This window comes from Caballeronia jiangsuensis, from assembly GCF_046030135.1.
Taxonomy (GTDB): Bacteria; Pseudomonadota; Gammaproteobacteria; order Burkholderiales; family Burkholderiaceae; genus Caballeronia; species Caballeronia jiangsuensis.
The window spans coordinates 1-56330 of record NZ_JAQQDB010000025.1 but is presented as its reverse complement, the minus strand read 5'-3'; the positions used below and the strand labels follow the sequence as shown (position 1 = coordinate 56330).

At 60.9% G+C, this 56330-nt stretch carries 61 protein-coding genes, 4 tRNA genes and 1 pseudogene (1 of these 66 running past the window's edge); 5 read left to right on the top strand and 61 right to left on the bottom strand.

Annotation, left to right across the window (positions count from 1 at the left end; all coding sequences use genetic code 11):
- The 6 genes and pseudogenes from aroB to pilM form a co-directional block, all read right to left on the bottom strand.
- Positions 1–637, bottom strand: the 5' portion of a protein-coding gene (gene aroB, locus PQR08_RS24580; RefSeq protein ID WP_408162550.1) for a 3-dehydroquinate synthase. It extends 461 nt beyond the left edge of the window; 637 of the gene's 1098 nt are visible here — the first part of the coding sequence; the start codon lies at positions 635–637; its stop codon lies off the left edge, out of view.
- Positions 637–1188 (bottom strand): shikimate kinase AroK, encoded by a 552-nt coding sequence (aroK, locus tag PQR08_RS24575; protein ID WP_035506705.1) that lies wholly within the window; start codon positions 1186–1188, stop codon positions 637–639. The genes aroB and aroK overlap by 1 nt, the downstream gene beginning before the upstream one ends.
- Before the next feature lie 92 nt (positions 1189–1280).
- A pseudogene (locus PQR08_RS24570) lies at positions 1281–2741 on the bottom strand (type IV pilus secretin PilQ).
- A 47-nt stretch (positions 2742–2788) separates the two neighbouring features.
- Positions 2789–3658, bottom strand: coding sequence for a type 4a pilus biogenesis protein PilO (locus PQR08_RS24565; protein ID WP_408162548.1), 870 nt, complete (start codon positions 3656–3658; stop codon positions 2789–2791).
- Positions 3655–4338, bottom strand: a complete 684-nt coding sequence (locus PQR08_RS24560; protein ID WP_408162546.1) for a PilN domain-containing protein — start codon at positions 4336–4338, stop codon at positions 3655–3657. The genes PQR08_RS24565 and PQR08_RS24560 overlap by 4 nt, the downstream gene beginning before the upstream one ends.
- Positions 4335–5336: a type IV pilus biogenesis protein PilM gene (gene pilM / locus PQR08_RS24555; RefSeq protein ID WP_408162544.1), complete on the bottom strand. Its 1002-nt coding sequence runs from the start codon at positions 5334–5336 to the stop codon at positions 4335–4337. Before pilM ends, PQR08_RS24560 begins: the two co-directional genes overlap by 4 nt.
- 247 nt (positions 5337–5583) lie before the next feature.
- On the opposite strand from pilM, the gene PQR08_RS24550 reads away from it, so the two are divergent.
- Entirely contained in the window at positions 5584–7992 is a 2409-nt protein-coding gene (locus PQR08_RS24550; RefSeq protein WP_187609314.1) for a penicillin-binding protein 1A, read from the top strand.
- 51 nt (positions 7993–8043) lie between these two features.
- Here PQR08_RS24550 and cyaY read toward each other — a convergent pair whose 3' ends face one another.
- Positions 8044–8361, bottom strand: a complete 318-nt coding sequence (cyaY, locus tag PQR08_RS24545) for an iron donor protein CyaY (RefSeq protein ID WP_035506719.1) — start codon at positions 8359–8361, stop codon at positions 8044–8046.
- Positions 8362–8396: 35 nt separating this feature from the next.
- On the opposite strand from cyaY, the gene lptM reads away from it, so the two are divergent.
- The gene (lptM, locus tag PQR08_RS24540) at positions 8397–8705 is read left to right on the top strand and encodes an LPS translocon maturation chaperone LptM (protein WP_035506721.1); all 309 of its coding nucleotides are present in this window, start codon (positions 8397–8399) and stop codon (positions 8703–8705) included.
- Between the two features lie 36 nt (positions 8706–8741).
- The gene (lysA, locus tag PQR08_RS24535) at positions 8742–10004 is read left to right on the top strand and encodes a diaminopimelate decarboxylase (protein ID WP_408162542.1); all 1263 of its coding nucleotides are present in this window, start codon (positions 8742–8744) and stop codon (positions 10002–10004) included.
- A gap of 48 nt (positions 10005–10052) precedes the next feature.
- On the opposite strand, the gene msrQ is transcribed toward lysA, so the two are convergent.
- The 5 genes from msrQ to PQR08_RS24510 form a co-directional block, all read right to left on the bottom strand.
- Entirely contained in the window at positions 10053–10703 is a 651-nt protein-coding gene (gene msrQ / locus PQR08_RS24530; protein ID WP_238295332.1) for a protein-methionine-sulfoxide reductase heme-binding subunit MsrQ, read from the bottom strand.
- A gap of 3 nt (positions 10704–10706) precedes the next feature.
- Positions 10707–11699 carry a protein-methionine-sulfoxide reductase catalytic subunit MsrP gene (gene msrP / locus PQR08_RS24525; RefSeq protein ID WP_238295331.1) on the bottom strand — a complete coding sequence of 331 codons (993 nt, stop codon included), beginning with the start codon at positions 11697–11699 and terminating at the stop codon, positions 10707–10709.
- A gap of 147 nt (positions 11700–11846) precedes the next feature.
- Positions 11847–13049 (bottom strand): c-type cytochrome biogenesis protein CcsB, encoded by a 1203-nt coding sequence (gene ccsB, locus PQR08_RS24520; protein WP_408162539.1) that lies wholly within the window; start codon positions 13047–13049, stop codon positions 11847–11849.
- Between the two features lie 4 nt (positions 13050–13053).
- Positions 13054–15285 carry a cytochrome c biogenesis protein ResB gene (locus PQR08_RS24515; RefSeq protein ID WP_408162537.1) on the bottom strand — a complete coding sequence of 744 codons (2232 nt, stop codon included), beginning with the start codon at positions 15283–15285 and terminating at the stop codon, positions 13054–13056.
- 176 nt (positions 15286–15461) lie between these two features.
- Positions 15462–16136 (bottom strand): c-type cytochrome, encoded by a 675-nt coding sequence (locus PQR08_RS24510; RefSeq protein ID WP_408162535.1) that lies wholly within the window; start codon positions 16134–16136, stop codon positions 15462–15464.
- Between the two features lie 301 nt (positions 16137–16437).
- On the opposite strand from PQR08_RS24510, the gene yihA reads away from it, so the two are divergent.
- Positions 16438–17100 carry a ribosome biogenesis GTP-binding protein YihA/YsxC gene (gene yihA, locus PQR08_RS24505; RefSeq protein ID WP_408162534.1) on the top strand — a complete coding sequence of 221 codons (663 nt, stop codon included), beginning with the start codon at positions 16438–16440 and terminating at the stop codon, positions 17098–17100.
- 256 nt (positions 17101–17356) lie between these two features.
- Positions 17357–18355 carry a porphobilinogen synthase gene (gene hemB / locus PQR08_RS24500; RefSeq protein WP_408162533.1) on the top strand — a complete coding sequence of 333 codons (999 nt, stop codon included), beginning with the start codon at positions 17357–17359 and terminating at the stop codon, positions 18353–18355.
- 55 nt (positions 18356–18410) lie between these two features.
- On the opposite strand, the gene dsbD is transcribed toward hemB, so the two are convergent.
- The 49 genes from dsbD to PQR08_RS24255 form a co-directional block, all read right to left on the bottom strand.
- On the bottom strand, positions 18411–20243 hold the full coding sequence (gene dsbD / locus PQR08_RS24495; protein ID WP_408162531.1) for a protein-disulfide reductase DsbD: 1833 nt from the start codon (positions 20241–20243) through the stop codon (positions 18411–18413).
- The gene (gene cutA, locus PQR08_RS24490; RefSeq protein ID WP_408162530.1) at positions 20236–20568 is read right to left on the bottom strand and encodes a divalent-cation tolerance protein CutA; all 333 of its coding nucleotides are present in this window, start codon (positions 20566–20568) and stop codon (positions 20236–20238) included. Before cutA ends, dsbD begins: the two co-directional genes overlap by 8 nt.
- Positions 20569–20722: 154 nt before the next feature.
- Complete coding sequence (gene rplQ / locus PQR08_RS24485; protein ID WP_408162528.1) at positions 20723–21118, bottom strand: 50S ribosomal protein L17; 396 nt, start codon at positions 21116–21118, stop codon at positions 20723–20725.
- Positions 21119–21257: 139 nt separating this feature from the next.
- A complete protein-coding gene (locus PQR08_RS24480) occupies positions 21258–22235 on the bottom strand; it encodes a DNA-directed RNA polymerase subunit alpha (protein WP_035506743.1) in 978 nt (325 codons plus the stop codon).
- 134 nt (positions 22236–22369) lie between these two features.
- Positions 22370–22993, bottom strand: a complete 624-nt coding sequence (gene rpsD, locus PQR08_RS24475) for a 30S ribosomal protein S4 (protein WP_035506745.1) — start codon at positions 22991–22993, stop codon at positions 22370–22372.
- A gap of 150 nt (positions 22994–23143) precedes the next feature.
- The gene (rpsK, locus tag PQR08_RS24470; protein ID WP_035506748.1) at positions 23144–23548 is read right to left on the bottom strand and encodes a 30S ribosomal protein S11; all 405 of its coding nucleotides are present in this window, start codon (positions 23546–23548) and stop codon (positions 23144–23146) included.
- A 28-nt stretch (positions 23549–23576) separates the two neighbouring features.
- Complete coding sequence (rpsM, locus tag PQR08_RS24465; protein WP_008344037.1) at positions 23577–23942, bottom strand: 30S ribosomal protein S13; 366 nt, start codon at positions 23940–23942, stop codon at positions 23577–23579.
- A 41-nt stretch (positions 23943–23983) separates the two neighbouring features.
- Positions 23984–24100, bottom strand: a complete 117-nt coding sequence (gene rpmJ / locus PQR08_RS24460) for a 50S ribosomal protein L36 (protein WP_004199844.1) — start codon at positions 24098–24100, stop codon at positions 23984–23986.
- Positions 24101–24120: 20 nt separating this feature from the next.
- Complete coding sequence (gene infA / locus PQR08_RS24455) at positions 24121–24339, bottom strand: translation initiation factor IF-1 (RefSeq protein ID WP_004521905.1); 219 nt, start codon at positions 24337–24339, stop codon at positions 24121–24123.
- Between the two features lie 8 nt (positions 24340–24347).
- Positions 24348–25694 carry a preprotein translocase subunit SecY gene (gene secY, locus PQR08_RS24450; protein ID WP_187609326.1) on the bottom strand — a complete coding sequence of 449 codons (1347 nt, stop codon included), beginning with the start codon at positions 25692–25694 and terminating at the stop codon, positions 24348–24350.
- A 41-nt stretch (positions 25695–25735) separates the two neighbouring features.
- On the bottom strand, positions 25736–26170 hold the full coding sequence (gene rplO / locus PQR08_RS24445; protein ID WP_035506750.1) for a 50S ribosomal protein L15: 435 nt from the start codon (positions 26168–26170) through the stop codon (positions 25736–25738).
- A gap of 31 nt (positions 26171–26201) precedes the next feature.
- On the bottom strand, positions 26202–26384 hold the full coding sequence (gene rpmD / locus PQR08_RS24440) for a 50S ribosomal protein L30 (RefSeq protein ID WP_028199571.1): 183 nt from the start codon (positions 26382–26384) through the stop codon (positions 26202–26204).
- 10 nt (positions 26385–26394) lie between these two features.
- Entirely contained in the window at positions 26395–26913 is a 519-nt protein-coding gene (rpsE, locus tag PQR08_RS24435; RefSeq protein ID WP_008343875.1) for a 30S ribosomal protein S5, read from the bottom strand.
- Between the two features lie 14 nt (positions 26914–26927).
- Positions 26928–27293, bottom strand: a complete 366-nt coding sequence (gene rplR, locus PQR08_RS24430; RefSeq protein WP_008343872.1) for a 50S ribosomal protein L18 — start codon at positions 27291–27293, stop codon at positions 26928–26930.
- Positions 27294–27305: 12 nt separating this feature from the next.
- On the bottom strand, positions 27306–27839 hold the full coding sequence (gene rplF, locus PQR08_RS24425; RefSeq protein ID WP_035506752.1) for a 50S ribosomal protein L6: 534 nt from the start codon (positions 27837–27839) through the stop codon (positions 27306–27308).
- Positions 27840–27857: 18 nt separating this feature from the next.
- Positions 27858–28253: a 30S ribosomal protein S8 gene (gene rpsH / locus PQR08_RS24420; RefSeq protein ID WP_035506756.1), complete on the bottom strand. Its 396-nt coding sequence runs from the start codon at positions 28251–28253 to the stop codon at positions 27858–27860.
- A gap of 14 nt (positions 28254–28267) precedes the next feature.
- Entirely contained in the window at positions 28268–28573 is a 306-nt protein-coding gene (gene rpsN, locus PQR08_RS24415) for a 30S ribosomal protein S14 (RefSeq protein ID WP_016346471.1), read from the bottom strand.
- A gap of 7 nt (positions 28574–28580) precedes the next feature.
- The gene (rplE, locus tag PQR08_RS24410; RefSeq protein ID WP_016346472.1) at positions 28581–29120 is read right to left on the bottom strand and encodes a 50S ribosomal protein L5; all 540 of its coding nucleotides are present in this window, start codon (positions 29118–29120) and stop codon (positions 28581–28583) included.
- 14 nt (positions 29121–29134) lie between these two features.
- Positions 29135–29443, bottom strand: coding sequence for a 50S ribosomal protein L24 (gene rplX, locus PQR08_RS24405; protein WP_035967607.1), 309 nt, complete (start codon positions 29441–29443; stop codon positions 29135–29137).
- Between the two features lie 9 nt (positions 29444–29452).
- The gene (gene rplN, locus PQR08_RS24400) at positions 29453–29821 is read right to left on the bottom strand and encodes a 50S ribosomal protein L14 (protein ID WP_006998478.1); all 369 of its coding nucleotides are present in this window, start codon (positions 29819–29821) and stop codon (positions 29453–29455) included.
- 302 nt (positions 29822–30123) lie between these two features.
- The gene (gene rpsQ, locus PQR08_RS24395; RefSeq protein ID WP_008343854.1) at positions 30124–30396 is read right to left on the bottom strand and encodes a 30S ribosomal protein S17; all 273 of its coding nucleotides are present in this window, start codon (positions 30394–30396) and stop codon (positions 30124–30126) included.
- On the bottom strand, positions 30393–30587 hold the full coding sequence (gene rpmC / locus PQR08_RS24390; RefSeq protein WP_007180130.1) for a 50S ribosomal protein L29: 195 nt from the start codon (positions 30585–30587) through the stop codon (positions 30393–30395). The genes rpsQ and rpmC overlap by 4 nt, the downstream gene beginning before the upstream one ends.
- 10 nt (positions 30588–30597) lie before the next feature.
- Positions 30598–31014, bottom strand: a complete 417-nt coding sequence (rplP, locus tag PQR08_RS24385; RefSeq protein WP_008343852.1) for a 50S ribosomal protein L16 — start codon at positions 31012–31014, stop codon at positions 30598–30600.
- A 2-nt stretch (positions 31015–31016) separates the two neighbouring features.
- Positions 31017–31811 carry a 30S ribosomal protein S3 gene (gene rpsC / locus PQR08_RS24380; protein WP_035506762.1) on the bottom strand — a complete coding sequence of 265 codons (795 nt, stop codon included), beginning with the start codon at positions 31809–31811 and terminating at the stop codon, positions 31017–31019.
- An 11-nt stretch (positions 31812–31822) separates the two neighbouring features.
- Entirely contained in the window at positions 31823–32152 is a 330-nt protein-coding gene (gene rplV / locus PQR08_RS24375; protein WP_007730533.1) for a 50S ribosomal protein L22, read from the bottom strand.
- 12 nt (positions 32153–32164) lie between these two features.
- Positions 32165–32440, bottom strand: a complete 276-nt coding sequence (gene rpsS / locus PQR08_RS24370; protein WP_035506764.1) for a 30S ribosomal protein S19 — start codon at positions 32438–32440, stop codon at positions 32165–32167.
- A 10-nt stretch (positions 32441–32450) separates the two neighbouring features.
- Entirely contained in the window at positions 32451–33278 is an 828-nt protein-coding gene (rplB, locus tag PQR08_RS24365) for a 50S ribosomal protein L2 (protein ID WP_035506766.1), read from the bottom strand.
- Positions 33279–33280: 2 nt separating this feature from the next.
- On the bottom strand, positions 33281–33595 hold the full coding sequence (gene rplW / locus PQR08_RS24360; RefSeq protein ID WP_008343846.1) for a 50S ribosomal protein L23: 315 nt from the start codon (positions 33593–33595) through the stop codon (positions 33281–33283).
- Positions 33592–34212 (bottom strand): 50S ribosomal protein L4, encoded by a 621-nt coding sequence (gene rplD, locus PQR08_RS24355; protein WP_035506767.1) that lies wholly within the window; start codon positions 34210–34212, stop codon positions 33592–33594. Before rplD ends, rplW begins: the two co-directional genes overlap by 4 nt.
- A complete protein-coding gene (gene rplC / locus PQR08_RS24350; RefSeq protein WP_035506792.1) occupies positions 34212–34871 on the bottom strand; it encodes a 50S ribosomal protein L3 in 660 nt (219 codons plus the stop codon). The genes rplD and rplC overlap by 1 nt, the downstream gene beginning before the upstream one ends.
- 209 nt (positions 34872–35080) lie before the next feature.
- Positions 35081–35392: a 30S ribosomal protein S10 gene (rpsJ, locus tag PQR08_RS24345; RefSeq protein ID WP_006998489.1), complete on the bottom strand. Its 312-nt coding sequence runs from the start codon at positions 35390–35392 to the stop codon at positions 35081–35083.
- A gap of 140 nt (positions 35393–35532) precedes the next feature.
- On the bottom strand, positions 35533–36723 hold the full coding sequence (gene tuf, locus PQR08_RS24340) for an elongation factor Tu (RefSeq protein ID WP_250484237.1): 1191 nt from the start codon (positions 36721–36723) through the stop codon (positions 35533–35535).
- 67 nt (positions 36724–36790) lie between these two features.
- The gene (gene fusA, locus PQR08_RS24335) at positions 36791–38893 is read right to left on the bottom strand and encodes an elongation factor G (protein ID WP_371880510.1); all 2103 of its coding nucleotides are present in this window, start codon (positions 38891–38893) and stop codon (positions 36791–36793) included.
- Positions 38894–39011: 118 nt separating this feature from the next.
- The gene (rpsG, locus tag PQR08_RS24330; RefSeq protein WP_006053291.1) at positions 39012–39482 is read right to left on the bottom strand and encodes a 30S ribosomal protein S7; all 471 of its coding nucleotides are present in this window, start codon (positions 39480–39482) and stop codon (positions 39012–39014) included.
- Positions 39483–39663: 181 nt separating this feature from the next.
- Positions 39664–40044, bottom strand: coding sequence for a 30S ribosomal protein S12 (gene rpsL, locus PQR08_RS24325; RefSeq protein ID WP_006998493.1), 381 nt, complete (start codon positions 40042–40044; stop codon positions 39664–39666).
- 218 nt (positions 40045–40262) lie between these two features.
- Entirely contained in the window at positions 40263–42110 is a 1848-nt protein-coding gene (gene recQ / locus PQR08_RS24320) for a DNA helicase RecQ (RefSeq protein WP_408162521.1), read from the bottom strand.
- Between the two features lie 177 nt (positions 42111–42287).
- Positions 42288–46532, bottom strand: coding sequence for a DNA-directed RNA polymerase subunit beta' (gene rpoC / locus PQR08_RS24315; RefSeq protein ID WP_187609762.1), 4245 nt, complete (start codon positions 46530–46532; stop codon positions 42288–42290).
- Between the two features lie 21 nt (positions 46533–46553).
- Positions 46554–50660: a DNA-directed RNA polymerase subunit beta gene (gene rpoB / locus PQR08_RS24310; RefSeq protein WP_035511394.1), complete on the bottom strand. Its 4107-nt coding sequence runs from the start codon at positions 50658–50660 to the stop codon at positions 46554–46556.
- Positions 50661–51028: 368 nt separating this feature from the next.
- Positions 51029–51403 carry a 50S ribosomal protein L7/L12 gene (gene rplL / locus PQR08_RS24305; protein ID WP_035511392.1) on the bottom strand — a complete coding sequence of 125 codons (375 nt, stop codon included), beginning with the start codon at positions 51401–51403 and terminating at the stop codon, positions 51029–51031.
- Positions 51404–51486: 83 nt separating this feature from the next.
- A complete protein-coding gene (rplJ, locus tag PQR08_RS24300; RefSeq protein ID WP_408162519.1) occupies positions 51487–51984 on the bottom strand; it encodes a 50S ribosomal protein L10 in 498 nt (165 codons plus the stop codon).
- Positions 51985–52284: 300 nt separating this feature from the next.
- The gene (rplA, locus tag PQR08_RS24295) at positions 52285–52983 is read right to left on the bottom strand and encodes a 50S ribosomal protein L1 (RefSeq protein ID WP_238295825.1); all 699 of its coding nucleotides are present in this window, start codon (positions 52981–52983) and stop codon (positions 52285–52287) included.
- The gene (rplK, locus tag PQR08_RS24290; protein WP_008343796.1) at positions 52984–53415 is read right to left on the bottom strand and encodes a 50S ribosomal protein L11; all 432 of its coding nucleotides are present in this window, start codon (positions 53413–53415) and stop codon (positions 52984–52986) included.
- Between the two features lie 147 nt (positions 53416–53562).
- Positions 53563–54120, bottom strand: a complete 558-nt coding sequence (gene nusG / locus PQR08_RS24285; RefSeq protein WP_187609765.1) for a transcription termination/antitermination protein NusG — start codon at positions 54118–54120, stop codon at positions 53563–53565.
- A 1-nt stretch (position 54121) separates the two neighbouring features.
- Positions 54122–54502 (bottom strand): preprotein translocase subunit SecE, encoded by a 381-nt coding sequence (gene secE, locus PQR08_RS24280; RefSeq protein ID WP_408162516.1) that lies wholly within the window; start codon positions 54500–54502, stop codon positions 54122–54124.
- A 34-nt stretch (positions 54503–54536) separates the two neighbouring features.
- Positions 54537–54612: transfer RNA gene (locus PQR08_RS24275), tRNA-Trp, on the bottom strand.
- A 67-nt stretch (positions 54613–54679) separates the two neighbouring features.
- Entirely contained in the window at positions 54680–55870 is a 1191-nt protein-coding gene (gene tuf / locus PQR08_RS24270) for an elongation factor Tu (protein ID WP_250484237.1), read from the bottom strand.
- Positions 55871–55932: 62 nt separating this feature from the next.
- A tRNA-Thr gene (locus PQR08_RS24265) sits at positions 55933–56007 on the bottom strand.
- A gap of 16 nt (positions 56008–56023) precedes the next feature.
- Positions 56024–56097 (bottom strand) — tRNA-Gly (locus tag PQR08_RS24260).
- A gap of 30 nt (positions 56098–56127) precedes the next feature.
- A tRNA-Tyr gene (locus PQR08_RS24255) sits at positions 56128–56213 on the bottom strand.
- Positions 56214–56330 lie beyond the last annotated feature (117 nt).

The following is a 56330-nucleotide window of genomic DNA, read 5'->3' as shown; positions in this document are numbered from 1 at the left end:
CGTCGATGTTGGTTTCGATCCATTCGAAGAATTCGGCATCTGCGATGGCCGCGGTTTTGATAACTTCCGCGATGCCCGCCGCGAGTTCGCGCTCCGGCAGCGTGTGCAGCGCGCCGATATCCGCGATGACCGCTTGCGGCTGATAGAACGCGCCGATCATGTTCTTGCCGAGCGGATGATTGATGCCCGTCTTGCCGCCGACCGACGAATCGACTTGCGACAGCAGCGTGGTCGGCACCTGGATGAACGGCACGCCGCGCATGTAGCTCGCCGCCGCGAAACCGGTCATGTCGCCGACGACCCCGCCGCCGAGCGCGATCAACGTCGTCTTGCGATCGGCGCGTTCGGTGAGCAGCGCATCGAAGATCTGATTGAGCGTTTCCCAGTTCTTGTGCGCTTCGCCGTCCGGCAGGACCACCGTGGTCACTTTCTTGCCGAGCGGTTCGAGCGCGGCGCGCAACTGGTCGCCGTAGAGCGGATCGATGGTGGAATTCGTGACGATCGCCACGGACGCGCCCTTGATATGCGGCGAGAACAGTTCCGTGCGGCCGATCAGGCCCGCACCGATATGAATGGGATAGGCGCGCTCGCCCAGTTCGACGTTGACGGTGATCGTTGGGGTAATCATGGCGGACATTATGACTCAGCCGACTTGACGACGCCGGCGACCTCCAGTTGCATCAGGACCATATTGACGAGCGCGTTGACGGTCGGCCGCCCCGTTTCCACGACGAAATGCGCGCATTCGTGATACAGCGGATCGCGCGTCTGAAAGAGCGCTTCGAGCTTGCCGCGCGGATCGTCGGTCTGCAACAGCGGACGATTCTTGTCGCGCCGCGTGCGCTGCCAGAGATCGTGCGGATTGGCGCGCAGATATATGACGATGCCGCGATTCTTCAGATGTTCGCGATTCTCGGGCCGCAACACCGCGCCGCCGCCCGTCGCGAGCACGATGCCGTTTCGCTGCGAAAGCTCGTCGATGACGTTCGCCTCGCGCTGACGAAAACCCGCCTCGCCTTCCAGTTCCCAGATCACCGGGATGCGGGCGCCCGTGCGCGCCTCAATCTCCTGATCCGAATCGATGAACGAGCGCTGCAGACGGCGCGCAACCGCACGGCCCACGGTGGTTTTACCCGCCCCCATGAGTCCGACGAAAAAAATGTTCGCGTTCGCGTGCCCTTCCTGCAACCTGGATCCTTTTACAGTATCGAATTTCTTCGTGCGGCAGCTTAAGGGCAAACCGCCCGCTTTGTCGAGTCGCGCCGCCCGCGAGCCGGCGTTCAGCCGCTCGGCGCGATCACACGCGGCGTAATCAATATGACGAGTTCGCTCTTCGAGCTGCGCCGCGCGTCGTGACGGAACAGCCAGCCGATCACCGGCAATTTGGACAGTCCCGGCACACCGGTCGTGTCCTGTCGCTCGTCATCGGAATAAATGCCGCCGATTGCCACGGTGCCGCCGTTTTCCACTTCCACGCGCGTCTGCACATGCTTGGTCTGGATGGCCGGCCCGTTCGCCGTCTCCTCGCCGAGGCTGTCTTTCGTGATGTCGAGATCGAGAATGACGTGGCCATGCGGCGTGATCTGCGGCTCAACCTCCAGTTTGAGCGTTGCGCGCCGAAACTGCACGCCCGACACGCCGTTGCCGACCTTCGCCTGATACGGCACGTCCATGCCCTGCTCGACGATGGACTTCATCCGGTCCGCCGTCACGACGCGCGGACTCGAGACGATTTGTCCGCGCCCTTCCGCCTCCAGCGCGCTCAGTTCGACATTGAGCAGCCGGGTCGCCTGCGCGACGAACAATGTGAGCCCGGCGGTCGCCGCGTCGAAACCGTTGATCGGCCCCGCCGACAGATCGTATACCACACCGTCCTTGCCGCCCGCCAACCCGGTCGAAGGATCGTTCTGCGACGCGACGCCCAGCTTGACGCCGAGATTGCGCGACAGCCCCGCCTCTCCCTCCACGATCTTCGCCTCGATCATCACCTGCGGCGTCGCCTTGTCGATCAGCGCGATCAACTCGGCGATCTGCCGGACGCGTGCGTCGAGGTCGGTGACGAAGAGCAGGTTCGTGCGCGCATCGGCGATGGCGGAGCCGCGTTTCGACAGCACGCGCTGGCTGCCCGAGCCGGTCAGCATCTTGCGGAGGTCTTCCGCGCGCGAATAGCGCAGCACGAACGTACGGCTCGCGAGCGGTTCGAGATCCGCGGCGCGCGCGTGCGCCTCGAAGCGCAGCTTCTCGCGCGCGGCGAGTTCGGCGAGCGGCGCGACCCAGATCACGTTGTCGTGCTGTTCCATCGCGAGACCGTTGACTTCGAGGAGCGTGTCGAACGCGCGGCGCCACGGCACGGCGACGAGATTCATCGACACCTATCCGCGCACCTTTTTGCTCGCGACAATGTTCAGTCCCGTGAAGCGCGCAAATGCGTGCAGCGCGGCGCCGAGGTCGGCGTTTTTCAGATCAAGGGTGATCGGCTTGCCGTCGTCGTTTCCGTCGTGCTTTGCCCGGCTCAATCGTTCGAGTTCCGGCAAAGGCACCGGCGGGCCTTCCAGTGCGTCCGCTGTTTCGGCCGTGGCCTTTTCGGGCGCGGCGACTTCCGCGCTTGGAGGGACGACCGGCGCGTCCGGTACGAGCGGATCGACAGACTGTGCGTCGAACGATGCGGGCAGCGGCGGCAGGGGCGCGATGATCGCATCGGCGCTTTCGGCTGCGAGCGCCACGTGCGCGACCAGCAGCACCGCCGCGCCCGCTGCCGCGAATCTGCGTAATAGCTTCGCGAACTGGCTCACTTGCGATCCTCCGCGAATGTAAGTTTGCGCGAAATGCCATCGGTACGAGCGAGCTCGATCGCACGCGGCATGACGCGCCCGAGCCATTCGTCACCGATCTTCTGGCCCGGCGCAAAGCCATCGACATCGCGGCCACTCTGCAACAGCGCCATCGCGCGACGGCGTCCGACGAACGTGCCCACGAGCAGCATGTCGCCGTTCTGCGTCGCGGCATCCGCGTTGCCGAACGGATCGACGACGAACGCATCAGCGCGCGATGCCGTGGCGGGCGATATCGCCGGCAACGTCTCGAAGATGCGCAGCGTCGCTTCGATGGCGAGCGTGCCCGGCTGTCGTTTGATCTGCACGCTTTCCGGCACGACGAGCCGTGGCAGGCCGGCGAGCGCTTCCAGGAAGCGCCGGATTTCGGGAAAGGCGCCGTCGGCGCGCAGTCTGAGTGCGCGCTCCGGAATCGGCTGAGCCACCTTCGGCTCACCGACCTTGACCGCAACCGGCTCGATATCCGCAACGCGCAGACCGCTCTGCGCCGCCAGATCGGCGATGGCGCGCAACGCGTCGGCGGCGCTCCAGTGCTCCGGCTCCATGCGGCCCGACGCCGCCCGCGCTCGCAGATCCGGCAGTTCCGCCGCGATGCGCCCCGCGTCATGCACCTTCGTTTGCGTCGCCGCCCACGCGACGCGGCCCGCATCGAGCTGGTTCGCGTCGAACGTGCGCCAGGCTTGCAGACCGAGTACGAAGGCGAGCAGACCCAACGCAATCGCAACGCACGCGGTCCGGCGTCGCGACCATTCGTCGAGCGGCTGCAGGATGGACGGCGCGCGGCGCGAACGCGTATTCGCGGCGAAGTTCATCGAAATCGTGCTCATGGCCGTTTCTCCTGCGTGGCAGCGCGCGTGGCTGTCAATATCGGACGCGCCTGACGCGACGTGGCTTCATCGCGCGAATGCTCCGGCGCGTACCGCACGAGCGCCACGAACTCGAAATGCGCGGAATGCTCTCCGACAATCGGCGACGCGCCACGCTTGCCCGACGGCGCAGGTTCCGCGCGCCGCTTCATCTCGATCACTTCCACCGCCTGCACGCCGCGCACGCGTTCCAGCCGCTTGAGCCATTGCGCGGCCGCCTGCGAATCGGGAGCGAGTGCGGCAAGCTCGACCTCGTTCGTTCTCTGCGACACGCGTTGAAGCGCGACGCCGCGTTGCAGAGGCGCGTCCGCGAGCGCTTCGAGCAGTGCGAGAAAGCGCTCGCGCGGCAAGGCCAAAGGCTGCGCGGCCTCACGCGCGCGCCGCCGATCCGATTCGGCGCGAACGAGGCGCGCATGTTCTTCGATCTGCGTGCCCGATGTGCGCAGCGACGCCTCCAGCGCCATGCGTCGCTCGTCCAGACGGGCGCGCTCGAACGTGTCCCAGCCGGCCACGGCGCCGACAGCCGCGCAGCCTGCCAGCGTCACCGCGCCGAGCAGCGCCAGCCGCTGACGCCGCACTTCGCGGCGTTTTCGCGCGCGATACGGCAGGAGATTGAAACCGTCGAGCATGGCGGCGCTCACTGCATCACCTCGCGCAAGGCCAGCCCGAACGCGGCCGCGAAGCGCGGCGAATGCCGGTGCGCGGCCTGGATGTCGGAAGCGCCGTTGCAGTACGGCGCGGCCTCGAAAGGCAGCGCGGGGCAGTTGAAGGTCTTGCCCAGAACCGGAAGTGGAAGGCTCGCGTGCGCCAGCAGCTCGATCTGTCCGCCGACGTAGATGCAGTCGAGCGGCGCATCCTGGCCAGCGAGTTCGTGCAGGGCGTCGGAAATACTCCGATGTTCCGGCGCGGGATATCGGATTTCATTTTCGACGCCGCGGCCGCCGACGAGCCAGCCATGAAGCCCGGTGCTTTCCAGCCAGCAGACGAGATAGCGCGCGTCCGCGTCCAGTTCGACCGAGCCGGCATGGCGCATTGCGCGCAACGCGGCGGCCGGTTCGCCGTCGATGGCGGATAACGCGATGCCCGCCTCCGCCGCCGTTTCGACGCGCGCCTCGACATGCCGTCGCGCCGTGGCTGCGATCGCGACCTGCGCCTCACCGTCCTCCCGGGCCTGCACGGACCAGTCCACCGCCAGTGCGCCCCGCTCGATCCCCGCCGCGCGTTCCGCCTCCATGAGCACCGCCGGTTCGAGCATGCCGCGCGGATCGCCGCCGATGGCGCCCGCGAGCTGCTCATCGGTGTCGATCAGACGCGCGAGCGGAATCTGCATCGTGAGCGTCGCCGACGCGGGCAAGCCCATCGCGCAGCGCAGCGCCCGCCACGCGCCGCTTTCCGGCAAGCGCCCGAACGCCTCGCGCAAAGCTTCGACGATCGCCTCGCGATCGTCGAAATCGCCGTCGATCACCGCGCCCGACGGCAACGCCACCGAATCCAGATGTTCGACGCACACCGCAGCATTCGCTCTCAATCGTCTGCTCACGATGGCGAGCCGCCCCGCGTCCTCGCCCACGTCGATGCCCGCCGCGTAGCGTCGCGTGACCGTCAGCATCGTGCCGCGCAGCGTGTTTTCCTTACTCATCAGCCACTCCTTCCATTCACTCGCGCACCGAACCGTTCGGGCGCTTGACGTGGAAAGATTGTCGCGAGCGTGATCGGCGGCGAACACTCGGCCGAACGGCCAACGCTCACGATAGAAGGATGCTTCCCTGCACGATCGCGCGTATCTTGAAGACAGCGGCCAGAACGCGCGAACGGCGCGCCGAAAGGCTTCGGAAAAGTCGCAAAACCGGACAGCTATAATCGCGTGACCGTTTTTGGTGGTGCCAATGCAATCCTCTTCCTCGTCTAACCCGCCGTCCACGCCGCCCGAGAGGCCCAAAAAAGCCAAGCGCCCATGGTGGGCGCGGCTCATGCTCGGATTTTTCGTCAGTGTGTTCGCGCTCGTCGTCTGCGCGGGTCTCGTGCTCGGCTACGCGCTCGTCGTCGCGATGCCGAATCTGCCTTCGCTCGAAGCGCTCACCGACTACAAGCCGAAGGTGCCGCTGCGCATCTATACGGCGGATCACGTTCTGATCGGCGAATTCGGCGAAGAGCGCCGGAGCGTCGTGCGCATTCAGGACGTGCCCGATCATCTGAAAAAAGCCGTGCTCGCCATCGAGGACTCGCGCTTCTACGATCACGGCGGCGTTGATCTCACCGGCATTCTGCGCGCGGGCTCGGTTGCGCTGACCAACGGCCACGCGTCGCAGGGCGCGAGCACGATCACGATGCAGGTCGCGCGCAACTTTTTCCTGTCGAGCGAGAAGACCTACACGCGCAAGATTTACGAAATGCTGCTCGCGTACAAGATCGAGCGCGCGCTGACGAAGGATCAGATTCTCGAGGTCTATATGAATCAGATCTATCTCGGGCAGCGCGCGTACGGTTTCGCGAGCGCCGCGCGGGTCTACTTCGGCAAGGATCTGAAAGACGTCACGCTCGCCGAGGCCGCGATGCTCGCGGGCCTTCCGAAAGCGCCGTCTGCATATAACCCGGTCGTCAATCCGAAGCGCGCGAAAGTGCGGCAGGAGTACATCCTGCAACGCATGCGCGAGCTGAATTTCATCACCCAGGCGGACTACGACCAGGCCGTGAATCAGCCGCTCGTCGTGAAGGGACAAGGCCGCGAATTCAGCGTGCACGCCGAGTACGTCGCGGAAATGGTGCGCCAGATGATGTACGCGCAATACCGCGAGGAAGCGTACACGCGCGGTCTGAACGTCGTGACGACAATCGATTCCGCCGATCAGGACACCGCCTATCGCGCGTTGCGCAACGGCTTGATGGACTACGAGCATCGGCATGGCTATCGCGGGCCGGAAGGCTATATCGATTTGCCGAAGGATGCCGATGACCGCGAGCAGGCCATCGACGACGCGCTCGCCGAGCATCCCGACAACGGCGAGATCGTCGCGGCGGTGGTGACGTCGGCGAGTCCGAAGGAAGTGAAGGCGAGCTTCATCGACGGCAACACGGCGACCATCACCGGCAACGATCTGCGCTTCGTCCAGTTCGCGCTGAGCTCGCGCGCGCAGCCGAATTCGCGCATCCGCCCGGGCGCGATCGTGCGTCTCATGAAGAACGACGACGGCAACTGGATCATCACGCAATTGCCGCAAGTCGAAGGCGCGTTCGTCTCGATGGTGCCTCAGGACGGTGCGATCCGCGCGCTCGTCGGCGGCTTCGACTTCAACAAGAACAAGTTCAATCACGTCACGCAGGCATGGCGTCAGCCGGGTTCGAGCTTCAAGCCGTTCATCTATTCGGCGTCGCTCGAAAAAGGTCTTTCGCCCGCCACGATCATCAACGATGGCCCGCTCTTCTTCAGCGCCGCTGAGACCGGCGGCCAGGCGTGGGAGCCGAAGAATTACGGCGGCGGCTTCGACGGCCCGATGTCGATGCGCTCCGCGCTGCAGCGCTCGAAGAACATGGTGTCGATTCGCATCCTGAGTCATATCGGGACGAAGTACGCGCAGCAGTACATCACGCGCTTCGGTTTCGATGCGGACCGCCATCCCGCCTATCTGCCGATGGCGCTCGGCGCGGGCCTCGTCACGCCGCTGCAAATGGCGGCGGGCTATGCGGTGTTCGCGAACGGCGGTTATCGCGTGAATCCGTATCTGATCGCCGATATCACCGATCCGTACGGCCGCGTCGTGTCGCATCCGCAGCCGCTCGTCGCACAGCAAAGCGCGCCGCTCGCGATCACGCCGCGCAACGCGTTCGTGATGAACAGCCTGTTGCAGAGCGTCGCGCAGCACGGCACGGGCTCGAAAACGAATCAGTTGAAACGCGGCGATCTCGCCGGCAAGACGGGCACGACGAACGATTCGCGCGACGCGTGGTTCGCCGGTTATCAGCGCACGCTCGTCGCGATTGCGTGGATCGGCTATGACAATCCGCGCACCCTCGGCGACAAGGAAACCGGCGGCGGCCTCGCGTTGCCGGTATGGATGGATTACATGAGCCGCGCGCTGAAGGGCGTGCCCGAGTACAAGCCGATGATGCCGCCCGATATCACGCCGCTCGGCAACGAACTGTACTACGACGACATGACGCCGGGACACGGCTTCGTCGCAACCATCGGCGTGAGTCAGGCGCCGCCGCAGGAAGGGGTGTCCGGTGTGACGGCGCCGGCGCCCGAAGTCGGCGAACAGGAGAAGCAGGACATCATGAATCTGTTCAAGGGGCAGTAGTCCTGCCTGCGACATTCGAAGCGAGCGGACCATGCGGTCCGCTCGCTTTTTTTACGCCTTGAATTTGATCGGCTCGCCGGCCTGTTCGCTCGAATACTTGCTCAGCGTGGCAAAGAATTCGCTGTTGTCGCGCGTGTCGCGCCAGGCGCCGTCGACGTACTTGTAGTGAAAACCGCCCGCCTTCGCCGCGAGCCAGATCTCGTGTTTCGGCGGCTGCAGGTTCACGATCACCTTCGTGCGATTCTCGAACTCCAGCGTCAAAACATTGCCGCTGCGCTCGAATTCGATATCGGCTTCGGCTTGATCCACCGAGCGTTCGATGGCGGTCAGCGCGGCCTCCGCCAGCGTCAGGTATTCCTGGTCTGTCATGCTAAACTCCATCGATTCAACGTTTAGGGACGGTCATGCGAGTCGTTTTCAGGATGAGCGCGATTGTAGCGGCTTTGAGCATCGGCGCCGCGGCAACGATCACGCTGGGCGGTTGCGGGCAACGCGGTTCGCTCTATCTGCCGAAGGTGCCCCCGCTACCGCAACGTCCAAACGATCTCCAGAATACGCCGCCTTCGAATGTCACTCCGGGCAGCGAAACCGCATCGCGTGCGGGCAGCATTCCGGATACGTCCGGTCAGCCCCTGTCGCTCTCGCCCGAGACGGACCTGAAGACCAGCCCCAACGCCGCATCGGCGCCGAAAGCCGCGTCGTCCGCTTATTGATCCCCAAGCCTTCACGGCGCATTTTCGATTCCACGCATGAGTGATTCCGCATTCCACTACGTCGACGGCGTGCTGCACGCCGAAGGCGTTTCAGCCGCGTCGCTCGCGGAGCAGTTCGGCACGCCCCTCTACGTCTATTCGCGCGATGCGATAACACGCGCCTATCGCGCCTACGCCGATGCATGCGCGGGCCGTCACGCGACGGTACACGTCGCGGTGAAGGCGAACAGCAATCTCGCCGTGCTCAACGTGTTCGCGCGCATGGGTTCGGGCTTCGACATCGTGTCGTCGGGCGAACTCGCGCGGGTGCTCGCGGCGGGCGGCAAGGCGGAGAATACGGTGTTTTCGGGCGTCGGCAAGTCGGCGGCGGAAATGCGCGAAGCGCTCGAAGCAGGCGTGAAGGGCTTCAACGTCGAGTCGATTCCCGAGCTGCACGCGTTGAACGAAGTCGCGGCATCGCTCGGCAAGACAGCGCCGGTTTCGTTGCGCGTGAATCCCGACGTCGATGCGAAGACGCATCCGTACATCTCCACGGGCCTCAAGTCGAACAAGTTCGGCGTCGCGTTCAGCGATGCGCGCGCGACCTACGCGCAAGCGCATGCGATGTCGAACCTCGATGTCGTCGGCATCGACTGTCACATCGGTTCGCAGATCACCGAGATCAGCCCGTATCTCGATGCCGTCGACAAACTGCTCGAACTCGTCGAGCAGATCGAAGCGGACGGCATGCACATTCATCACGTCAATGTCGGCGGCGGTCTCGGCATCACGTACGACGACGAAACGCCGCCCGATATCGGCGAGTTCGTGAAGACGGTGCTCGATCACATCGAGAAGCGCGGTCACGGTCAGCGCGAAGTGTATTTCGAGCCGGGACGTTCGCTCGTCGGCAATGCCGGCGTACTGTTGACGCGCGTGGAGTTTTTGAAGCCGGGCGAGGAAAAGAACTTCGCCATCGTCGACGCCGCCATGAACGATCTCGCGCGTCCCGCGATGTACGAGGCGTTTCATCGCATCGTGCCGGTCGTGAAGCGCGACGCGCAGGCGCACAAGTACGATGTCGTCGGTCCGGTCTGCGAAAGCGGCGACTGGCTCGGGCGCGACCGTGAACTGGCCATCGAACCGGGCGACCTGCTCGCGATCTGCTCCGCGGGCGCGTACGGCTTCGTGATGAGCTCGAACTACAACACGCGTCCGCGCGCAGCCGAAATCATGGTCGATGGCGAACGCGCGCGTCTCGTGCGTGAGCGTGAAGAAGTGAAGCAGTTGTTCGCCGGGGAATCGATTCTTCCGGACTGAAGCTTCGTGCGCTTCAACGAAAAAAGCGATGCCTCGGCATCGCTTTTTTTATGCGCGCCGCCGTGTCGCTCGCGTTCGAAGCCACGCAATCACGCGCCAGCCGAGCAGGACGATCACGATCGAGCCGTAGATCTTAGGCAGTTCGAAATCGTGCTTGCCCGCCTTCATCCACCAGAAATGCAGGATCGCGAGCGCGGCGATCAGATAGATCGCCCGATGCAAGGTCTGCCAGCGGCGGCCGAGTTTTCTGACCATGACTTTCGGCGACGTGACCGCGAGCGGAATCAGCAGCACGAACGCCGCGAAACCCACCGTGATGAACGGCCGCTTGCCGATGTCCTTCAGCATCGCGGCGACATCGAACCATTTATCGAACCAGATATACGTCGTGAAATGCAGCACGGCGAAGAAGAACGCGTACAGGCCGATCATCCGGCGAAAGCGCGCGAGCGCCGTGATGCCGGTCATGCGGCGCACCGGCGTGATCGCGAGCGTGATGCACAGATAGACGAGCGTCCAGAGACCAGTCGAGCGCGTGATGAATTCGATCGGATTCGCGCCCAGGCCGCCCGTTACGCCGAGCAGCACGAGACGCGCGAGCGGAAACAGCATCGCGATGAACACGAGGACCTTCGCCGGAACGACCCAGCGAACGCCCGCGCTCGCCCGCGTGCCTTTGATATCGGAAGCGGTCGGCATCGTTCAGAAGTTCTTCTTGAGATCCATGCCCTGATACAACGACGCGACCTGATCGCCGTAGCCGTTGAACATGAGCGTCTTGCGCTTCGGTGAAAAGAAGCCGTCCTCGCCGATGCGCCGCTCCGTCGCCTGACTCCAGCGCGGATGATCGACGTTCGGATTCACGTTCGAAAAGAAGCCGTATTCGCTCGGCGCGTAGAGATTCCAGCTCGTCGGCGGCTCTTTCTCGACGAAGCGGATCTTCACGAGCGACTTCGCGCTCTTGAAGCCGTACTTCCACGGCACGACCACGCGCACGGGCGCGCCGTTCTGGTTCGGCAGCACCTGCCCGTACAAGCCGACGGTCAGGAGCGTGAGCGGATTCATCGCCTCGTCCATGCGCAGGCCTTCGGAATACGGCCATTCGAGAATCGGCGTCGAGAGTCCCGGCATCTGCGACGGATCGGCGAGCGTGATGAACTGCACGTACTTCGCACTGCCCGTTGGCTCGGCGCGCTTGATGAGTTCGGACAACGACACGCCGATCCACGGAATCACCATCGACCAGCCTTCGACGCAACGCAGCCGGTACACGCGTTCTTCGAGCGGCGCGAGCTTCAGGATATCGTCGATGTCGTAGACCTTCGGGTTCTTGATCGCGCCTTCGACAGACACCTTCCACGGACGCGGACGCAGCGTGCCCGCGTGCTCGACGGGATCGCCCTTGTCGGTGCCGAACTCGTAGAAGTTGTTGTAGGTCGTGATGTCCTTGAAAGACGTCGGCTTGTCCAGCGCGACGAACTTCGGATTGGTCTTCGCCGACGCGAGCTTCTGGCCTTTCGCATCTGGCGACGTGAGCGTCGCGTGGGCGAGGCTGCTTGCGCCGGCGAGACCTGTCGCGGCGAACGCGCCGATGGAGCGCAGCGCGCGCCGGCGATTTTCGAACACGTCGCGCGGCGTGATCTCTTGACTCGCGATGTCATCGCCATACAGATGGCGATTTCGTTTGATCCACATTTGCGTTCCTTCCATTGCGACGCTCGGGATGTCGCCGCTGAATGCTCATAAGGGGAAAACAGCAGTCCCGACGCGAGTATTCCACCGCGAAACGAAAAAAAACCGCCAGCGTGATGCGTGGCGGTTTTTTAAAGTCGAAACAACCGATCAGAGCTTGCCGTAACTATGCAAGCCCGACAGGAACATGTTCACGCCGAGGAAGGCGAACGTCGTGACGATCAGGCCGGTCAGCGCCCACCACGCCGCCGCCGCGCCGCGCAGGCCCTTCATGAGGCGCATGTGCAGCCACGCCGCGTAGTTCAGCCACACGATCAGCGCCCACGTTTCCTTCGGGTCCCAGCTCCAATAGCCGCCCCATGCTTCCGCGGCCCACAGCGCGCCGAGAATCGTCGCGATGGTGAAGAACGCGAAGCCGACGGCGATCGACTTGTACATCACGTCGTCGAGGACTTCGAGCGACGGCAGGCGGTCCGCCATGAAACCGCGCTGTTTCGCGAGATAAGCCACCGAGACCATTGCCGAGAGCGCGAAGCTGCCATAGCCGATGAAGTTCGCCGGCACGTGGATCTTCATCCACCAGCTTTGCAGCGCGGGCACGAGCGGTTGAATCTGCTGCGCGTCGCGGGCGACCGAGTACCACATCAGGAAGCCGACGGCCGCGCTGATCACTAGCAGCACGAAACCGCCCATCTGCCGCGTCGAGTAATGCTGCTCGTAGTAGAGGTAGAACAGCGCCGTGATCAGGCAGAACAGCACGAACACTTCATACAGATTCGAGATCGGAATATGGCCGACGTCCGAGCCGATCATGTACGACTCGTACCAGCGCACCATCAGGCCGGTAAAGCCCATCAGCACCGCGACCCACGTCATGCGCGAACCGATCGCGCCGCCGGTCTGCGAGCGTGTCACGAGTCCGATCCAGTAAAAGAGCGTCGCGAGGATGAAGAGCGCGCTCATCCACAGGATCGCCGATTGACTCGACAGGAAGTACTTGAGGAAGAAATTGGTGTCGGCGCGGGCGAGGTCGTGCTGATAAAGCTGGATCGAAAACAGCGCGAGCACCGCGATCATCGCGATCAGCAGACGCACCGGTTTCCAGCGCCAGCCGAGCACGACGAAGGTAGGCACTGCGCCGACCAGCACCGCCGTGTCGTACACGTCCATGTACGCGTGATAGCGGTTCAGCGCGAAACCCGCGCCTGCGACCATCGCGAGGGCGAAGAGCCAGTCGATCGGCGTCAGCCGGCGCAGGAACGGACGATCGTCGAACACGGCGACATCGGGAAGGCCGGGTGCCGGACGTTCCGTCTTGGCGGAGGCGTGGGAGGAAGTCTGTGTGAGGTCCATGATCTTACCGTGTCGAAACTTCCGAGCTCGGGGTCTCGGATTGCGAGTGCTGGGGCGCACTGGGTGCCGGGGACGGATCAGCCGGTTCTGTCGGCTTCGCGCCGAGCGCCGCCGCGATCTGCGCGCGCGTGCGGACAAACTCCTTCTCGAAATCGAACGTCCGGCGCGCCGTGGACATCGCCATCAGCACGCTCGCGCCGCCCTGCCCTGCATCTTTGAGCCAGAACCAGAGCCGGCGTTCGCGGACGTAGAACATCGAGAAAATCCCGACGACCAGCAGAAGGCTGCCAAGATACACCAGATTTTTACCCGGCGCGCGCGTCAGCTGGAATACCGAAGCTTGCACCTGCTTGAAGTTGTCCAGTTGCAGAAAGACGGGCGAACCGTACAGAAAGCTATCGGAAAGCGCGTTGATGGATGATTGAACGAACGCGGAGTTCTTTTCATCCACTTTAGCGTCGGGCTGGCCGTTTTGCTCTCGGGAAATCTGCCATACGTCCCACATCGCGCCTTCGAGCATGCGCATCAGGAGGCCCGCCGCTTTTTCCTGCTCGCCCTTCGGCACCAAACGGTCGATGAACGTCGCGATGCTCTGGAAACCGCCAATCATCTGCGGATTCGTCGTCGCCTTGCCCGTTTCGTCGACGCCCGCGAAGAGATTCAGCACGCGAACCGCGCTCTCTTCCAGATGCTTCTGCAACTCGCCGTTTTCCTGCGGAACCGAGCGCAGCGCAAACCGGTGCGCGGCTTCGGCACGCGTCGCGGGCGTGGCGAGCGCGGCGCGCAATTCCATCCACTGTTTCATCGTGCCCTGTTCGTCGGCGGGAATGCGCAGGTAACGGAACGGATCGTTCGGGCTCACGCGCATGCCCGCGAGGAACATGCGCTGGCCGCTCACGTCGACCGGCAGCATGTAGTTGCTGTACTCGCGCGCCTGGCCGTCCGTGCCGCGCACCTTGTATTGCACCGATGGGCCGATATTGCGCAGATCCGTCGGCTTCGAGGTTTTCGCGCCGGAGCCGAGACGCTCGTCGAACGCGTCGCGCAGCGTTTCGGTCTTGCCGACGCCGCGCGCGTCCGGCGTACCGCTGCCGTCGGTCATGTTCTCGACGTTAATCGCGCGGAAATCCGTGAACTCGACCGTTTCACCCTGCGCGCCGGTGAACTGCGTGCCGATCGGCGACGTGCCGCCGATCGTGCCGTTGAAAGGGGAGGTCTTCGCGCTGCCGCCGGTCATCGGCCATGCAGTCATTTCGAGCTTCGAGCCGCCATCCTGGAAACTCGACTGATAGATCGAGATGCCGTCGTACGTGAACGGCTTGTTCACTTCGACGCGCGCCGGAATGCGCTTGCCCGTCTTGTGATCGATCACGACGATGTCGCTCGCGAAGAGCTTCGGCATGCCGGTCGAGTAGTAATCGACGATGAACTTGTTCAACTGAATGGAAAACGGCAGATCCTGGATGATCGAACCGTCCTGCTGATTCAGGATCGCCGTGCCGACGTTTTGCCCTTCCGGCACCCACGCGTAGCCGCGGAACGTCGGGTTCGACGTCGAAAGGCGATGCTCGGGCGGAATGTCGTTGATGACGGCGTTGCTGTTGATCGGCGTCTTGTTGAACATCCACATCTGCAGCTTGATGGGCAGATTGCTGTCGAGTAGCCCGCCGATGCAGATCACGACGATCGCGACGTGCGCCGAGATATAGCCGATCTTCGTCATCGCGCCGCGCTTGGCGGTGATGAGCGTCGCGCCGTTGTCGGTCTCGCGCGTCTTGAAGCGGTAGCCCATCTTCGCGGCGAGCCGCTCGAGCGTCGCGGCTGTCTGCGCGCGATTCGTCGATACCGCGAACTCGCCCTTGTGATGGAACGCGCGCAGACCGCCTTCATGCACGCGATCCTTCCAGCTCTTGAGGTCCGCGATCATCTTCGGGCTGTTGCGCACGACGCACAATGAGACCGAGGTCACGAGGAAGATCAGGATGAGCATGAACCACCACGCGCTGTACACGTTGTAGAGGCTCACGCCGCGGAAGATGTCGGCCCAGAACGGACCGAACTGATTCACGTAGTTGGGGTACGGGTCTTCTTGCGTGAGCACCGTACCGATGATGCTCGCGATCGCCAGAATGACCAGCAACGCGATGGCGAAGCGCATCGAACTGACGAGTTCGACGAAATGCCTGATGGCCCGACGGCTCGACTTCGACTGCAAACCCGATGTGGTGACGCTCATTCAAACTCCGACTGGACAGCAAAAAAGGGTGGAGACGCTGGCGGTCTCATCGACCGACGTCCCACCCTTTTCTTGTTCTCGCGCCGGTCTTCTCGGATCTGCCCGGGACCGGCTTCGTAGTATGGGCGACTCCGGCGTGTGCTGCCGGAAACCGCTGGACGCTGACTGCTTGACGCTTAATGCAACCCGGCGATGTAGTCGGCAACCGCCTTCATCTCCGCTTCGTTCAGGCGCGAGGAAATCTGGTGCATCGGCTCGCTGTTGGCGCGTTGTCCCGATGCGAAGGCGTTCAACTGCGCCACCGTGTAATCGCCCCACTGCCATGACAGCCGCGGATACTGCACCGGAATGCCCATGCCCGTCGCGCCGTGGCAAGCGGCGCACGCCGGCACGCCCTTGTCCGCGATGCCGCCGCGGTAAATCTTCTGACCCAGCGTGACGTCGTTCTTGTCGCGCGCGAAGTTGGGCTTGGCCTTCTGCGACGCGAAGTACGCCGCGACGTTCACCATGTCCTGATCCGACAGCGCGCCCGCAATGCCCGCCATGATCGGATTGTTGCGCGCCGGCGCCTTCGCGCCCGGCTGCGTCTTGTAATCCTTCAATTGCTTGACGATGTATTCGGCGTGCTGGCCAGCGAGCTTCGGAAACGCGGCGCCGGCGCTGTTGCCGTCCGCTGCATGACACGCTGCACACACCCGCGTCGCGATGGCCTGGCCTCGCGCCGCATCCGGCTTCGCCGCTTGCGCGGGCTCCGCCGCGTTCACTGACATCGATACTGCTAGACCACTTAAACCCGCACCGAAAGCCGCCGCTGCCCGAATCACCACCAGAGACCTGTACAGTCGGTTCATTCGCGTACCCTGTTTTTCGTCTTGTGAGAATGTGAGGTTCTGCAAAAAACGACGGCGACCGATTATCGCCGCAAGATACCCGAACTCACTGAACGAAGAGGCTCAAAAGTGCCCCGAAAACTGTCTCGCTCCTCTGTGGGTGCCGCCTGCGGCTTGGGTCTTGCGTGCCCGTGCTGGTCTTTAAAAATCCGTCGTATTGTACAATAACCCGCTACACGCAAAGACGCCAGTCGGGGCATGCCCAGTATTTGCCGGGTTCTCAAGGCTTGAAGTTTTCGCAGCTCTTTCGATTGGGCCCGCCATGTCATTTCTGCTTCACCAATCCCGCTTCTTCACGACCGTCAATCATCTCCGCGATCTGCCGCCCACGCCGCAGCCCGAAATCGCGTTCGGGGGACGCTCGAACGCGGGAAAATCGACGGCAATCAATATTCTGTGCAACCAGAAGCGGCTCGCATTCGCCAGCAAAACGCCGGGACGCACGCAGCATATCAACTATTTCTCGGTCGGGCCGGAAGCCGCGCCGACCGGCTATCTCGTCGATCTTCCGGGTTATGGCTACGCCGAAGTGCCGGGAGCGGCAAAGGAACACTGGCAGCGTCTGCTGTCGACCTATCTCCAAAGTCGCGTGCAACTGCGCGGCATGATCCTGATGATGGATTCGCGCCGCCCGCTGACGGACCTCGATCGCATCATGATCGACTGGTTCGCGCCGACCGGAAAGCCGATTCACGCGCTGCTCACCAAATGCGACAAATTGACGCGACAGGAAATGACCAACGCCCTGCGCGCGACGAAGAAATCGCTGGCTGAATACAAGGATGCGGGCTATCGCGGCGAACTCACCGTGCAGCTCTTCTCCGCACTCAAGCGCACGGGGCTGGAAGAAGCGCACGAGCAGATCGAAAGCTGGCTGATGCCCGGTGAAGCCGGCGAGAACGCGTCAGAAGACGCAGCCGAGTGAGCCATCGCGCGCACGCGCCGGCATGAAAAAAACCCGCCGCATGACGGCGGGTTAACAGCCTAATCGAACATCGACAGGCACCCGCTCAGGGAGGAGAAGCGGGGAGTCCGGCGGCAAGCGCCTCGCTCGATCGGTATGATATACCATTGTCTCAAAACGGTTTCAGACGCGTCCAAGTGCTTGTTCGGCAAGGATTTGCGCATTTATGAAGCCGTTTTCGACCGCCCCGAAGACCACTCCAAATTCGAGTCAAGACATGAGCTTCTATCCCCACCATCGCCCGCGCCGGATGCGCCGCGATGACTTCTCGCGCCGTCTGATGCGCGAAAACCTCCTCACGACCAACGACCTCATTTATCCGGTGTTCATCGTCGAAGGCGCGAATGTGCGGCAAGCGGTGCCGTCGATGCCCGGCGTCGAGCGCACGTCCGTCGATCTGCTGATGAAAGTCGCCGAACAGTGCGTGGAATTGGGCGTTCCGGTGCTGTCGCTGTTTCCGGCGATCGAGCCGTCGCTCAAGACTCCGGATGGCCGCGAAGCCACGAACTCCGAAGGTCTCATTCCGCGCGCCGTGCGCGAGCTGAAAAAGAACTTCCCGATGCTCGGCGTGCTGACCGACGTCGCGCTCGATCCGTACACGAGCCACGGCCAGGATGGCGTGCTCGACGAGGAAGGCTATGTGAAGAACGATGAAACGAGCGAGATCCTCGTCGAGCAGGCGCGCGTGCAGGCAGAAGCGGGCGTGGATATCGTCGCGCCGTCGGACATGATGGACGGCCGCATCGGCGCGATCCGCGAGATGCTCGAAAGCGAGAGCCACATTCACACGCGCATCATGGCGTATGCGGCGAAGTACGCGTCGGCGTTCTACGGTCCGTTCCGCGATGCAGTCGGTTCGGCCGCGAATCTCGGCAAGAGCAACAAGATGACTTATCAGATGGACCCGGCCAACTCCGATGAAGCGATGCGCGAAGTGCGCATGGACATCGAGGAAGGCGCGGACATGGTGATGGTCAAGCCCGGCATGCCGTATCTCGACATCGTGCGCCGCGTGAAGGACGAATTCCGCTTCCCGACGTACGCGTATCAAGTCAGCGGCGAGTACGCGATGATCAAGGCCGCCTCGCAAAACGGCTGGATCGATCACGACAAGGTGATGATGGAAGCGCTGCTCGCGTTCAAGCGTGCGGGCGCGGACGGCGTGCTGACGTACTTTGCGCTGGATGCTGCACGAATTCTGCGAGCTTCGAAGTAAAGCTTTTTGCTCGCGATATGAAGAGGGCGATGCTCGATGCATCGCCCTTTCTTTTTTATCCGTTCGACGGCCCGACCCGGTCGAGACTCTTCAGGAAAGTATCGGCTGATTCGTACCCGACGACACGCGCGACTTCGTTGCCTTGCGCATCGAAGAAGATGATGCCCGGCGGCCCGAAAAGCCTGAAGCGCTTGAGCAGCGCCTGATCGTCGGCGTTGTTGGCGGTCACGTCTGCGCGCAGAAGATTCAGTTGCACGAGCCGCGCCTGTACGCGGGCATCGGAGAAAGTCAGCTTCTCCATTTCCTTGCAGGACACGCACCAATCGGCGTAGAAGTCGAGCATCGCAGGACGCGCGGCGGCTTTCACCGCCGAGTCCAGTTCCGCCGACGAACGCACCGGCGCGAACGTCGGTCCTTCCGCTTGTGCGTTCGCAGCCGCCGACGACGCGCCTCGGGAAGCGAGCACCGCGAGCGGGCGCAGCGGATCCGTGGAACCCGCAGCCAGGCCGACGAGCAATGTCGCCGCCCAGATCGCGAACGCCGCGGCGAGACCGCGTCCGAGTCGCTTCCAGACCCCGACAGCCGCCGATGCTCCCGATGAGAACAATCCGAGCGATGCTGCCGCGATCAACAGCCACAGCGCAGCGAGCAGCATCTGCGCGACGCCGCCGATAACAGGCCACACGATCCACAGCGCGGCCGCGAGCAGGACCACGCCGAAAAACACCTTCACGCCGTCCATCCACGCGCCGGCGCGAGGCAGGATCGATCCCGCGCCCAGGCCGATGATCAAAAGCGGCACGCCCAGTCCGATACCCATCGCGAAGAGCGCCGCGCCGCCGAGCACGGCGTTGCCGGTATGCGCGATGAACGCGAGCACCGCGAACAGCGGCGCCGTCATGCACGCACCGACGACGAGCGCGGATAACGCGCCCATCACCGCGACCGCAGCGAACTTGCCCCCGCTGCGCTTCTGCGAAGCCTCATTCACCCCGCTTTGCCAGCGTTCAGGCAGCTTGATGTCGACGCCCGAAATCAGCGCGACGGCGAACGCCGCGAGCAGCAGACCAAACGCTCCGAGCACCCACGGGTTCTGCAGCCACGCGCCGAGGCTCTGTCCGATCAGCGCAGCAACGATACCGAGCACCGTATAAACGAGCGCCATGCCGATCACATACGAAACCGACAGCGCAAATCCGCGCGAACGCGTCACGCGCGCACCTTCTCCGACGATGATCGCGGACAGTATCGGGATCACCGGATAGGAGCACGGCAAGAGGCTCAGCACCATGCCGGCAAGAAAATACATGCCGACGACCGCAAAAAATCCACCGCCTTCGAGCATGGACTGCGCGTAGTCGGCGCTGGTTGCGCGCTCGAGCCATGAACTCTCTGCGTCCGGCCTGACGGTAGTCGACGCGGCGCCCGCCGCTTGCAGCGCGTCGCCCTTCACGCGATAGGTCTTCTCCATCGGCGGATAGCAGATGCCCTGATCCGCGCATCCCTGCGACGTTACCGCGAGCTCGAATGGCCCCTTCGCCTGCGTGACGGGAATGCGGATGTGCAGCTCGCCGCGATAGGTCTCGACGTCCTTGTTGAACGTCTGATCGAAGTGGACTTTGCCCGCCGGCAGTTGCGCGGCGCCGATGGTCGCATCGCCGCTCTTCACCGCGAACGCGAAGCGCTCACGGTACATGTAGTAGCCGTCGGCGATCTTGTAGCGCACGTCCACTTCGCCGGGCTTTTCCGACGCACTGAATTTGAACGCGACATCGGGATCGAGGAAATCGTCAGCTGCGCGCGCGGCGCCCGACAGCAGTGCCAACGCTGCGAGAAACAGGAACGCGCCGAAGAATCGCCGCGAGAAAAGACGGGAAAACTCACACATGAAGAGGACGCTGCGTTTCTGCGTTGACCCATTGACCATAGCCCGGCGATGCATTCACCTGCCAGACGAGGATTTCGGGTGTCTCGTACGGATGTCGAGCCTCGACGAAGCGCTGCAATTCTTCGCTGCGCGCGATGCTCGTCTTGAACAACAATTGCACTTCCTGCGACGACTCCAGCACGCCCTTCCAGTGGTACTGCGAGGTCACCGCGCCGAGGCTCGTCACGCAGGCGGCGAGTCGCGCGTCCAGCGCCGCTTGCGCGAGCGCATCGGCCGCGGCGGCGTCAGGCAGCGTGGAAAGCATCAAAACGACGGGGACATTCACGCGGATACTCCGGAAAAACGGCAGGCTAGTTGCATATCGTAGCATCGGCGACCGACACACACTTTTACGCTTCAGCGCGCTGAAACGTCGCAGGCAGAAAGCAAAAAGGCCAAGCTTTGAGCCTGGCCTTTCTGTGAACAACTGGAAACGGAATTTATTCCGCTTCTTGCACTTCTTCCGCCTCTTCAACTTCCGGGCGATCCATCAATTGGACCAGCGCCATCGGAGCGTTGTCGCCGACGCGGAAACCGAACTTCAGGATGCTGAGGTAGCCACCCGGACGGCTCGCGTAGCGCGGGCCGAGGACATCGAACAGTTTCGCGACAGAATCACGATCGCGCAGGCGGTTGAACGCCAGACGGCGGTTCGCGAGCGACGGCTTCTTGCCGAGCGTGATGAGGGGCTCGACGACCTTGCGCAATTCCTTGGCCTTCGGCAGCGTCGTCTTGATGACTTCGTGCTCGATGAGCGAATTCGACATATTGCGGAGCATTGCCAGACGATGGCTGCTCGTGCGGTTCAATTTCCGCAGACCATGCTTATGACGCATTTCCAGTTCCTTTAACGAGTTTTGATCCAGCTCTTCTATTGCGCTCTACATCAGCGCACGGGCCGGTCGAAAATAAAGCAAGACGCGGATTTTAAAGCAGAATCCGCGTCTTTGCAAAGTTACGCAGCGACTTCGCCTATTACTTGTCGAGACCAGCCGGCGGCCAGTTTTCGAGCTTCATACCAAGCGTCAGACCACGCGAAGCCAGCACTTCCTTGATTTCGTTCAGCGACTTGCGACCCAGGTTCGGCGTCTTCAGCAGCTCGTTTTCCGTGCGCTGGATCAGATCGCCGATGTAGTAGATGTTCTCGGCCTTAAGGCAGTTCGCTGAACGCACCGTGAGTTCGAGGTCATCCACCGGACGCAGCAGGATCGGATCGATCTGCGGCGCGCGCGACGGCGCTTCTGCTGCCGCTTCCGTGCCTTCGAGCGCTGCAAACACCGACAACTGATCGACCAGAATACGCGCCGACTGACGGATCGCTTCTTCCGGCGAAATCACGCCGTTGGTCTCGATGTTCATCACGAGCTTGTCGAGGTCGGTACGCTGTTCAACACGCGCGCTTTCGACGGCGTAGCTCACGCGGCGAACCGGCGAGAACGACGCATCCAGCACGATGCGGCCGATGATTTTCGCCGAATCTTCACCGTAACGACGCACGTTGCCCGGCACATAGCCGCGACCCTTCTCGATCTTGATCTGAACGTCGAGCTTGCCGCCCTTCGACAGGTGCGCGACCACGTGTTCCGGGTTGATGACCTCGCAGTCGTGCGCGAGTTCGATATCTCCGGCCGTGACGAGTCCTTCGCCTTCCTTGCGCAGCGTCACCGTGACTTCATCGCGGTTGTGCAGCTTGAAAACGACGCCCTTCAGGTTCAACAGCAGGTTGACCACATCCTCTTGCACACCATCGAGCGTCGAATATTCATGCACGACGCCTGCGATCGTCACTTCGGTCGGCGCATAGCCGATCATCGACGACAGCAGCACGCGCCGAAGCGCGTTACCCAAGGTGTGGCCATAGCCGCGTTCGAACGGCTCCATAACCACCTTCGCATGGTTTTCACCAAGCGATTCAACCGCAATGATCTTGGGCTTCAACAAACTGGTTTGCATAGGTTTTCCTTTTCAATACCCTCGGCTCGTTACACCGATAAGGCTGACCGGTAACAACCTGAAAATAAACAGCCGAGGCCACCCCTTGCCACGAGCAATCAGGCTCCCCGGCTGTCAATCCATTACCGCCGCGATTAACGCGAATACAATTCGACGATCAGGCTTTCGTTGATGTCGCCAGCGATATCGCTACGCTCGGGCATCGACTTGAACGTGCCTTCGAATTTCTTCGCGTCGACCGACACCCAGCTCGGCATTCCGCCTTGCTCGGCCAGCGACAGGGCTTCGACGATACGAGCCTGCTTGCGCGACTGCTCACGCACGGACACGACGTCGCCCGATTTCACCTGCATCGACGGGATGTTCACGACCTGGCCGTTCACAACGATCGACTTGTGGCTCACGAGCTGACGCGCCTCGGCGCGCGTCGAGCCGAAGCCCATGCGATAGACGACGTTGTCGAGACGCGACTCGAGCAACTGCAGCAGGTTTTCGCCCGTCGGGCCCTTGCGGCGGTCGGCTTCAGCGAAATAGCGGCGGAACTGACGCTCCAGCACACCGTAGATACGCTTCACTTTCTGCTTCTCGCGCAACTGGGTGCCGTAGTCGGACGTACGCGCGCCCGAGGTGCGGCCGTGTTGGCCGGGCTTGCTGTCGAGCTTGCACTTGTCGGCGAGGGAGCGGCGTGCGCTCTTCAGGAACAGATCAGTGCCTTCACGGCGGGACAGCTTTGCTTTGGGACCGGTATAGCGTGCCACTTTGCATCCTTAAATATTGATCACGCACACTTTCGTCTGCGCTAGTCCGAACCCTTGGGGTCGAACGGTGGGCTTAGTCAAAACTTCATAACGCACGAAACCCGCCGATACTTGCGCATCGACAGGAAACATGCGGTCGCGTCGTCGACTTTAGATACGACGGCGCTTCGGCGGACGGCAGCCGTTGTGCGGGACCGGCGTCACGTCGGAGATCGCGGTGATCTTGATGCCAAGACCATGCAGCGCGCGCACCGCCGATTCACGGCCAGGACCGGGGCCCTTGATCCGCACTTCGAGGTTCTTCACGCCGTATTCCAATGCCACGCGGCCAGCCGATTCGGCTGCGACCTGAGCTGCAAACGGCGTCGATTTACGCGAGCCCTTGAAGCCCTGACCACCCGAGGTCGCCCATGCCAGCGCGTTACCTTGACGGTCAGTGATCGTGATAATGGTGTTGTTGAACGACGCGTGAACGTGAACCACGCCCTCGGCGACGTTCTTCTTGACCTTCTTGCGAACGCGTTGCGCCGCGGAGTTGTTCGAAGCCTTAGCCATTACGTTTTCCTGTAACTGTCAGTTCCGCTTACTTCTTCAGCGATTGCGCTGCACGACGCGGACCCTTGCGCGTACGGGCATTCGTGCGCGTACGCTGGCCACGCAGGGGCAAGCCCTTGCGATGGCGCATGCCGCGGTAGCAACCCAAGTCCATCAGGCGCTTGATATTCATCGTCACTTCACGGCGCAGGTCGCCTTCGACGATGAACTTACCCACTTCGTCACGCAGCTTTTCGAGGTCTGCGTCAGTGAGGTCCTTGACCTTCTTCGAAAATTCCACACCAGCTGCCGTGCAAATGCCGCGGGAACGCGTGCGACCGATGCCGAAGATTGCCGTCAGGCCGATCTCGGTATGCTGGTGATTCGGGATGTTAACCCCTGCGATACGAGCCATTGTTTTTCCTCAAACAAAAAGCGCAAGCAAAAGCGCGGCGTTCAGCCTTGACGCTGTTTGTGGCGCGGATCAGAGCTGCAAATCACGCGCACAACGCCCTTGCGCTTGATGATCTTGCAATTGCGGCAAATGCGCTTAACCGATGCCATCACTTTCATGATATTACCCTTTTTTCAAATCACTTCGCCCGGAACACGATCCGCGCACGAGACAGATCGTAAGGCGTCAATTCAACCGTAACCTTGTCGCCCGGCAGAATGCGGATGTAGTGCATCCGCATCTTTCCGGAAATATGCCCCAGGACGACATGGCCATTTTCCAATTTCACCCGGAAAGTAGCGTTGGGAAGGTTTTCGATGACCTCACCCTGCATCTGGATAACATCGTCTTTGGCCATAGTCCTTATTAACGCGTCGGGACGTTGCCACCCTTGAAGTTTGCCTTCTTGAGCAGCGATTCATATTGTTGCGACATAACGTACGACTGCACCTGAGCCATGAAGTCCATCGTGACGACGACAATGATCAGCAGCGACGTTCCACCAAAATAAAACGGCACGTTCCAGCGCAACACCAGAAACTCAGGCAGCAGGCACACGAATACGATGTAGATCGCACCAGCCAGCGTAAGACGCGTGAGGATGCGGTCGATATATCGTGCAGTCTGATCGCCCGGACGGATACCCGGAACGAAAGCACCGCTCTTCTTCAAGTTGTCGGCAGTTTCCCGGCTGTTGAACACCAGTGCGGTGTAAAAGAAGCAGAAGAACACGATCGCCAACGCATACAGCAGCACGTACACGGGTTGACCGGGCTTAAGCGCCTCGGCCACGTTGTGTAGCGTGTTTGCGAACCAGTTGGTCCGCGTACCCGAGCTGAACCAGTTCAGGATGGTTGCCGGGAAGAGAATGATCGACGACGCGAAGATCGGCGGAATCACACCCGACATGTTCAACTTCAGCGGCAGATGAGACGACTGTCCGCCGTAAATCTTGTTACCGACCTGGCGCTTCGCGTAGTTCACGAGGATCTTGCGTTGACCGCGTTCGATGAACACGACCAGATACGTGACCGCCGCGATCAACACGACGATGATGATCGCCGAGATGATGCTCATCGAACCGGTGCGAACCAGCTCGAACAGACCACCGATTGCGTTCGGGAAACCCGCCGCGATACCACCGAAGATGATGATCGAGATGCCGTTGCCGAGACCGCGCTCCGTGATCTGCTCACCGAGCCACATCAGGAACATCGTGCCCGTCACCAGCGTGACGACCGTCGTCAGCCGGAACACCATGCCGGGATCCAGGACCAGAGCCGGCTGGTTTTCCAGCGCGACCGCGATGCCGAACGCCTGGAAGGTCGCCAGAACCACCGTGAAGATACGCGTGTACTGCGTGATCTTCCGTTGTCCCGCTTGCCCTTCCTTCTTCAACGCCTCCATCTGCGGCGACACGATCGACAGCAACTGCATGATGATCGACGCCGAAATGTAGGGCATGATGCCCAGCGCAAAGATCGTGAATCGCGACAGCGCGCCACCCGAGAACATGTTGAACATGCCCAGGATGCCGCCTGACTGGCTTTGGAACAGCTTGGCCAGTTGATCCGGATCGATGCCGGGTACCGGAATATGCGCACCAATGCGGTAGACGATCAGCGCCAGCAGCAGGAATACTGCACGCCGACGCAGATCGCCGAATTTCGCCGCGCTTCGACCGGTTTTTGCGAGACTCGGGCTGTTAGCCAAGTACCTTCTCCGATGCTAGTGCTAGTAACGGCGAAAGCGCGTTACTCGGCGAACGAGCCGCCAGCGGCTTCGATTGCCTCACGGGCGCCTTTCGTTGCCGTCAGGCCCTTCACCGTGACCTTGCGCGTGATCTCGCCGGTCTTGATGATCTTTGCGCTCTTGATGAGCTCGCCGACCAGACCCGCTTGCTTCAACGCCAACAGATCGATTTCGTCGACCGGCAGCTTTTCGAGATCAGACAGGCGCACTTCACCGACGAATTCCTTCGTCAGCGACGTGAAGCCACGCTTCGGCAGACGACGCTGCAGAGGCATCTGACCGCCTTCGAAACCGACCTTGTGAAAGCCGCCCGAACGCGATTTCTGACCCTTGTGGCCGCGGCCAGCGGTCTTGCCGAGGCCCGAACCGATACCGCGACCGACGCGACGCTTAGCGTGCTTCGCGCCTTCTGCCGGCTTCAGGTTATTCAATTCCATGTTCAACTCCTTGGATCCTAGGGTCAGCCGCTTAGCCGATGACCTTAACGAGGTACGAGACCTTGTTGATCATCCCGCGCACTGCCGGCGTGTCCTGCAACTCGGAGACCGAGTTGAGGCGGCGCAGGCCGAGGCCACGCACCGTCGCGCGGTGCGTTTCGCGAGTCCCGATCAGGCTCTTGACGAGCTGAACCTTGACAGTTTTATCAGACATGGTGCCCACCTTAGCCCAGAATGTCTTCGACGGACTTCCCACGCTTCGCCGCGATGTCGGCCGGGGTCGACTGCTTGCGCAGACCGTCCAGCGTTGCGCGAACGAGGTTGTACGGGTTCGTCGAACCGTGGCTCTTGGCCACAACGTTTTGCACGCCCATCACGTCGAACACTGCGCGCATCGGGCCGCCAGCGATCACGCCGGTACCGTCCTTCGCCGGAGCGAGGAGAACCGCCGAGGCGCCATGCTTACCGTGCACTTCGTGTTGCAGCGTGCCGTTCTTCAGGGGCACCTTGAACATGTTGCGGCGGGCCTGTTCCATTGCCTTTTGAACGGCAACCGGAACTTCTTTGGCCTTGCCCTTGCCCATGCCGATCCGGCCATCACCGTCGCCAACCACGGTCAGTGCGGCGAAGCCGAGAATACGGCCACCCTTCACGACCTTGGTCACGCGGTTGACCGAAATCATCTTTTCGCGCAGGCCGTCGTCGCGTTCGTCAGCCTGAACTTTCGCTTGCATCTTTGCCATGACGAATTCTTCCCTTAGAACTTGAGCCCGGCTTCACGCGCCGCATCAGCCAGCGCCTTCACGCGGCCGTGGTAGCGGAAACCCGAGCGGTCAAAGGCGACGGATTCGATGCCGGCAGCCTTGGCCTTTTCGGCGATACGCTTGCCGATCAGGGTCGCAGCGTTGACGTTGCCGCCCTTGCCCGACTTGTCGGCGAGTTCAGCGCGCACTTCAGCTTCGAGCGTCGAGGCGCTTGCCACGACTTTCGTACCGCACGCCGAGAACACTTGCGCGTAGATATGCGTATTCGTGCGATGCACGGCCAGACGCGGAACCTGCAGCTCAGCGATCTTGATACGCGTCTGACGAGCGCGGCGCAGGCGAGATTGAGTCTTATCCATGATTGCGCACCTTTACTTCTTCTTCGTTTCTTTGAGGATCACGACCTCGTCGGAATAGCGCACGCCTTTGCCCTTGTACGGCTCAGGCGGACGATAGCCGCGCACTTCTGCTGCGGTCTGTCCGACTTTCTGCTTGTCGATCCCCTTGATCACGATTTCGGTTTGCGACGGAGTTTCAGCCTTGACGCCTTCCGGCATCTGGTGCACCACGGGGTGCGAGAAACCCAGCGACAGGTTCAGCTTGTCGCCTTGCGCTTGCGCACGATACCCGACGCCAACCAGCGTCAGCTTGCGCTCGAAACCCTTGGTGACGCCCTGCACCATGTTCGCCACCAGGGCGCGCATTGTGCCGGACATCGCGTTTGCTTCGCGGCTTTCGTCGGCCGGAGCGAGCTTCAACGTGCCGTTATCGTTCGTCACGGTCACCAGCTTGTTAGCCGGTTGCGAAATCGTGCCGAGCGGGCCCTTAACGGTGATGACGTCGCTCTTGATGGCCACTTCCGCGCCTTGCGGCAGCGCGATCGGGCTTTTACCTACTCGAGACATGTTTCTTCTCCTTAGGCGTTAAGCGACGTAGCAGATGACTTCGCCGCCGACGCCGTTCTGGCGCGCCTTGCGGTCGGTCATCACACCCTTCGGCGTCGACACGATGGCAACACCGAGGCCGTTCATGACCTGCGGAATGTCGTTGCGACCGCGGTACACGCGCAAGCCAGGCTTCGAAACGCGCTCGAGGCGCTCGATCACCGGACGGCCAGCGTAGTACTTCAACGCGATATTCAATTCGATCTTCGCGCCTTCAGCCTTTACTGCGAAGTCGTCGATATAACCTTCGTCCTTCAAAACCTGCGCAATCGCAACCTTGACTTTCGACGAGGGCATAGTCACCGAAACCTTCTCGACCATCTGCGCGTTGCGGATGCGAGTCAGCATATCGGCGATAGGATCACTCATGCTCATTTATGTTTCTCCTATTACCAGCTCGCCTTGGTCAGGCCAGGGATTTCGCCGCGGAAAGCGATTTCACGAATCTTGCCGCGCGCGAGTCCAAACTTGCGGAACGTGCCACGCGGACGACCCGTGATCGCGCAGCGGTTACGCTTGCGAGTGGGGTTCGAGTTACGCGGCAGTTGTTGCAGCGCCAGACGCGCGAAGTAACGCTCTTCGTCCGACTTGCTTGCGTCATCGATCACAGCCTTCAGCTCAGCACGCTTCGGAGCGTACTTGGCTGCCAGGCGCGCGCGCTTCTTTTCACGTTCGATCAGTGCCAGTTTAGCCACGGTAACCTCAGTTTCTGAACGGGAACTTGAAGCCGGCGAGCAGCGCCTTTGCTTCGTCGTCAGTCTTCGCGGTAGTCGTGATGCTGATGTTCAGCCCACGCAGCGCGTCGATCTTGTCGTAGTCGATTTCGGGGAAAATGATCTGCTCTTTCACACCGATGTTGTAGTTGCCACGACCGTCGAATGCACGGCCCGAGACGCCACGGAAGTCACGCACACGGGGGAGCGCAACCGTCACGAAACGGTCGAGGAATTCGTACATCGCTTGGCCGCGCAGCGTGACCATCGCGCCGATCGGGTAGCCTTGACGAATCTTGAAGCCTGCGATTGCCTTGCGCGCCTTCGTGATAACCGGCTTCTGGCCAGCGATCTTCGTCAGGTCGCCCACGGCGTTTTCGATGATCTTCTTGTCAGCGACGGCTTCGCCAAGGCCCATGTTCAGGGTGATCTTGGTGATGCGCGGCACTTCCATGACAGACTTGTAGCCGAACTTTTCAACGAGTTGCGGCACAACCTTTTCTTTATAAATCTCTTGCAGACGAGCCATTTTTTAACTCCGCGTCAGGCGTTAAGCGTGGCGCCGGTCGACTTCAAGAAGCGAACCTTCTTTCCGTCTTCGACCTTGATGCCCACACGCGATGCCTTGCCATTCGCGTCGACCAATGCGACGTTCGAAATATGCAGCGGCATCGTTTTGGCTTCCACACCGCCCGTCGTACCCTTCATCGGGTTCGGCTTCACGTGCTTCTTGACGAGGTTGATGCCCTCGACCGTCACACGATCTTCCGCAACGACCAGCACGGTACCGCGCTTGCCCTTGTCCTTGCCGGTGATGACGATGACTTCGTCACCCTTGCGAATCTTGTTCATCGCGACTCCTTACAGCACTTCCGGCGCGAGCGAAACGATCTTCATGAATCGTTCGCTACGCAGTTCACGCGTAACCGGCCCAAAAATACGCGTGCCGATCGGCTCCAGCTTGGTATTCAACAAAACGGCGGCATTGCCGTCGAACTTGATGAGCGAGCCATCCTGGCGACGCACGCCCTTGGCCGTACGAACGACCACGGCGTTGTAGATTTCGCCCTTTTTCACGCGTCCGCGCGGCGTCGCTTCCTTGACGGTCACCTTGATGATGTCGCCAATGCTAGCGTAACGACGCTTCGAACCGCCGAGCACCTTGATGCACATGACTTCACGCGCACCCGTGTTGTCGGCCACTTCAAGCCGAGTTTCGGTCTGGATCATGGTTTATCTTTCCCAACTTAATCCGGTCGCACCACCATGGCACAGCCGGTCAGTCTTGGTCCCGTCAGCCAGCTGGCTGCTTGGGTTAGAACAGGCAGCGAGGGCAGACGAAACCCGCCATCGCAATCCGGTGAATCTGTCGACTCAGGCTGGCGCCCGAACCGGCTTCCCCCACCAGTTTCGCCCGCGACGGGGCTCCCACAAAGAGGGAAGACCGAGATTATAACAAATAATCTCGGTCTTGCAAGCGAAACTTACTGCGACACGATTTGCTACTGCATCGCGGTACTACAACTTCTGCTTCAGATCACGCGAGCCGCTTCAACGAGCTTCGACACAACCCAAGCCTTCGTCTTCGAAATCGGACGAGTTTCCTGGATTTCGACGAGATCGCCTTCGTTGTACGTGTTCGCGTCGTCATGCGCGTGGTACTTCTTCGAACGCACGACGTACTTGCCGTAGATCGGATGCTTCACGCGGTGCTCGACCAGAACGGTGACCGTCTTGTCCATCTTGTTGCTGACGACCTTGCCGACCAGCGTCCGCTTGAGCGAGGTTTTTACGCTATCGTTCATTTCTGGTTCGCCTTCTCAGTCAGGACGGTGCGCACACGTGCGATGTCGCGACGGACCTTCTTCAGTTGGCTCGTGTTCGTGAGCTGTTGGGTCGCGAGTTGCATACGCAAGCCGAATTGCGCCTTCAGCAGGTCCGACAGCTCTTTGTTGAGCGCGGCCTGGTCTTTCTGGTGAAGTTCAGATGCCTTCATCATTTACTCCTTAGGCGCCGAGCTGACGTACGACGAAGTTCGTCTTGAGCGGCAGTTTGGCTGCAGCCAGACGGAACGCTTCGCGCGCCAGTTCTTCGGAGACGCCGTCCATTTCGTACAGCATCTTGCCCGGTTGAATTTCAGCGACGTAGTACTCCGGGTTACCCTTACCGTTACCCATACGCACTTCGGCCGGCTTCTGCGAAATCGGCTTGTCCGGGAAAATACGGATCCAGATCCGGCCACCACGCTTGATGTGACGCGTCATTGCACGACGCGCCGCTTCGATTTGACGCGCGGTCAAACGGCCGCGACCGATAGCCTTCAGACCGTATTCACCGAACGACACCGCGTTGCCGCGCGTCGCCTTGCCGGTGTTACGACCTTTCTGCTCTTTGCGATACTTTCTGCGTTTCGGTTGCAGCATCGTTATTCTCCAGTCTTCGCGTCACCGCCAGCGCGACGGGGTGCACCACGACGAGCACCAGCCGGAGCGCCTTCACCATCACGACGCGGACGGCGATCGCCACCCGGACGTGCGTTGCGGCGCGGACGCTTTTCTTCCGCCACTTCTTCAACCACCGGCGCTTCGTTGCGGCCCAGGGTGTCACCCTTGTAGACCCACACCTTCACGCCGATGATGCCGTACGTGGTCTTCGCTTCCGACGTCGCGTAATCGATATCCGCACGCAGCGTATGGAGGGGCACGCGACCTTCGCGATACCACTCGGTACGAGCGATTTCGATACCGTTCAGACGGCCCGCGCTCATGATCTTGATGCCCTGGGCGCCAAGACGCATCGCGTTCTGCATCGCGCGCTTCATCGCGCGGCGGAACATGATCCGGCGCTCGAGCTGCTGCGTAATGGAGTCAGCGATCAGCTGAGCATCCGTCTCCGGCTTGCGGATCTCTTCGATGTTGACGTGAACCGGAACGCCCATGCGCTTCTGCAGTTCAGCCTTCAGCGATTCGATGTCTTCGCCCTTCTTGCCGATGACCACGCCCGGACGCGAACTGTAAATCGTGATGCGCGCGTTCTTCGCCGGACGCTCGATGACGACGCGACCGACCGAAGCGTTCTTCAGCTTCTTCTTCAGGTATTCACGAACACCGATGTCTTCCTGCAACATCGCCGCGAAATTGTTGTTGTTCGCATACCAGCGCGAAGCCCAATTGCGGCTGACGGCCAAACGGAAGCCAGTCGGATGAATTTTCTGTCCCATCGTATGGCTCCTTAATTCCCGACCGTCACAGTGATGTGACAGGATTGCTTCTCGATGCGGTTACCGCGACCCTTAGCGCGTGCGGTGAAACGCTTCAGCGAAGCAGCCTTGTCGACGTAAATGCTCGTGATCTTGAGCTCGTCGATATCGGCGCCTTCGTTGTGTTCCGCATTCGCGATCGCAGACAGCACGACCTTCTTGACGATACCCGCCGCCTTCTTCGGCGAGAACGTCAGGACGTTCAGCGCCTTGTCGACCGGCAAACCACGAATCTGGTCAGCCACAAGGCGCGTTTTCTGCGCCGAGATGCGGGCACCGCGATGAATTGCTTTCACTTCCATCTTGATAGCCCCTTATTTCTTGGCCTTCTTGTCGGCCGCGTGACCCTTGAACGTACGGGTCAGTGCGAACTCGCCAAGCTTGTGGCCGACCATGTTTTCCGTGACATACACCGGAACGTGCTGACGGCCGTTGTGAACAGCGATCGTCAGGCCGATGAAATCCGGCAGAATCGTCGAGCGACGCGACCAGGTCTTGATCGGCTTCTTGTCGCGCGTAGCTGCTGCCGACTCAACTTTCTTCAGCAAATGAGCGTCGCAGAACGGACCTTTTTTAGCAGAACGTGTCATTGCCTACTCCTTAACGCTTGTGACGGCGCTGGACGATCATCGTCGTCGTGCGCTTGTTGCTGCGGGTGCGATAACCCTTCGTCGGCGTGCCCCACGGGCTCACCGGGTCGCGACCTGCAGCCGTCTTGCCTTCACCACCGCCGTGCGGGTGATCGACCGGGTTCATTGCAACACCACGCACCGTCGGACGGATACCGCGCCAGCGGTTTGCGCCGGCCTTACCGATTTGACGCAGGCTGTGCTCTTCGTTGCCCACTTCACCGATGGTCGCGCGGCACTCGACGTGCACGCGGCGGATTTCGCCCGAACGCAGACGCACTTGAGCGTAGACGCCTTCGCGAGCCAGCAGCATGGCCGACGTGCCAGCCGAACGCGCGATTTGCGCGCCCTTGCCCGGCAGCATTTCAATGCAGTGGATCGTCGTACCGACCGGAATGTTGCGGATCGGCAGCGTGTTGCCTGCCTTGATCGGCGCTTCCGAACCCGACATCAGCGGCGTACCAACCGTCACGCCCTTCGGCGCGATGATGTAGCGACGCTCGCCGTCTGCGTACAGAACCAGCGCGATGTTCGCGCTACGGTTCGGGTCGTACTCGAGACGCTCGACCTTTGCCGGAATGCCGTCCTTGTTGCGACGGAAGTCGACGATACGATAGTGCTGCTTGTGACCACCGCCCTGGTGACGCGTGGTGATACGGCCGTTGTTGTTACGGCCCGCCGACTTGGATTGCGAGTCGAGCAGCGCTGCGTGCGGCGCGCCCTTATGCAGATCCTTGTTGACGATCTTGACCATCGCGCGGCGACCCGGCGAGGTCGGCTTAACTTTCACGATTGCCATGATTACTTGGCCTCCGCTTCAAAGTTGATTTCCTGGCCGGGCTTCAGGCAGACGTACGCCTTCTTCACGTCCTTGCGCTTACCGTTGAAGCGGCCAAAGCGCTTGGCTTTGCCCTTCGTGACGAGCACGTTGACGGAATTGACTTCGACCTTGAACAGCAGCTCGACAGCAGCCTTCACTTCCTGCTTCGTGGCGTCCGGCGCGACTTCGAACACGACTTGCTCGTTCTTGTCGGCAACCAGCGTCGCCTTTTCGGAGATCACCGGAGCGAGCAGAACTTGCATCAAACGATGATCGTTTTTGCGAATTTCGCTCATGACAGCAACTCCTCGATCTGAGCGACCGCAGCCTTCGTGATCAGAATCTTCTTGAAATAGATCAGCGAGAGCGGGTCGGCGTAACGCGGCTCGACAACTGCCACGTGGGCCAGGTTGCGCGACGCGAGGTACAGGTTCTCGTCGACCGTATCGGTAATGACCAACACGGATTCGAGACCCATCGCCTTGAATTTATCGGCCAACAGCTTGGTCTTCGGGGCTTCGAGCGCGAGGTCTTCGACCACCGCGATACGGCCTTCGCGAGCCAGCTGCGAGAAGATCGAGCAGAGGCCTGCGCGATGCATCTTCTTGTTGACCTTGTGCGAGAAGTTTTCTTCCGGCGAGTTCGGGAAGATACGACCACCGCCACGCCACAACGGGCTCGACGACATACCGGCACGAGCACGGCCCGTACCCTTCTGACGCCACGGCTTCTTGGTGGTGTGCTTGACCTGCTCGCGGTCCTTCTGCGCGCGGTTGCCGCTACGTGCGTTCGCTTGATAAGCGACGACGATCTGGTGAATCAGGGCTTCGTTGTAATCGCGACCGAACACGACGTCCGATGCGTTCACGCCAGCGCCTTCCTGACCATTGGCATTCAGGAGCTTAAGTTCCATTATTTCGCTCCTTTCACAGCACGCGCCTTGACGGCCGGGGTCACGAAGACCTTGCCGCCCTTCGCACCCGGAACTGCACCGCGGACGAGCAGCAGATTGCGCTCAGCGTCGATGCGGGCGATTTCGAGATTTTGAACCGTGACGGTCTCGTCACCGAGGTGACCCGTCATGCGCTTACCAGGGAACACGCGACCCGGATCCTGCGCCATACCGATCGAACCCGGAACGTTGTGCGAACGCGAGTTACCGTGCGTCGCGCGACCCGAGGCGAAGTTGTAGCGCTTGATCGTGCCGGCATAACCCTTACCGATCGACGTGCCTTGCACATCAACCTTCTGGCCGACTTCGAAAATGTCCGTACCGATCACGGCGCCGTTCGACAGTTCACCTGCCTTGGCCGTATCGATATGGAATTCCTTGAGGATTTCACCGGCTTGAACACCGGCTTTGGCGAGGTGACCCGCCAGCGGCTTCGTCACGCGAGATGCGCGGCGAGCACCGAATGCAACCTGAACGGCGGTATAACCATCCGTTTCAACGGTCTTGATCTGCGTCACGCGGTTGTCCGACACGTCCAGCACGGTGACGGGGATCGAATCCCCTTCAGGCGTGAAGATACGGGTCATGCCAACCTTGCGACCTACGAGTCCAAGGCTCATCGTTTTCTCCATTCCCAACTGCGATTGGTCGGGGCTGATTTACAAATGCCGGCTTCGTTACGAGAAACTGGGTCGGCTTTCTTGCGTCTCTTTCGTGCGAATAGGCGCGAAAAGCCTTGGAGTATAACAAGGCTTTTCGAATCCCGCAAGCAATCAAAGACTTAGCATCTTCTAGCGCACCTGCAGGCACGCCAGACTGCTTTCCGCACTTACTGCAGCTTGATCTCGACGTCGACGCCAGCGGGCAGATCGAGCTTCATCAGCGCGTCAACGGTCTTGTCCGTCGGATCGACGATATCCATCAGGCGCTGGTGGGTACGGATTTCGAGCTGATCGCGCGACGTCTTGTTGACGTGCGGCGAACGCAGGATGTCAAAACGCTGAATACGCGTCGGCAGCGGCACCGGACCACGGACGATCGCGCCAGTCCGCTTCGCGGTATCGACGATTTCGGCTGCCGATTGATCGATCAGGCGATAGTCGAAAGCCTTCAGACGAATGCGGATTTTCTGGTTCTGCATGACGATTCCTTGAAAAGAGCGAGGCGGTATTGCACCGCACATCTGGCAAAAGAGCGTGGGACCGGGCGCTCGCTGAGAGCGAGTGCCCGGTCCCGGTTTTTACAGCATTACTGCAACTTCAATCGAGCAAGCCCGACATCTTACTCGATAATCTTCGCCACGACACCGGCGCCGACGGTACGGCCGCCTTCGCGAATGGCGAAGCGCAGACCTTCTTCCATGGCGATCGGAGCGATCAGCTTCACCGTGATCGACACGTTGTCGCCCGGCATCACCATTTCCTTGTCCTTCGGCAGCTCGATCGAGCCCGTCACGTCCGTCGTACGGAAGTAGAACTGCGGACGGTAGTTGTTGAAGAACGGCGTGTGACGGCCGCCTTCGTCCTTGCTCAGCACGTACACTTCAGCCGTGAAGTGCGTGTGCGGCGTGATCGAACCCGGCTTCGACAGCACTTGGCCGCGCTCCACGTCTTCACGCTTCGTGCCGCGCAGCAGGATACCGACGTTGTCGCCTGCCTGACCTTGGTCGAGCAGCTTGCGGAACATTTCCACGCCCGTGCAGGTCGTCTTCACCGTCGGCTTGATACCGACGATTTCGATTTCCTCGCCGACCTTCACCACGCCGCGCTCGATACGACCCGTCACCACCGTGCCACGACCCGAGATCGAGAACACGTCTTCCACCGGCATCAGGAACGAACCGTCAACTGCGCGCTCCGGCGTCGGGATGTACGAATCCAGCGCGTCGGCCAGGTTCATGATCGCCACTTCGCCCAACTCGCCCTTGTCGCCTTCCAGCGCCAGCTTGGCCGAACCCTTGATGATCGGCGTGTCGTCGCCCGGGAAGTCGTACTTCGACAGAAGCTCGCGCACTTCCATTTCGACGAGCTCGAGCAGCTCGGCGTCGTCCACCATGTCGCACTTGTTCAGAAACACGATGATGTACGGCACGCCAACCTGACGGGCCAGCAGGATGTGCTCACGCGTTTGCGGCATCGGGCCGTCAGCGGCCGAGCACACCAGGATTGCGCCGTCCATCTGCGCTGCGCCCGTGATCATGTTCTTCACATAGTCAGCGTGGCCCGGGCAGTCGACGTGTGCGTAGTGGCGGTTAGCCGTTTCGTACTCGACGTGCGCGGTGTTGATCGTGATACCACGCGCCTTTTCTTCCGGCGCTGCGTCGATCTGGTCGTACGCCTTCGCTTCGCCGCCGAACTTCTGCGTGAGAACCGTCGTGATCGCTGCCGTCAGCGTGGTCTTGCCGTGGTCAACGTGACCGATCGTGCCCACGTTCACGTGCGGCTTGGTCCGCTCGAATTTACCTTTTGCCATGATTACCTTCTTTCAAAGTTTGGTTATCGGTTAAAGCTTGTGGCTTGCGCCGAATTACTTGCGGGTATTACTTACCCTTGGCGTTGATGATCGCTTCGGCGACGTTACGCGGAGCTTCGGAGTAGTGCTTGAACTCCATCGTGTACGTGGCGCGGCCTTGCGTCAGCGAACGCAGCGACGTCGAGTAGCCGAACATTTCCGACAGCGGCACTTCGGCGCGAACGATCTTGCCGCCGCCAATCATGTCTTCCATGCCCTGGACAATACCGCGACGGCCCGACAGGTCGCCCATCACGTTGCCCATGTAGTCTTCCGGCGTTTCGACTTCCACAGCCATCATCGGTTCGAGGATGACCGGGCTTGCCTTGCGCATTGCTTCCTTGAAGGCCATCGAACCGGCCATGCGGAACGCGTTTTCGTTCGAGTCGACGTCGTGGTACGAACCGAACGTCAGGTGAACCTTCACGTCGACCACCGGGAAACCAGCCAGCACGCCCGACTTCAGCGTTTCCTGGATACCCTTGTCCACTGCCGGGATGTATTCGCGCGGAATCACGCCGCCCTTGATCTCGTCCAGGAACTCGTAGCCCTTGCCCTGCTCGTTCGGCTCGAGCGTGATGACCGCGTGACCGTACTGGCCGCGACCACCCGACTGCTTGACGAACTTGCCGTCGACGTCTTCCGCCTTGCTGCGGATCGTCTCGCGGTAAGCAACCTGCGGCTTGCCGACAGTCGCTTCCACGCCGAATTCGCGACGCATACGGTCAACCAGAATTTCCAGGTGGAGCTCGCCCATGCCCGAAATGATGGTTTGGCCCGATTCTTCGTCCGTTTGCACGCGGAACGACGGATCTTCCTGCGCCAGACGGTTCAGCGCCAGCCCCATCTTTTCCTGGTCAGGCTTCGTCTTCGGCTCGACTGCCTGCGAAATCACCGGCTCCGGGAAAATCATGCGTTCGAGCACGATCGGGTGTTGCGGATCGCACAGCGTGTCGCCGGTGGTCGCTTCTTTCAGACCGACTGCCGCCGCGATATCGCCCGCGCGCACTTCCTTGATTTCTTCGCGCTGGTTGGCGTGCATCTGCAGAATACGGCCGAGGCGTTCCTTCTTGTCCTTGGTCGCGTTCAGCACGGTGTCACCCGAATTCACAACGCCCGAGTACACGCGGAAGAAGATCAGCTGACCGACGAACGGGTCCGTCATGATCTTGAACGCCAGCGACGAGAACTTCTCGTCGTCGGCTGCACGACGCTCGCCCTTCTCACCGCTTTCGAGTTCGCCCGTAACCGGCGGAATGTCGATCGGCGACGGCAGGAAGTCGATCACGGCGTCGAGCATGCGCTGCACGCCCTTGTTCTTGAACGCAGTGCCGCACAGCATCGGCTGAATTTCGCACGCGATGGTCCGGTCGCGGATCGCCTTGACGATTTCCGCTTCGGTCAGCTCTTCGCCGCCGAGGTACTTTTCCATCAGCTCTTCGGTCGCTTCGGCAGCCGACTCGATCATCTTCTCGCGCCACTCGTTGCACGTGTCGACGAGTTCAGCCGGGATATCGACGTAGTCGAACTTGGTGCCTTGCGACGCTTCGTCCCAAATGATCGCCTTCATCTTGATCAGGTCGACCACGCCCGTGAACGTGTCTTCAGCGCCGATCGGCACCACGACGGGAACCGGGTTCGCCTTCAGACGCGTCTTCAACTGGTCGTAGACCTTGAAGAAGTTCGCGCCGGTACGGTCCATCTTGTTGACGAACGCGAGACGGGGAACCTTGTACTTGTTAGCCTGACGCCACACGGTTTCCGACTGCGGCTGCACGCCGCCCACTGCACAGTAGACCATGCACGCGCCGTCGAGAACGCGCATCGAGCGTTCCACTTCGATCGTGAAGTCGACGTGTCCCGGGGTGTCGATGATGTTGATGCGGTGCTCGGGATAGTTGCCGCCCATGCCCTTCCAGAAGGCCGTGGTAGCAGCCGACGTGATGGTGATGCCGCGCTCCTGCTCCTGCTCCATCCAGTCCATCGTTGCCGCGCCGTCGTGAACTTCACCGATCTTGTGGTTCACGCCCGTGTAAAACAGAATGCGCTCGGTCGTCGTCGTTTTGCCGGCGTCGATGTGAGCGCTGATACCGATATTGCGGTAGCGCTCGATAGGTGTCTTGCGAGCCACTTTGGATCCTTTTTCGGTCGACGCGCCAGCGAGTGCGAGCGCGCCCTAACACAAACGGGCGAGGCGCCTGGAGTAGCGCACCCGCCCTGATTTTTCCGTTTGCTCTACGAGCGGGAGCTTAGAAACGGAAGTGCGAGAATGCCTTGTTGGCCTCTGCCATGCGGTGAACTTCGTCGCGCTTCTTCATCGCGCCGCCGCGGCCTTCAGCCGCTTCGGAGAGTTCACCTGCCAGACGCAGGGCCATCGACTTTTCGCTGCGCTTCTTCGCGGCTTCACGCAACCAACGCATCGCCAATGCCATACGACGCGAGGGACGCACTTCGACCGGAACCTGATAGTTGGCACCACCAACGCGACGGCTCTTCACTTCGACCACCGGCTTCACGTTGTTGAGCGCAACCGTGAACACTTCCAGCGGGTCCTTGCCACCCTTGGTCTGGATCTGTTCAAAAGCGCCGTACACGATACGCTCGGCAACCGACTTCTTGCCGGAGAGCATCAGCACGTTCATGAACTTGGCTACATCTACGTTACCGAACTTCGGATCCGGCAACACTTCCCGCTTGGGGACTTCGCGACGACGCGGCATGATTCTTCCTTTACTTTTTCAGTTGGAGTTGGCCTTCAACTCCGCGGCCACCAACAAACCCGATCCATCTATTCGACTAAACCAGCTTGGCCGGGTGACCACTTACTCGACAGCACCGGCACTTCCGGCACCATCGCCTAAACCGCCTTGCGGCGACCTGACTCTTACTTTTGACCGAGACTTACTTACCGGCCTTCGCGCGCTTTGCACCGTACTTCGAGCGAGCTTGCTTACGGTCCTTGACGCCCTGGGTGTCCAGCGAGCCGCGAACCATGTGGTAACGCACACCCGGCAAGTCCTTCACACGGCCGCCGCGGATCAGCACAACCGAGTGCTCTTGCAGGTTGTGGCCTTCACCGCCGATGTACGAAATGACTTCGAAGCCGTTCGTCAGACGAACCTTTGCAACTTTACGAAGTGCCGAGTTCGGCTTCTTCGGCGTCGTGGTGTACACGCGAGTGCACACGCCACGACGCTGAGGGCAGTCCTGCAGGGCCGGCGACTTGCTCTTCGTCGTTTCCGACGCGCGGCCTTTGCGAACCAGTTGATTGATGGTTGGCATTGTTTAATCCTAAAAATGAACAGAATCCGCGCAATTCTTTCGGGCAAAGCGAAGACAATTGCGCGTTTGACGATCTCGCCGATGAATTCCGCTTTTTGCACCCGGCGCTAGGCCGGTTCCGAAGGCGGACCAAGAACGAGAACCAAGCATGATATTCCGAAAATCGCAATCGGGTCAATACGTTGCGACAATTTCGAGGGCTTTTCGCATGCGTGGCATCAATCGGAACCGACGACGGCGAGCAATTCGTCACCGAAGCGTTCCAGTTTGCGCACGCCGATGCCAGGAATGTGGCGCAGATCGTCGATCGTATCGGGATCGCTGCGGACGATCTCGGCGAGCGTGGCGTCATGGAAAATGACGTAGGCCGGCACACCGTCGCTCTTCGCGGTCTCCGCGCGCCAACTGCGCAGTCGCTCCCAACGGGCCTTTTCGCGCGCTGACATGCCGGCGGTCGGATCCGCGCGCTCGCCGGTTCGACTGGAAGACTGACGTGCTCGAGTCGGCTTTACGTATTTGCGCAACGTGACGTGCTCTTCGCCCTTCAGGACAGGCTTGCTGGCGTCGGTCAGCACGAGCGCGCCAAAACCGTCGTGATCGACGGCGAGATAGCCGAACGCCACGAGTTGCCGGAACACCGCGCGCCACTCGGGTTCGGAAAGCGCGGCGCCGACACCGAAGGTTGAAATCTTCTCGTGTCCGCGCTGCAGGACTTTCTCGCTGCGGGTGCCGCGCAGGATATCGATGAGATGGCCCGCGCCAAAACGAAATCCGCTCGCCTTCTGCGCGCGATACACGCACGACAGCGCCATTTGCGCCTCGCGTGTGGCATCGAAGGACGCGGGCGGCTCGAGACACGTATCGCAGTTGCCGCACGGCTTGCTGCTCTCACCAAAGTACGCAAGCAGACGCACGCGACGACACGACGCCACCTCGCACAGACCCAGCAGCGCATCGAGTTTGCCGGTCTGCACGCGCTTGTGTGCGTCGTCGGCTTCGGATTCGTCGATCATCTTGCGCTGCTGCACGACGTCGCCCAGTCCGTACGCCATCCACGCGTTCGCCGGTAGACCGTCGCGGCCGGCGCGCCCCGTTTCCTGGTAATAGCCCTCGACGCTCTTCGGCAAATCCAGATGCGCGACAAAGCGCACGTCCGGCTTGTCGATGCCCATGCCGAACGCGATCGTCGCGCACATGACGACGCCCTCCTCGCGCTGAAACATCTCCTGATGCTTTTGGCGCGTCTCGAACTCCATGCCGGCGTGGTACGGCAGCGCGCGAATGCCCTGGCCCTTCATCCACTCCGCGGTTTCTTCGACCTTGCGCCGCGACAGACAGTACACCACGCCCGCATCGGTCGTGCCGTCCTTGTTCGTGTGCTCGGCCCGGATGAAATCGAGCAGCTGCGAGCGCGCGTTGTCCTTCTCGACGATGCGATACCGAATGTTCGGCCGGTCGAAACTGGAAACGAAGATGCGCGCATCGTCCAGCGCGAGCCGATGGACGATTTCATCGCGCGTGATCGCGTCGGCAGTAGCGGTGAGCGCGATGCGCGGGACATCCGGAAACCGCTCGTGCAGCACCGAAAGCTGAATGTACTCGGGGCGGAAATCGTGCCCCCATTGCGACACACAGTGCGCTTCATCGATGGCGAAAAGTCCGACGCGCGCGCGTTCGAGCAGTTCGAGAAAGCGCGGCGTCATCAGTCGTTCGGGCGCGACGTAAAGGAGATCGATGTCGCCATCGCGCAGCGCGCGCTCGGTGGCCGCGGCCTCGGCGCCCGACAAGGTCGAATTCAGATATGCGGCGCGCACGCCGACTTCCTTGAGGGCCGCGACCTGATCCTGCATCAGCGCGATCAGTGGGGACACCACGATGCCCGCGCCGAGCCCGGCCTCGCTGCGCACGAGGGACGGTATCTGATAGCACAGCGACTTGCCGCCGCCCGTTGGCATGAGAACGAGCGAATCGCCGCCGTTCGCGACATGCTCGACGATCTCCGCCTGTTGTCCGCGAAATGCGGGATAGCCGAAGATTTCGTTGAGTATTTCGAGTGGGCGGGACATGGAAGACGGGTGCGTACTGCGATGAGAGATAACGAATTCTACCAACGCATCCACGCGCGCCGACGCGCAAGAATGCGCGTTAGCCAAATGACGGAGGCAACGAGGCGGAATCGACAGACGAAAAAAAACCGCTCAGCCGAAGCTGAGCGGTTCGTGGCTACGACGAGCGAATGACGCTTACTCGTTGGTATGCGGCTGCTGCTGCTCCGCCGCCGGGGTTTCCGGCGTACCAAAGTCGAATGCCTCTTCGGCCGCGATCTGGTCGAAACGCTCGCGATCCGACGATTCCTTCGCCTTGCGTGCCTTGTGGAACGCGAGACCCGTACCGGCCGGAATCAGACGGCCGACGATCACGTTTTCCTTCAGGCCACGCAGATCGTCGCGCTTGCCCATGATCGCCGCTTCGGTCAGCACGCGGGTCGTTTCCTGGAACGACGCCGCCGAGATGAACGAATCGGTCGACAGCGATGCCTTCGTGATACCGAGCAGCACGTTGTCGTACGACGCCGGACGCTTGTCTTCCGCGATCATCTTGTCGTTTTCGTCCAGCATGTCCGAACGCTCGACCTGCTCGCCCGGGATGAAGCGCGTATCGCCGTTGTCGACGATCTGCACACGACGCAGCATCTGACGCACGATCACTTCAATGTGCTTGTCGTTGATCTTCACGCCCTGCAGACGGTACACGTCCTGCACTTCGTCCACGATGTAGCGCGACAGCGCCTCGATACCCTGCAGACGCAGGATGTCGTGCGGATCGGCAGGGCCGTCGACGATCATTTCGCCCTTGTTGACGACCTGACCATCGTGCACCAGCACCTGCTTTTCCTTCGCGATCAGGAACTCGTGCTGATTGCCTTCGAGATCCGTGATGACGAGACGCTGCTTGCCCTTCGTGTCCTTACCGAACGACGTCGTGCCCGTGACTTCCGCCAGAATACCGGCGTCCTTCGGCGAGCGCGCTTCGAACAGTTCGGCCACGCGCGGCAGACCACCGGTAATGTCACGCGTCTTCTGCGCTTCAACCGGGATACGTGCCAGCACTTCACCAACCTGCACTTGCTGACCATCCTTCACGGTGATCAGTGCGCCGACCTGGAAGCCGATCTGCACCGAATGCTCGGTGTTCGGGATCTTCACTTCCTCGCCGTTCGCGTCGAGCAGTTTCACCTGCGGACGCACGCTCTTCGAAGCTTGCGAGCCGCGACGCTTCACGTCGATCACGACCAGGGTCGAAAGACCGGTCACGTCGTCGATCTGCTTCGCAACCGTCACGCCTTCCTCGACGTTTTCGAACTTCACCGTACCGCCCCACTCGGTGATGATCGGACGCGTCAGCGGATCCCATTGCGCCAGTTGCGCACCGGCCTTGATCTGCGCGCCGTCGAGTTGCAGCAGCGTCGCGCCGTACGGCACCTTGTGACGCTCACGCTCGCGACCGAAGTCGTCCGCGATGATCGCCTCGCCCGAACGCGAGATGACGACCTGCTCGCCCTTCGCGTTGGTGACGTAACGCATCGTTGCCGTGAAGCGCACCGTGCCGTTGCTCTTCGCTTCGACCGTCGAAGCAACCGCCGCACGCGATGCCGCACCACCGATGTGGAACGTACGCATCGTCAACTGCGTGCCCGGCTCGCCGATCGACTGAGCAGCGATCACGCCGACTGCCTCACCGACGTTCACGCGCGAACCGCGGCCGAGGTCACGGCCGTAGCACGCGGCGCACAGGCCATAGCGCGTTTCGCAGGTCAACGGCGTGCGCACGCGCACTTCGTCGATGCCGAGGCGTTCGATTTCCTCGACCGCGTCTTCGTCGAGCAGATCGCCCGACGCGTACAGCGTTTCCTGCGTTTCCGGATTGACGACGTCCGCCACCGCGACGCGACCGAGAATACGGTCACGCAGCGCTTCGACGACTTCACCGCCTTCCACCAACGCCTTCATCGCCACGCCGTTCGACGTGCCGCAATCGTCCTCGACGACAACCAGATCCTGCGTCACGTCGACGAGACGACGCGTCAGGTAACCCGAGTTCGCGGTCTTCAGTGCCGTATCCGCCAGACCTTTACGAGCGCCGTGGGTCGAGATGAAGTACTGCAACACGTTCAGGCCTTCGCGGAAGTTCGCGGTAATCGGCGTCTCGATAATCGAGCCGTCCGGCTTCGCCATCAGGCCGCGCATACCGGCCAGCTGACGAATCTGCACCGCAGAACCACGAGCGCCCGAGTCGGCCATCATGTAGATGGAGTTGAACGACTCCTGCTTCGTTTCGTTGCCGTCACGGTCGGTGACGGGTTCCGTCGCGAGCTGCTCCATCATCGCCTTGCCGACGCTTTCCGACGTCGCCGACCAGATGTCGACCACGTTGTTGTAGCGTTCCTGCGCGGTGACGAGACCCGACATGTACTGACGGTCGTACTCCTTCACCTTCTTCGCGGCGTCGCCGACGATCGTCTCTTTCTGCGGCGGCACGAGCATGTCGTCCACGCAAATCGAGATGCCGGCGCGCGTTGCGAGGCGGAAGCCCATCTGCATCAGCTGGTCGGCGAAAATCACCGTCTCGCGCAAACCGCACTTGCGGAACGCCGTGTTGATCAGGCGCGAGATTTCCTTCTTCTTCAGCGGCTTGTTCAGCACCGTGAACGGCAGTCCCGGCGGCAGAATCTCCGACAGGATCGAACGGCCAACGGTCGTCGCATACAGCGAGATCTTCGGCACGAACGCCGGCGCGCCTTCGCTCGTGTCCTCGTTCGCCACCATTTCGGTGATACGCACGTTGACGCGCGAAGCCAGCTCGACTTCCTTGTTCTCGTACGCGCGGATCACCTCCGACACGCCCGTGAACGTCATGCCTTCGCCCTTGCCGTTGATCGCTTCACGCGACGCGTAGTAAAGGCCCAGCACGATATCCTGCGACGGCACGATCGACGGATCGCCGTTCGCCGGGAACAGGACGTTGTTCGACGCCAGCATCAGCGTGCGCGCTTCCATCTGAGCTTCGAGCGACAGCGGCACGTGAACGGCCATCTGGTCACCGTCGAAGTCGGCGTTGAATGCCGCGCAGACGAGCGGGTGGAGCTGAATCGCCTTGCCTTCGATCAGCACCGGCTCGAAAGCCTGAATGCCGAGTCGGTGAAGCGTAGGCGCACGGTTCAGCATCACCGGATGCTCGCGGATCACCTCTTCGAGGATGTCCCACACCACCGCCGTCTGGTTCTCGACTTCCTTCTTCGCGGCCTTGATGGTCGTCGCGACGCCCATCACTTCCAGCTTGTTGAAGATGAAAGGCTTGAACAGTTCGAGCGCCATCAGCTTCGGCAGACCGCACTGATGCAGCTTGAGCGTCGGACCCACCACGATCACCGAACGGCCCGAGTAGTCGACACGCTTACCGAGCAGGTTCTGACGGAAACGGCCGCCCTTACCCTTGATCATGTCGGCGAGCGACTTCAGCGGACGCTTGTTCGCGCCGGTCATCGCCTTGCCGCGACGGCCATTGTCGAGCAGCGAATCGACGGCTTCCTGCAGCATCCGCTTTTCGTTGCGGACGATGATTTCAGGCGCCTTCAGTTCGAGCAGACGCTTCAACCGGTTGTTACGGTTGATCACGCGGCGATACAGGTCGTTCAGATCCGACGTCGCGAAACGGCCGCCATCCAGCGGCACCAGCGGACGCAGTTCCGGCGGCAGCACCGGCAGCACTTCGAGCACCATCCAGTCAGGCTTGATGCCCGAACGTTGGAATGCTTCGAGCACTTTCAGGCGCTTCGCGTACTTCTTGATCTTCGCTTCCGAACCCGTGTTCTTGAGTTCGGTGCGCAGCATCTCGACCTGTTCGTCGATGTTGATCGCGCGCAGCAACTCGCGCACGCCTTCCGCGCCCATCTCGGCACGGAATTCGTCACCGTACTCTTCGACCTTGTTGTAGTAATCCTCTTCGGTCATGATCTGCCGCGCTTTCAGCGGCGTCATGCCCGGATCGATGACCACGTACGCTTCGAAGTACAGCACGCGCTCGATGTCGCGCAGCGTCATGTCGAGCACCATGCCCAGACGCGACGGCAGCGACTTCAGGAACCAGATGTGCGCGACCGGCGAGGCCAGTTCGATGTGGCCCATCCGTTCGCGACGCACCTTCGCCAGCGTCACTTCGACGCCGCACTTCTCGCAGATCACGCCACGGTGCTTCAGGCGCTTGTACTTGCCGCAAAGGCATTCGTAGTCCTTGATCGGACCAAAAATCTTCGCGCAGAACAGACCATCCCGCTCCGGCTTGAACGTGCGGTAGTTGATGGTCTCAGGCTTCTTCACTTCACCGAACGACCAAGAACGAATCTTGTCGGGCGACGCGAGGCCGATCTTGATCGCATCAAAAACTTCTTCTTGTTGGACTTGCTTGAATAGATCGAGCAGAGCTTTCATTGCTTTCTCTCCGTAGTCCGATTAGTTGCGGTCCAGATCGATATCAATACCGAGCGAGCGGATTTCCTTCACCAACACGTTGAAGGATTCCGGCATGCCCGCGTCGATCACGTGATCGCCCTTGACCAGGTTCTCATAAACCTTGGTCCGGCCCGTCACGTCGTCCGACTTGACCGTCAGCATTTCCTGCAGCACATACGATGCGCCATACGCCTCGAGCGCCCACACTTCCATCTCACCGAAGCGCTGACCACCGAACTGTGCCTTACCACCCAGCGGCTGCTGCGTGACGAGCGAGTACGGACCGGTCGAACGGGCGTGCATCTTGTCGTCGACCAAGTGGTGCAGCTTCAGGTAGTGCATGTATCCGACCGTGACCTTCCGCTCGAACGGCTCGCCGGTGCGACCATCGTGCAGCTGAACCTGATTCTTCGACGAGTTCATGCCGAGGTTCGTGGCGATGTCGTCCGGATACGCCAGATCGAGCGCACGCCCCATTTCCTCTTCGGTCGCGCCATCGAACACCGGCGTTGCGAACGGCACGCCTTCGCGCAGGTTCTTCGCGAGTTCGAAGATTTCGTCATCGGAGAAGCTTTCCAGCTCTTCCTTGCGGCCCGACTCGTTGTAGATCTTCGTCAGGAACTGGCGCAGTTCCTCGATCTTCGTCTGACGCGCCAGCATTTCGCCGATACGCCAGCCGAGACCCTTCGCGGCCCAGCCCAGATGCACTTCGAGAATCTGACCCACGTTCATCCGCGACGGCACGCCGAGCGGATTCAGCACGACGTCGGCCGGACGGCCATCGGCCATGTACGGCATGTCTTCGATCGGCACGATCTTCGACACGACACCCTTGTTACCGTGACGGCCCGCCATCTTGTCGCCAGGCTGCAGACGACGCTTCACGGCGAGATACACCTTGACCATCTTCAGCACGCCCGGCGGCAGTTCGTCGCCTTGCGTGAGCTTCTTGCGCTTCTCTTCGAATGCGAGGTCGAACTGGTGACGCTTCTGCTCGATCGAGTCCTTGATCGCTTCCAGCTGCGCCGCTGCTTCTTCGTCCGCGAGGCGGATGTCGAACCAGTGGTAGTGGTCGAGATCTTCGAGGTACGGGAGGTCGATCTTCGTGCCCTTCGCGAGCTTCTTCGGACCGCCGTTCGCGACCTTGCCGTTCAGCATGCGTGCGAGACGCTGGAACGCATCGCCTTCCACGATACGAAGCTGGTCGTTCAGGTCGAGGCGATAGCGCTTCAGTTCGTCGTCGATGATCTGTTGCGCGCGCTTGTCACGCGTGATGCCTTCGCGCGTGAACACCTGCACGTCGATGACCGTGCCGCTCATGCCCGACGGCACGCGCAGCGACGTATCCTTCACGTCCGATGCCTTCTCGCCAAAAATCGCGCGCAGCAGCTTTTCTTCCGGCGTCAGTTGAGTTTCGCCCTTCGGCGTGACCTTGCCGACCAGCACGTCGCCCGCTTCCACTTCTGCGCCGATGTACACGATGCCCGACTCGTCGAGACGGCCAAGCTGCACTTCCGCGAGGTTCGAAATGTCGCGCGTGATTTCTTCCGGTCCGAGCTTCGTGTCGCGAGCAACGACGTTCAACTCTTCGATGTGGATCGACGTGTAGCGATCGTCCGCGACGACCTTCTCCGAGATCAGGATCGAGTCTTCGAAGTTGTAGCCGTTCCACGGCATAAACGCGACCAGCATGTTCTGGCCGAGCGCGAGCTCGCCCAGATCCGTCGAGGCGCCGTCGGCCAGCACGTCGCCGCGCGAAACCTTGTCGCCAACCTTCGCGATCGGACGCTGGTTGATGTTCGTGTTCTGGTTCGAACGCGTGTACTTGATCAGGTTGTAGATGTCCACGCCCACGTCGCCGGCAACGGCTTCATCGTCGTTCACGCGAATCACGATACGGCCCGCGTCGACGTAATCCACCACACCGCCACGCAACGCCTGCACGGTCGTACCCGAGTCGACCGCGACCGTACGCTCAATGCCCGTACCGACAACCGGTTTCTCCGGACGCAGACACGGCACAGCCTGACGTTGCATGTTCGAACCCATCAACGCGCGGTTCGCGTCGTCGTGCTCGAGGAACGGAATCAGCGATGCAGCCACCGACACGATCTGCGACGGCGCCACGTCCATGTACTGGATGCGGTCCGGCGTGACCATCAGCGTTTCGCCCGCTTCACGCGACGACACGAGTTCGTCGGTCAGCGTGCCGTCGTCGGCCACTGCCGCGTTCGCCTGAGCGATCACGTAACGGCCTTCTTCGATTGCCGACAGATAGTCAATCTGGTCGGTCACCTTGCTGTCCACAACCTTGCGATACGGCGTTTCGAGGAAGCCGTATTCGTTCAGGTGGGCATACAGCGCCAGCGAGTTGATCAGACCGATGTTCGGACCTTCCGGCGTTTCGATCGGGCACACGCGGCCATAGTGCGTCGGATGCACGTCGCGGACTTCGAAGCCCGCGCGCTCGCGCGTCAGACCGCCCGGCCCCAGTGCGGAAACACGACGCTTGTGCGTGATTTCCGACAGCGGGTTGGTCTGGTCCATGAACTGCGAAAGCTGCGACGAACCGAAGAACTCGCGAATCGCCGAAGAAATCGGCTTCGAGTTGATCAGGTCGTGCGGCATCAGGTTTTCGCTTTCGGCCTGGCCGAGGCGTTCCTTCACCGCGCGCTCGACGCGCACGAGACCCGCGCGGAACTGGTTCTCCGCGAGTTCGCCGACGCAACGCACGCGACGATTGCCCAAGTGGTCGATGTCGTCCACTTCGCCCTTGCCGTTACGCAACTCGACGAGGATCTTGATCGTCGCGAGGATGTCGTCGTCCTGCAGCGTCATCGGGCCGACGATTTCGTCACGACCGACACGGCGGTTGAACTTCATACGGCCGACCTTCGACAGGTCGTACGCGTCTTCGCTGTAGAACAGACGGTTGAACAGCGCCTCGACCGCTTCTTCGGTCGGCGGTTCGCCCGGACGCATCATCCGATAAATCGCGATGCGCGCGGCCATCTTGTCGGCGGTTTCGTCGATACGCAGCGTCGACGAGATATACGGCCCTTGGTCCAGGTCGTTCGTGTAGAGCGTCTGGATGTCCTTGACCTTCGCCTCGCGCAGCTTCTCGAGAACCGTTTCCGTGATTTCCTCGTTGGCGTTCGCGATCACTTCGCCCGTTTCCGGGTCGATCACGTTCTTCGCCAGCACGCGGCCGAGCAGGTACTCCTCGGGCACCGAGATGAACTTCGTCTTGGCGTTTTCGAGGTCGCGAATGTGCTTCGCGTTGATCCGCTTGTCCTTCGTGACGATGACATTGCCATCGCGATCCTGGATGTCGAAACGCGCGACTTCACCGCGCAGGCGCTCGGGAACGAATTCCATTTGCGCGCCTTCGCTCATCAGGCCGAAGTTGTCGAACACGAAGAAGTTCGCGAGGATCTGTTCCGGCGTCATGCCGATCGCTTTCAGCAGAATCGTGACCGGCATCTTGCGGCGACGGTCGACGCGGAAATACAGCACGTCCTTCGGGTCGAATTCGAAATCGAGCCACGAGCCACGGTAAGGAATGATCCGCGCCGAGAACAGCAGCTTGCCGGAGCTGTGCGTCTTGCCCTTGTCGTGCTCGAAGAACACGCCAGGCGAACGGTGGAGCTGCGACACGATCACGCGCTCGGTTCCGTTGATGACGAACGAACCCGTCGGCGTCATGAGCGGAATTTCGCCCATGTAGACTTCCTGCTCTTTCACTTCCTTGACGACCGGCTTGCTCGGCGACTCCTTATCGAGCAGAACCAGGCGCACTTTTGCGCGCAACGCCGAGCAGTACGTCAGGCCGCGCTGCTGGCATTCCTTGATGTTGAATGCGGGCGACGACAGCATGTAGCTGACGAACTCGAGCCGCGCGAAGCCGTTGTGCGAAACGATGGGGAAAACAGACGTGAACGCAGCCTGCAAGCCTTCTGACTTGCGCTGCGACGACGACGTGTCTGCTTGCAGAAACGTCTGGAATGATTCAAGCTGGGTCGCCAGCAAAAAGGGAACTTGGTGAACGATGGGGCGCTTCGCGAAACTCTTGCGAATACGCTTCTTCTCGGTGAAGGAATATTGCATACGATCTCCGAATCACGGCGGGCGTTACCGAGGCGGGATACCTCGGTGTCACAGCCCGGTGTTCACCGACTGAGACTCGCGCACATGTCCGGGGAGGACGCGCGAGCCTAGAAGCTTGGTGGTTGGCCGCTACCAACCGCTGGCTGACGGCAGCGGATGCCTGTGTTTCCCGCTACCCGACCAAACTTGCCTTCTGCAGTCGCTTCAGAAGACAAAGCGAACCGCCGGAAATTCATACCGATCCGACCGTTCGCTTTGGCTTCTGTGAGGACTTTTATACCTGCCGGCAGGCATAAAAACTCAGTCCCCACAAAGCACAAAAAGGCCGGCGGTGGAAAACCGCCAGCCTTCGCACGGCGCAATGAAACTTACTTGATTTCAGCCTTCGCGCCTGCTTCTTCCAGCTTCTTCTTCGCTTCTTCAGCAGCAGCCTTCGGCACCGCTTCCTTGACGGGCTTCGGTGCGCCGTCGACCAGATCCTTCGCTTCCTTCAGGCCGAGACCCGTCAGTTCGCGAACAGCCTTAATCACGGAGACCTTGTTTGCGCCGACTTCGAGCAGGTTCACGGTGAATTCGGTTTGCTCTTCGACAGCAGCAGCTGCGCCGCCACCAGCCGGGCCAGCAACTGCGACAGCAGCAGCCGACACGCCAAACTTCTCTTCGAACGCCTTGACCAGTTCGTTCAGTTCGAGAACCGACATCGAGCCAACGGCTTCCAGGATGTCTTCTTTTGCGATTGCCATTTGAAATACTCCTAAATTGAATTCGGATCGAGCTAGCGATCTAGCTAATACCTAACTGAGCAACTGGTGCCCAAGTGCGTGCGTTATGCAGCTTCGCCTTGTTTCTTCTCGGCGAGCGCGGCCAAAGCGCGCGCGAAGCCGGAAACAGGTGCTTGCATGACGAACAGCAGCTTGGAGAGCAGTTCTTCGCGGCTCGGGATGTTGGCCAGCGCTTGCACGCCTGCCTTGTCCATCACATTGCCTTCGTAGGAACCAGCCTTGATGATCAACTTGTCATTGCTCTTGCCGAAGTCGTTGACGACCTTGGCAGCGGCAATGGCATCTTCGGAGATGCCGTAGATCAGAGGACCAGTCATCTGCTCAGCCAGCTGAGCGAACGGGGTACCTTCGACAGCGCGACGCGCCAGCGTGTTCTTCAACACGCGCAGATACACCTGTTGCTCACGCGCTTTCGCGCGCAGCTTGGTCAGATCGCCAACCGTGATCCCACGATACTCAGCGAGCACCATCGTCTGAGCCTTCGCGACTTGCGCGGCGACTTCAGCGACGACTGCCTGCTTATCTTCTTTGTTCAGTGGCACGGTTAAACCTCCAGATTCGATGCACTCGGGCCACAACCCTCATGCACCACGTTCGACAACGGCGTCCGACTGTTAGGAGTATTTCGATCGATCGGTGATCATTCAGGATGATCGACAACCGACTTCAACCACTGCAAAACTGTTTCGGGTTCGCCATCTGCGTTGGCTTGAATTAAGGTGCTGCCTGCCTGCTGCATCACCACCAACGGTCTTTGACAACCGGTTGCTCGACCCGGAACCGCAATCTTGCAACCGCCCAAAGCCCTTAACAGCGCGACCTTGCGGCCGCGCAAGAAATTCTTACTGTTGCGCCAGCGTGGCTTGATCCACGCGAACGCCGACGCCCATAGTGCTCGACACAGCGATCTTGCGCAGATACACACCCTTGCTCGTCGCCGGCTTCGCCTTTTGCAGCGCTTCGATCAGCGCCGCCAGGTTTTGACGCAGCGATGCCGGCTCGAAAGATGCGCGACCGATCGTACCGTGGATGATACCGGCCTTGTCGACGCGGAACTGAACCTGACCCGCCTTTGCGTTCTTGACTGCTTGAGCGACGTCCGGGGTAACCGTGCCGACCTTCGGGTTCGGCATGAGACCACGCGGACCGAGGATCTGACCCAACGTACCGACGACACGCATCGTGTCCGGCGAAGCGATCACAACGTCAAAGTTCAGATTGCCCGCCTTGACTTGCTCGGCCAGGTCTTCCATGCCGACCACGTCTGCGCCAGCCGCACGAGCTTGCTCGGCCTTGTCGCCTTGCGCGAACACTGCCACACGAACCGACTTGCCGGTACCGGCCGGCAGAACCACGGAACCACGAACGACTTGGTCCGACTTCTTCGCGTCGATGCCGAGTTGAACCGCGACGTCGATCGATTCGTCAAACTTCGCGCTCGCGCATTCCTTGACGAGAGCCAGAGCGTCTTCGATCGCGTACAGCTTTTGACGATCAACCTTGCTCGCGAATGCCTGAAGGCGCTTAGAAAGCTTAGCCATTTACACGCCCTCCACAGTGATGCCCATCGAACGCGCGCTGCCGGCGATCGTGCGCACGGCGGCGTCCAGATCAGCTGCCGTAAGATCCGGCATCTTGGTCTTCGCGATTTCTTCCGCTTGAGCGCGGGTGATGTTGCCGACCTTGTCGGTGTGCGGCTTGCTCGAACCCTTTTGCACCGCGGCAGCCTTCTTGATCAGAACGGTAGCCGGCGGCGTCTTCATGATGAAGGTGAAGCTCTTGTCCGCAAATGCCGTAATAACGACCGGCACCGGCAGACCCGGCTCCATACCTTGAGTCTGCGCGTTAAACGCCTTGCAGAACTCCATGATGTTCAGGCCACGCTGGCCCAGTGCCGGACCGACCGGCGGCGACGGATTGGCTTTACCTGCAGGAATCTGCAGTTTGATAAAGCCGATGATTTTCTTTGCCATGTTGAAAACCTCTGCTGGACGCGTGAGCGTCCGATGAGTGATAGCGCGCGTTTGCCGTTGCCGGCTACTGACGCTCCTCAACGGTCATGATGCGGACCGTAAGCGCGAATCGCGCGATGACTCGGAAGCCACGCGCGATGAATTCAATTAGAGCTTTTCGACCTGACCGAACTCGAGTTCGACAGGTGTCGAGCGCCCGAAAATCGTGACGGAGACACGAACTCGAGACTTTTCGTAGTTCACTTCCTCGACGTTCCCATTGAAGTCGGTGAACGGACCTTCCTTCACGCGGACCATCTCGCCCACCTCGAACAGCGTCTTCGGCCGCGGCTTTTCGACGCCTTCCTGCATCTGCGACATGATCTTTTCGACTTCACGCGGCGAGATGGGGCTCGGGCGGTTACGCGCGCCACCGACGAAACCCGTGACCTTGGCCGTATTCTTGACCAGATGCCATGTTTCGTCCGTCATTTCCATCTCGACCAGGACATAGCCCGGGAAGAAACGACGCTCCGTGACCGACTTGTGACCACCTTTCACTTCAACAACTTCTTCCGTCGGGACAAGAATCTGACCGAATTGATCTTGCATTCCCGCACGGTCGATGCGCTCCTGAAGCGCACGTTGCACGCTCTTCTCCATGCCGGAGTAGGCGTGCACCACATACCAACGCTTTCCACTCGGGGATGCCGGAGTATCGCTCATATCATTTCCAACCCAGAATCGCCGAGAAAATCACCCATTCGATCGACTTATCGCTAAGCCAAAGAAAAATGGCCATGATCAGAACAAACGCGAAGACCACCAGAGTCGTCTGAGTGGCCTCTTTGCGAGTTGGCCAGACAACCTTGCGGACTTCCTTGTACGAGTCCTTGGCGAACGCGATGAACCCTTTGCCCGGCGCAGAGAGAAGACCGACTGCGACACCCGCGATGGCACCGACAGCAAGCGCTGCGCCGCGGACGTACCATTCTTGGCCAGAGAGCCAGAAGAACCCAACGAACCCGGCCAAGACCAACAATACGCCCGCCACCAACATTAACTTGTCGCCGGAAGTATTTACAGTTTCGACGGAAGGATTCGCCATAACACCTTAAACAGCGCCACTTGGCGCGAGAAGTTGGCAGGGGCAGAGGGAATCGAACCCCCAACCTTCGGTTTTGGAGACCGACGCTCTGCCAGTTGAGCTATACCCCTAAACCATTTGGGGTCGACGGACTTCGCCGACCCCGAAACCACTAACTATCGAGAAGATTTCTGGCTCTTACTCGATAATCTTTGCCACGACACCGGCGCCGACGGTACGGCCGCCTTCGCGAATGGCGAAGCGCAGACCTTCTTCCATGGCGATCGGAGCGATCAGCTTCACCGTGATCGACACGTTGTCGCCCGGCATCACCATTTCCTTGTCCTTCGGCAGCTCGATCGAGCCCGTCACGTCCGTCGTACGGAAGTAGAACTGCGGACGGTAGTTGTTGAAGAACGGCGTGTGACGGCCGCCTTCGTCCTTGCTCAGCACGTACACTTCAGCCGTGAAGTGCGTGTGCGGCGTGATCGAACCCGGCTTCGACAGCACTTGGCCGCGCTCCACGTCTTCACGCTTCGTGCCGCGCAGCAGGATACCGACGTTGTCGCCTGCCTGACCTTGGTCGAGCAGCTTGCGGAACATTTCCACGCCCGTGCAGGTCGTCTTCACCGTCGGCTTGATACCGACGATTTCGATTTCCTCGCCGACCTTCACCACGCCGCGCTCGATACGACCCGTCACCACCGTGCCACGACCCGAGATCGAGAACACGTCTTCCACCGGCATCAGGAACGAACCGTCAACTGCGCGCTCCGGCGTCGGGATGTACGAATCCAGCGCGTCGGCCAGGTTCATGATCGCCACTTCGCCCAGCTCGCCCTTGTCGCCTTCCAGCGCCAGCTTGGCCGAACCCTTGATGATCGGCGTGTCGTCGCCCGGGAAGTCGTACTTCGACAGAAGCTCGCGCACTTCCATTTCGACGAGCTCGAGCAGCTCGGCGTCGTCCACCATGTCGCACTTGTTCAGGAACACGATGATGTACGGCACGCCAACCTGACGGGCCAGCAGGATGTGCTCGCGCGTTTGCGGCATCGGGCCGTCAGCGGCCGAGCACACCAGGATTGCGCCGTCCATCTGTGCCGCGCCCGTGATCATGTTCTTCACATAGTCAGCGTGGCCCGGGCAGTCGACGTGTGCGTAGTGGCGGTTAGCCGTTTCGTACTCGACGTGCGCGGTGTTGATGGTGATACCACGCGCCTTTTCTTCCGGCGCGGCGTCGATCTGGTCGTACGCCTTCGCTTCGCCGCCGAACTTCTGCGTGAGAACCGTCGTGATCGCTGCCGTCAGCGTGGTCTTGCCGTGGTCAACGTGACCGATCGTGCCCACGTTCACGTGCGGCTTGGTCCGCTCGAATTTACCTTTGGCCATTTTCGACTCCTAACAGGATTTTCGCACCTTGCGCCGCGCGCAACTTACTAGACTGATACAACTGGTGCCCATGGGCAGGATCGAACTGCCGACCTCTCCCTTACCAAGGGAGTGCTCTACCACTGAGCCACATGGGCACTACAAAACAGGTACTGGAGCGGGTGAAGGGAATCGAACCCTCGTCATAAGCTTGGAAGGCTTCTGCTCTACCATTGAGCTACACCCGCGAGGGCTGGATTCCCTTACCGCTTGAATTCTGGTGGAGGAGGTTGGATTCGAACCAACGTAGGCGTAAGCCAACAGATTTACAGTCTGCCCCCTTTAGCCACTCGGGCACCCCTCCGCAGAGAACTATCGATTATGGGGTAACAACACGCTGTTGTCAAGCGCTTCTTACGCTCCGAAACATTCGATGCTCTCACTTATAGGTGAAGACAGAAACGCAAAAACCCCACCTTTA

Excerpts from the sequence above, each read along its gene's own strand:
- PQR08_RS24565 (WP_408162548.1), bottom strand. The coding sequence starts at position 3,658 with ATGAGCACGATTTCGATGAACTTCGCCGCGAATACGCGTTCGCGCCGC.
- pilM (WP_408162544.1), bottom strand. The coding sequence starts at position 5,336 with ATGAGTAAGGAAAACACGCTGCGCGGCACGATGCTGACGGTCACGCGA.
- PQR08_RS24550 (WP_187609314.1), top strand. The coding sequence starts at position 5,584 with ATGCAATCCTCTTCCTCGTCTAACCCGCCGTCCACGCCGCCCGAGAGG.
- cyaY (WP_035506719.1), bottom strand. The coding sequence starts at position 8,361 with ATGACAGACCAGGAATACCTGACGCTGGCGGAGGCCGCGCTGACCGCC.
- lptM (WP_035506721.1), top strand. The coding sequence starts at position 8,397 with ATGCGAGTCGTTTTCAGGATGAGCGCGATTGTAGCGGCTTTGAGCATC.
- lysA (WP_408162542.1), top strand. The coding sequence starts at position 8,742 with ATGAGTGATTCCGCATTCCACTACGTCGACGGCGTGCTGCACGCCGAA.
- msrQ (WP_238295332.1), bottom strand. The coding sequence starts at position 10,703 with ATGCCGACCGCTTCCGATATCAAAGGCACGCGGGCGAGCGCGGGCGTT.
- msrP (WP_238295331.1), bottom strand. The coding sequence starts at position 11,699 with ATGTGGATCAAACGAAATCGCCATCTGTATGGCGATGACATCGCGAGT.
- ccsB (WP_408162539.1), bottom strand. The coding sequence starts at position 13,049 with ATGGACCTCACACAGACTTCCTCCCACGCCTCCGCCAAGACGGAACGT.
- PQR08_RS24515 (WP_408162537.1), bottom strand. The coding sequence starts at position 15,285 with ATGAGCGTCACCACATCGGGTTTGCAGTCGAAGTCGAGCCGTCGGGCC.
- PQR08_RS24510 (WP_408162535.1), bottom strand. The coding sequence starts at position 16,136 with ATGAACCGACTGTACAGGTCTCTGGTGGTGATTCGGGCAGCGGCGGCT.
- yihA (WP_408162534.1), top strand. The coding sequence starts at position 16,438 with ATGTCATTTCTGCTTCACCAATCCCGCTTCTTCACGACCGTCAATCAT.
- hemB (WP_408162533.1), top strand. The coding sequence starts at position 17,357 with ATGAGCTTCTATCCCCACCATCGCCCGCGCCGGATGCGCCGCGATGAC.
- dsbD (WP_408162531.1), bottom strand. The coding sequence starts at position 20,243 with ATGTGTGAGTTTTCCCGTCTTTTCTCGCGGCGATTCTTCGGCGCGTTC.
- rplQ (WP_408162528.1), bottom strand. The coding sequence starts at position 21,118 with ATGCGTCATAAGCATGGTCTGCGGAAATTGAACCGCACGAGCAGCCAT.
- PQR08_RS24480 (WP_035506743.1), bottom strand. The coding sequence starts at position 22,235 with ATGCAAACCAGTTTGTTGAAGCCCAAGATCATTGCGGTTGAATCGCTT.
- rpsK (WP_035506748.1), bottom strand. The coding sequence starts at position 23,548 with ATGGCTAAGGCTTCGAACAACTCCGCGGCGCAACGCGTTCGCAAGAAG.
- rpsM (WP_008344037.1), bottom strand. The coding sequence starts at position 23,942 with ATGGCTCGTATCGCAGGGGTTAACATCCCGAATCACCAGCATACCGAG.
- rpmJ (WP_004199844.1), bottom strand. The coding sequence starts at position 24,100 with ATGAAAGTGATGGCATCGGTTAAGCGCATTTGCCGCAATTGCAAGATC.
- infA (WP_004521905.1), bottom strand. The coding sequence starts at position 24,339 with ATGGCCAAAGACGATGTTATCCAGATGCAGGGTGAGGTCATCGAAAAC.
- rplO (WP_035506750.1), bottom strand. The coding sequence starts at position 26,170 with ATGGAATTGAATAACCTGAAGCCGGCAGAAGGCGCGAAGCACGCTAAG.
- rpmD (WP_028199571.1), bottom strand. The coding sequence starts at position 26,384 with ATGTCTGATAAAACTGTCAAGGTTCAGCTCGTCAAGAGCCTGATCGGG.
- rpsE (WP_008343875.1), bottom strand. The coding sequence starts at position 26,913 with ATGGCAAAGATGCAAGCGAAAGTTCAGGCTGACGAACGCGACGACGGC.
- rplR (WP_008343872.1), bottom strand. The coding sequence starts at position 27,293 with ATGGATAAGACTCAATCTCGCCTGCGCCGCGCTCGTCAGACGCGTATC.
- rplF (WP_035506752.1), bottom strand. The coding sequence starts at position 27,839 with ATGTCTCGAGTAGGTAAAAGCCCGATCGCGCTGCCGCAAGGCGCGGAA.
- rpsH (WP_035506756.1), bottom strand. The coding sequence starts at position 28,253 with ATGAGCATGAGTGATCCTATCGCCGATATGCTGACTCGCATCCGCAAC.
- rplE (WP_016346472.1), bottom strand. The coding sequence starts at position 29,120 with ATGGCTCGTCTGCAAGAGATTTATAAAGAAAAGGTTGTGCCGCAACTC.
- rplX (WP_035967607.1), bottom strand. The coding sequence starts at position 29,443 with ATGAACAAGATTCGCAAGGGTGACGAAGTCATCGTCATCACCGGCAAG.
- rplN (WP_006998478.1), bottom strand. The coding sequence starts at position 29,821 with ATGATCCAGACCGAAACTCGGCTTGAAGTGGCCGACAACACGGGTGCG.
- rpsQ (WP_008343854.1), bottom strand. The coding sequence starts at position 30,396 with ATGAACGATAGCGTAAAAACCTCGCTCAAGCGGACGCTGGTCGGCAAG.
- rpmC (WP_007180130.1), bottom strand. The coding sequence starts at position 30,587 with ATGAAGGCATCTGAACTTCACCAGAAAGACCAGGCCGCGCTCAACAAA.
- rplP (WP_008343852.1), bottom strand. The coding sequence starts at position 31,014 with ATGCTGCAACCGAAACGCAGAAAGTATCGCAAAGAGCAGAAAGGTCGT.
- rpsC (WP_035506762.1), bottom strand. The coding sequence starts at position 31,811 with ATGGGACAGAAAATTCATCCGACTGGCTTCCGTTTGGCCGTCAGCCGC.
- rplV (WP_007730533.1), bottom strand. The coding sequence starts at position 32,152 with ATGGAAGTGAAAGCAATTCATCGCGGTGCCCGCATCTCGGCGCAGAAA.
- rpsS (WP_035506764.1), bottom strand. The coding sequence starts at position 32,440 with ATGACACGTTCTGCTAAAAAAGGTCCGTTCTGCGACGCTCATTTGCTG.
- rplB (WP_035506766.1), bottom strand. The coding sequence starts at position 33,278 with ATGGCAATCGTGAAAGTTAAGCCGACCTCGCCGGGTCGCCGCGCGATG.
- rplW (WP_008343846.1), bottom strand. The coding sequence starts at position 33,595 with ATGAGCGAAATTCGCAAAAACGATCATCGTTTGATGCAAGTTCTGCTC.
- rplD (WP_035506767.1), bottom strand. The coding sequence starts at position 34,212 with ATGGAACTTAAGCTCCTGAATGCCAATGGTCAGGAAGGCGCTGGCGTG.
- rplC (WP_035506792.1), bottom strand. The coding sequence starts at position 34,871 with ATGAGCCTTGGACTCGTAGGTCGCAAGGTTGGCATGACCCGTATCTTC.
- rpsJ (WP_006998489.1), bottom strand. The coding sequence starts at position 35,392 with ATGCAGAACCAGAAAATCCGCATTCGTCTGAAGGCTTTCGACTATCGC.
- tuf (WP_250484237.1), bottom strand. The coding sequence starts at position 36,723 with ATGGCAAAAGGTAAATTCGAGCGGACCAAGCCGCACGTGAACGTGGGC.
- rpsG (WP_006053291.1), bottom strand. The coding sequence starts at position 39,482 with ATGCCGCGTCGTCGCGAAGTCCCCAAGCGGGAAGTGTTGCCGGATCCG.
- rpsL (WP_006998493.1), bottom strand. The coding sequence starts at position 40,044 with ATGCCAACCATCAATCAACTGGTTCGCAAAGGCCGCGCGTCGGAAACG.
- recQ (WP_408162521.1), bottom strand. The coding sequence starts at position 42,110 with ATGTCCCGCCCACTCGAAATACTCAACGAAATCTTCGGCTATCCCGCA.
- rpoC (WP_187609762.1), bottom strand. The coding sequence starts at position 46,532 with ATGAAAGCTCTGCTCGATCTATTCAAGCAAGTCCAACAAGAAGAAGTT.
- rpoB (WP_035511394.1), bottom strand. The coding sequence starts at position 50,660 with ATGCAATATTCCTTCACCGAGAAGAAGCGTATTCGCAAGAGTTTCGCG.
- rplL (WP_035511392.1), bottom strand. The coding sequence starts at position 51,403 with ATGGCAATCGCAAAAGAAGACATCCTGGAAGCCGTTGGCTCGATGTCG.
- rplA (WP_238295825.1), bottom strand. The coding sequence starts at position 52,983 with ATGGCTAAGCTTTCTAAGCGCCTTCAGGCATTCGCGAGCAAGGTTGAT.
- rplK (WP_008343796.1), bottom strand. The coding sequence starts at position 53,415 with ATGGCAAAGAAAATCATCGGCTTTATCAAACTGCAGATTCCTGCAGGT.
- nusG (WP_187609765.1), bottom strand. The coding sequence starts at position 54,120 with ATGAGCGATACTCCGGCATCCCCGAGTGGAAAGCGTTGGTATGTGGTG.
- secE (WP_408162516.1), bottom strand. The coding sequence starts at position 54,502 with ATGGCGAATCCTTCCGTCGAAACTGTAAATACTTCCGGCGACAAGTTA.
- tuf (WP_250484237.1), bottom strand. The coding sequence starts at position 55,870 with ATGGCCAAAGGTAAATTCGAGCGGACCAAGCCGCACGTGAACGTGGGC.